Source organism: Paenibacillus sp. MMS18-CY102 (assembly GCF_009789195.1).
GTDB lineage: Bacteria > Bacillota > Bacilli > Paenibacillales > Paenibacillaceae > Paenibacillus_T.
The window spans coordinates 1-57,671 of the sequence record NZ_WSTC01000013.1; the positions used below are offsets into that span (position 1 = coordinate 1).

52 protein-coding genes (1 of these 52 running past the window's edge) are annotated in these 57,671 nt (G+C 53.3%); 36 read left to right on the forward strand and 16 right to left on the reverse strand.

Features of this window, described 5'->3' with window-relative positions:
* The first annotated feature begins 182 nt into the window (after window positions 1-182).
* The 8 genes from GON22_RS11180 (at window position 183) to GON22_RS11215 (ending at window position 6,329) form a co-directional block, all read left to right on the forward strand.
* Window positions 183-395: a hypothetical protein gene (locus GON22_RS11180; protein WP_160396184.1), complete on the forward strand. Its 213-nt coding sequence runs from the start codon at window positions 183-185 to the stop codon at window positions 393-395.
* A 208-nt stretch (window positions 396-603) separates the two neighbouring features.
* A complete protein-coding gene (locus tag GON22_RS11185) occupies window positions 604-1,098 on the forward strand; it encodes a phosphatidylglycerophosphatase A family protein (protein ID WP_160396185.1) in 495 nt (164 codons plus the stop codon).
* Between the two features lie 114 nt (window positions 1,099-1,212).
* Window positions 1,213-1,401, forward strand: coding sequence for a hypothetical protein (locus tag GON22_RS11190; protein ID WP_006039739.1), 189 nt, complete (start codon window positions 1,213-1,215; stop codon window positions 1,399-1,401).
* 39 nt (window positions 1,402-1,440) lie between these two features.
* Window positions 1,441-2,325, forward strand: a complete 885-nt coding sequence (gene accD, locus GON22_RS11195) for an acetyl-CoA carboxylase, carboxyltransferase subunit beta (RefSeq protein ID WP_160396186.1) — start codon at window positions 1,441-1,443, stop codon at window positions 2,323-2,325.
* A complete protein-coding gene (locus tag GON22_RS11200) occupies window positions 2,315-3,385 on the forward strand; it encodes an acetyl-CoA carboxylase carboxyltransferase subunit alpha (RefSeq protein WP_160396187.1) in 1,071 nt (356 codons plus the stop codon). The genes accD and GON22_RS11200 overlap by 11 nt, the downstream gene beginning before the upstream one ends.
* Before the next feature lie 109 nt (window positions 3,386-3,494).
* Window positions 3,495-5,249: a pyruvate kinase gene (pyk, locus tag GON22_RS11205; RefSeq protein ID WP_160396188.1), complete on the forward strand. Its 1,755-nt coding sequence runs from the start codon at window positions 3,495-3,497 to the stop codon at window positions 5,247-5,249.
* 123 nt (window positions 5,250-5,372) lie between these two features.
* Window positions 5,373-5,864: an acyl-CoA thioesterase gene (locus tag GON22_RS11210; RefSeq protein WP_160396189.1), complete on the forward strand. Its 492-nt coding sequence runs from the start codon at window positions 5,373-5,375 to the stop codon at window positions 5,862-5,864.
* A 30-nt stretch (window positions 5,865-5,894) separates the two neighbouring features.
* Complete coding sequence (locus tag GON22_RS11215; protein WP_336604297.1) at window positions 5,895-6,329, forward strand: FxsA family protein; 435 nt, start codon at window positions 5,895-5,897, stop codon at window positions 6,327-6,329.
* 98 nt (window positions 6,330-6,427) lie between these two features.
* On the opposite strand, the gene ytvI is transcribed toward GON22_RS11215, so the two are convergent.
* On the reverse strand, window positions 6,428-7,543 hold the full coding sequence (gene ytvI / locus GON22_RS11220; protein WP_160396191.1) for a sporulation integral membrane protein YtvI: 1,116 nt from the start codon (window positions 7,541-7,543) through the stop codon (window positions 6,428-6,430).
* Window positions 7,544-7,733: 190 nt separating this feature from the next.
* Between ytvI and ppk1 the strand changes: the two genes are divergently transcribed.
* On the forward strand, window positions 7,734-9,800 hold the full coding sequence (gene ppk1 / locus GON22_RS11225) for a polyphosphate kinase 1 (RefSeq protein WP_160396192.1): 2,067 nt from the start codon (window positions 7,734-7,736) through the stop codon (window positions 9,798-9,800).
* Window positions 9,801-9,814: 14 nt separating this feature from the next.
* Here the strand turns inward: ppk1 and GON22_RS11230 are convergent, their stop codons facing one another.
* A complete protein-coding gene (locus GON22_RS11230) occupies window positions 9,815-11,347 on the reverse strand; it encodes a Ppx/GppA phosphatase family protein (protein ID WP_160396193.1) in 1,533 nt (510 codons plus the stop codon).
* 350 nt (window positions 11,348-11,697) lie between these two features.
* Between GON22_RS11230 and citZ the strand changes: the two genes are divergently transcribed.
* From citZ to GON22_RS11265, 7 genes are all read left to right on the forward strand, one after another.
* Complete coding sequence (citZ, locus tag GON22_RS11235; RefSeq protein WP_160396194.1) at window positions 11,698-12,810, forward strand: citrate synthase; 1,113 nt, start codon at window positions 11,698-11,700, stop codon at window positions 12,808-12,810.
* Between the two features lie 121 nt (window positions 12,811-12,931).
* A complete protein-coding gene (gene icd / locus GON22_RS11240; RefSeq protein WP_160396195.1) occupies window positions 12,932-14,227 on the forward strand; it encodes an NADP-dependent isocitrate dehydrogenase in 1,296 nt (431 codons plus the stop codon).
* Window positions 14,228-14,583: 356 nt separating this feature from the next.
* Window positions 14,584-15,525, forward strand: a complete 942-nt coding sequence (mdh, locus tag GON22_RS11245; protein ID WP_160396196.1) for a malate dehydrogenase — start codon at window positions 14,584-14,586, stop codon at window positions 15,523-15,525.
* A gap of 104 nt (window positions 15,526-15,629) precedes the next feature.
* Complete coding sequence (recQ, locus tag GON22_RS11250) at window positions 15,630-17,894, forward strand: DNA helicase RecQ (protein WP_160396197.1); 2,265 nt, start codon at window positions 15,630-15,632, stop codon at window positions 17,892-17,894.
* Window positions 17,895-18,008: 114 nt separating this feature from the next.
* Window positions 18,009-18,434: a hypothetical protein gene (locus tag GON22_RS11255; protein WP_160396198.1), complete on the forward strand. Its 426-nt coding sequence runs from the start codon at window positions 18,009-18,011 to the stop codon at window positions 18,432-18,434.
* 46 nt (window positions 18,435-18,480) lie between these two features.
* Entirely contained in the window at window positions 18,481-19,437 is a 957-nt protein-coding gene (locus GON22_RS11260) for a sugar kinase (RefSeq protein ID WP_160396199.1), read from the forward strand.
* Window position 19,438: 1 nt separating this feature from the next.
* Window positions 19,439-20,224: a DeoR/GlpR family DNA-binding transcription regulator gene (locus GON22_RS11265; RefSeq protein WP_160396200.1), complete on the forward strand. Its 786-nt coding sequence runs from the start codon at window positions 19,439-19,441 to the stop codon at window positions 20,222-20,224.
* 434 nt (window positions 20,225-20,658) lie between these two features.
* On the opposite strand, the gene nagA is transcribed toward GON22_RS11265, so the two are convergent.
* Window positions 20,659-21,852: an N-acetylglucosamine-6-phosphate deacetylase gene (gene nagA, locus GON22_RS11270; RefSeq protein ID WP_160396201.1), complete on the reverse strand. Its 1,194-nt coding sequence runs from the start codon at window positions 21,850-21,852 to the stop codon at window positions 20,659-20,661.
* On the reverse strand, window positions 21,852-22,580 hold the full coding sequence (gene nagB / locus GON22_RS11275) for a glucosamine-6-phosphate deaminase (RefSeq protein ID WP_160396202.1): 729 nt from the start codon (window positions 22,578-22,580) through the stop codon (window positions 21,852-21,854). The genes nagA and nagB overlap by 1 nt, the downstream gene beginning before the upstream one ends.
* Before the next feature lie 210 nt (window positions 22,581-22,790).
* On the opposite strand from nagB, the gene fni reads away from it, so the two are divergent.
* Window positions 22,791-23,873, forward strand: a complete 1,083-nt coding sequence (gene fni / locus GON22_RS11280) for a type 2 isopentenyl-diphosphate Delta-isomerase (RefSeq protein ID WP_160396203.1) — start codon at window positions 22,791-22,793, stop codon at window positions 23,871-23,873.
* Complete coding sequence (gene rbsK / locus GON22_RS11285) at window positions 23,870-24,820, forward strand: ribokinase (RefSeq protein WP_160396204.1); 951 nt, start codon at window positions 23,870-23,872, stop codon at window positions 24,818-24,820. Before fni ends, rbsK begins: the two co-directional genes overlap by 4 nt.
* On the opposite strand, the gene GON22_RS11290 is transcribed toward rbsK, so the two are convergent.
* Window positions 24,817-25,839 (reverse strand): LacI family DNA-binding transcriptional regulator, encoded by a 1,023-nt coding sequence (locus GON22_RS11290; protein WP_160396307.1) that lies wholly within the window; start codon window positions 25,837-25,839, stop codon window positions 24,817-24,819. The two genes, rbsK and GON22_RS11290, sit on opposite strands and share 4 nt — an antisense overlap.
* A 173-nt stretch (window positions 25,840-26,012) precedes the next feature.
* Between GON22_RS11290 and GON22_RS11295 the strand changes: the two genes are divergently transcribed.
* The gene (locus GON22_RS11295) at window positions 26,013-26,807 is read left to right on the forward strand and encodes an SDR family NAD(P)-dependent oxidoreductase (RefSeq protein WP_160396205.1); all 795 of its coding nucleotides are present in this window, start codon (window positions 26,013-26,015) and stop codon (window positions 26,805-26,807) included.
* 73 nt (window positions 26,808-26,880) lie between these two features.
* Here the strand turns inward: GON22_RS11295 and GON22_RS11300 are convergent, their stop codons facing one another.
* Genes GON22_RS11300 through GON22_RS11310 form a run of 3 tightly spaced genes read right to left on the reverse strand, consistent with a single transcriptional unit; the run spans window position 26,881 to window position 30,406 of the window.
* On the reverse strand, window positions 26,881-27,981 hold the full coding sequence (locus tag GON22_RS11300; protein WP_160396206.1) for a Ger(x)C family spore germination protein: 1,101 nt from the start codon (window positions 27,979-27,981) through the stop codon (window positions 26,881-26,883).
* Complete coding sequence (locus tag GON22_RS11305) at window positions 27,978-29,078, reverse strand: GerAB/ArcD/ProY family transporter (protein WP_160396207.1); 1,101 nt, start codon at window positions 29,076-29,078, stop codon at window positions 27,978-27,980. Before GON22_RS11305 ends, GON22_RS11300 begins: the two co-directional genes overlap by 4 nt.
* Complete coding sequence (locus GON22_RS11310; protein ID WP_160396208.1) at window positions 29,075-30,406, reverse strand: spore germination protein; 1,332 nt, start codon at window positions 30,404-30,406, stop codon at window positions 29,075-29,077. The genes GON22_RS11305 and GON22_RS11310 overlap by 4 nt, the downstream gene beginning before the upstream one ends.
* A gap of 185 nt (window positions 30,407-30,591) precedes the next feature.
* Here GON22_RS11310 and GON22_RS11315 point away from each other — a divergent pair, with 185 nt between their 5' ends.
* The 3 genes from GON22_RS11315 to GON22_RS11325 are packed head-to-tail and all read left to right on the forward strand — an operon-like array spanning window position 30,592 to window position 32,672.
* Window positions 30,592-31,335, forward strand: a complete 744-nt coding sequence (locus GON22_RS11315) for a class I SAM-dependent methyltransferase (protein ID WP_160396209.1) — start codon at window positions 30,592-30,594, stop codon at window positions 31,333-31,335.
* Complete coding sequence (locus tag GON22_RS11320) at window positions 31,335-32,369, forward strand: MBL fold metallo-hydrolase (protein ID WP_160396210.1); 1,035 nt, start codon at window positions 31,335-31,337, stop codon at window positions 32,367-32,369. Before GON22_RS11315 ends, GON22_RS11320 begins: the two co-directional genes overlap by 1 nt.
* Window positions 32,370-32,426: 57 nt before the next feature.
* Window positions 32,427-32,672, forward strand: coding sequence for a hypothetical protein (locus GON22_RS11325; protein ID WP_160396211.1), 246 nt, complete (start codon window positions 32,427-32,429; stop codon window positions 32,670-32,672).
* On the opposite strand, the gene GON22_RS11330 is transcribed toward GON22_RS11325, so the two are convergent.
* The 4 genes from GON22_RS11330 to GON22_RS11345 all read right to left on the reverse strand — a co-directional run bounded on the left by GON22_RS11330 (window position 32,635) and on the right by GON22_RS11345 (window position 37,092).
* A complete protein-coding gene (locus tag GON22_RS11330; RefSeq protein ID WP_160396212.1) occupies window positions 32,635-33,735 on the reverse strand; it encodes a GerAB/ArcD/ProY family transporter in 1,101 nt (366 codons plus the stop codon). The genes GON22_RS11325 and GON22_RS11330 overlap by 38 nt on opposite strands.
* A gap of 13 nt (window positions 33,736-33,748) precedes the next feature.
* A complete protein-coding gene (locus tag GON22_RS11335) occupies window positions 33,749-34,999 on the reverse strand; it encodes a Ger(x)C family spore germination protein (protein WP_160396213.1) in 1,251 nt (416 codons plus the stop codon).
* Entirely contained in the window at window positions 34,996-36,417 is a 1,422-nt protein-coding gene (locus GON22_RS11340) for a spore germination protein (protein ID WP_160396214.1), read from the reverse strand. Before GON22_RS11340 ends, GON22_RS11335 begins: the two co-directional genes overlap by 4 nt.
* Before the next feature lie 150 nt (window positions 36,418-36,567).
* Entirely contained in the window at window positions 36,568-37,092 is a 525-nt protein-coding gene (locus GON22_RS11345) for a phosphatidylglycerophosphatase A family protein (protein ID WP_160396215.1), read from the reverse strand.
* A 160-nt stretch (window positions 37,093-37,252) separates the two neighbouring features.
* Between GON22_RS11345 and GON22_RS11350 the strand changes: the two genes are divergently transcribed.
* The 3 genes from GON22_RS11350 to GON22_RS11360 all read left to right on the forward strand — a co-directional run bounded on the left by GON22_RS11350 (window position 37,253) and on the right by GON22_RS11360 (window position 39,917).
* On the forward strand, window positions 37,253-38,332 hold the full coding sequence (locus tag GON22_RS11350) for a GerMN domain-containing protein (RefSeq protein WP_160396216.1): 1,080 nt from the start codon (window positions 37,253-37,255) through the stop codon (window positions 38,330-38,332).
* 197 nt (window positions 38,333-38,529) lie between these two features.
* Window positions 38,530-39,276: a ribonuclease PH gene (gene rph / locus GON22_RS11355; protein ID WP_160396217.1), complete on the forward strand. Its 747-nt coding sequence runs from the start codon at window positions 38,530-38,532 to the stop codon at window positions 39,274-39,276.
* Window positions 39,273-39,917, forward strand: coding sequence for a non-canonical purine NTP pyrophosphatase (locus tag GON22_RS11360; protein WP_160396218.1), 645 nt, complete (start codon window positions 39,273-39,275; stop codon window positions 39,915-39,917). The genes rph and GON22_RS11360 overlap by 4 nt, the downstream gene beginning before the upstream one ends.
* Window positions 39,918-40,005: 88 nt before the next feature.
* Here the strand turns inward: GON22_RS11360 and asnB are convergent, their stop codons facing one another.
* Complete coding sequence (gene asnB, locus GON22_RS11365) at window positions 40,006-41,856, reverse strand: asparagine synthase (glutamine-hydrolyzing) (protein ID WP_160396219.1); 1,851 nt, start codon at window positions 41,854-41,856, stop codon at window positions 40,006-40,008.
* A gap of 205 nt (window positions 41,857-42,061) precedes the next feature.
* Here asnB and GON22_RS11370 point away from each other — a divergent pair, with 205 nt between their 5' ends.
* Window positions 42,062-42,409, forward strand: coding sequence for a hypothetical protein (locus tag GON22_RS11370; protein WP_237179113.1), 348 nt, complete (start codon window positions 42,062-42,064; stop codon window positions 42,407-42,409).
* 614 nt (window positions 42,410-43,023) lie between these two features.
* On the opposite strand, the gene sbnB is transcribed toward GON22_RS11370, so the two are convergent.
* The 3 genes from sbnB to GON22_RS11385 are packed head-to-tail and all read right to left on the reverse strand — an operon-like array spanning window position 43,024 to window position 46,177.
* The gene (gene sbnB, locus GON22_RS11375; RefSeq protein ID WP_160396220.1) at window positions 43,024-43,998 is read right to left on the reverse strand and encodes a 2,3-diaminopropionate biosynthesis protein SbnB; all 975 of its coding nucleotides are present in this window, start codon (window positions 43,996-43,998) and stop codon (window positions 43,024-43,026) included.
* A 2-nt stretch (window positions 43,999-44,000) separates the two neighbouring features.
* Window positions 44,001-45,005 (reverse strand): 2,3-diaminopropionate biosynthesis protein SbnA, encoded by a 1,005-nt coding sequence (gene sbnA, locus GON22_RS11380; RefSeq protein ID WP_160396221.1) that lies wholly within the window; start codon window positions 45,003-45,005, stop codon window positions 44,001-44,003.
* Window positions 44,978-46,177 carry a CoF synthetase gene (locus GON22_RS11385; RefSeq protein ID WP_160396222.1) on the reverse strand — a complete coding sequence of 400 codons (1,200 nt, stop codon included), beginning with the start codon at window positions 46,175-46,177 and terminating at the stop codon, window positions 44,978-44,980. The genes sbnA and GON22_RS11385 overlap by 28 nt, the downstream gene beginning before the upstream one ends.
* A 122-nt stretch (window positions 46,178-46,299) precedes the next feature.
* Here GON22_RS11385 and GON22_RS11390 point away from each other — a divergent pair, with 122 nt between their 5' ends.
* The 10 genes from GON22_RS11390 to pucL form a co-directional block, all read left to right on the forward strand.
* The gene (locus GON22_RS11390; RefSeq protein WP_160396223.1) at window positions 46,300-47,070 is read left to right on the forward strand and encodes a YheC/YheD family protein; all 771 of its coding nucleotides are present in this window, start codon (window positions 46,300-46,302) and stop codon (window positions 47,068-47,070) included.
* A gap of 130 nt (window positions 47,071-47,200) precedes the next feature.
* Entirely contained in the window at window positions 47,201-48,793 is a 1,593-nt protein-coding gene (locus GON22_RS11395; protein WP_160396224.1) for a helix-turn-helix domain-containing protein, read from the forward strand.
* A 25-nt stretch (window positions 48,794-48,818) separates the two neighbouring features.
* Window positions 48,819-50,162, forward strand: a complete 1,344-nt coding sequence (locus GON22_RS11400; RefSeq protein WP_160396225.1) for a 5'-deoxyadenosine deaminase — start codon at window positions 48,819-48,821, stop codon at window positions 50,160-50,162.
* Window positions 50,159-50,773, forward strand: coding sequence for a nucleotidyltransferase family protein (locus tag GON22_RS11405; RefSeq protein ID WP_160396226.1), 615 nt, complete (start codon window positions 50,159-50,161; stop codon window positions 50,771-50,773). Before GON22_RS11400 ends, GON22_RS11405 begins: the two co-directional genes overlap by 4 nt.
* A gap of 161 nt (window positions 50,774-50,934) precedes the next feature.
* Entirely contained in the window at window positions 50,935-51,942 is a 1,008-nt protein-coding gene (locus GON22_RS11410; RefSeq protein ID WP_160396227.1) for an XdhC family protein, read from the forward strand.
* 4 nt (window positions 51,943-51,946) lie between these two features.
* Window positions 51,947-52,906: an FAD binding domain-containing protein gene (locus tag GON22_RS11415; RefSeq protein ID WP_160396228.1), complete on the forward strand. Its 960-nt coding sequence runs from the start codon at window positions 51,947-51,949 to the stop codon at window positions 52,904-52,906.
* Entirely contained in the window at window positions 52,887-55,313 is a 2,427-nt protein-coding gene (gene pucD / locus GON22_RS11420) for a xanthine dehydrogenase subunit D (protein WP_160396229.1), read from the forward strand. The genes GON22_RS11415 and pucD overlap by 20 nt, the downstream gene beginning before the upstream one ends.
* Complete coding sequence (locus GON22_RS11425; RefSeq protein ID WP_160396230.1) at window positions 55,306-55,812, forward strand: (2Fe-2S)-binding protein; 507 nt, start codon at window positions 55,306-55,308, stop codon at window positions 55,810-55,812. The genes pucD and GON22_RS11425 overlap by 8 nt, the downstream gene beginning before the upstream one ends.
* 88 nt (window positions 55,813-55,900) lie before the next feature.
* Window positions 55,901-57,034 carry a BMP family ABC transporter substrate-binding protein gene (locus GON22_RS11430; RefSeq protein WP_160396231.1) on the forward strand — a complete coding sequence of 378 codons (1,134 nt, stop codon included), beginning with the start codon at window positions 55,901-55,903 and terminating at the stop codon, window positions 57,032-57,034.
* A 512-nt stretch (window positions 57,035-57,546) separates the two neighbouring features.
* Window positions 57,547-57,671, forward strand: the 5' end (the start) of a protein-coding gene (pucL, locus tag GON22_RS11435; protein WP_160396232.1) for a factor-independent urate hydroxylase. The gene runs 868 nt beyond the window's last position; only the first 125 of its 993 coding nucleotides appear in the window; the start codon lies at window positions 57,547-57,549; its stop codon lies off the right edge, out of view.

The following is a 57,671-nucleotide window of genomic DNA, read 5'->3' on the forward strand; positions in this document are numbered from 1 at the left end:
CGCCCGCACCGCGCCGCGAAGCGGCGCCTGCGCCTGCGGCGGCGAAGCCCGCAGGCGGCTCAGCTTCGCGCGCAGCCGAAGCGCCCGCCGCAGGCGCAGCCCAGCCCGCAGGCGCTGCAGCTGCCGCGCCTGCGCGGCCAAACGCGACACCCGCAGCGCCCAAGCGCGCGCAGCGGGTGTACGTGAAAATCGCGGCCGGGCGTGAAAATCCGGCCGCGCTCGAGCGGCTCAAGCAGCTGCTTGTCGCCCATCCTGGGCCCCTCTCGACCGTGCTGTTCTATGAGCGCGGCCAGAAGACGCTTGCGCTCAGCGAGCAATACAACGTCAAACCATCGCCCGAGCTGTTCGGTGCCATCGAGGCGCTGCTTGGCAAAGGCGCGATCGCGGTCAAATAATGGCCGCGATCTTTTTTTTATGGTTCTTTTTGTCCAGATGCTGCCAGTGATTGGTGATTGTCTCCGGTCGCCCGTCCTATTTTTTATGCACAATTGCCTGGTTAGCCGCATACATTAGGAGACATTGGACGGTTCCTATAGGGACTTGCCCGTGATGCGACTTGCCGGCAGCGTATACGCTGCATACCTGGCTACGGAGGGATGACTATTGGCGAGCGGAATTGAAGCTTGGCTGCAAAAGCGTGGCGTATCTGTCGCGGATGTCGCGGAAATCGTCTACACGCTGCAAAGGCCGTATAACCCGGATCTGACTATGGAGCAATGCGATGAAAGCGTACGCGCTGTTTTGGTCAAGCGGGAGGTGCAGTACGTCCTTTATACGGGAATTGCCCTTGATGAGCTCGCGGAGCGCCGGCTGCTGCCTGAACCGCTTCAAGCGATCATGGAAAATGACGAATCGCTATACGGCGTAGATGAGACGCTGGCGCTCGGAATTACGAACGTATATGGCATGATTGGGTTGACGAGCTTCGGTTACCTTGATAAAGTGAAGCCGGGCATTATTCGGCAGCTGAATTTGAAAGGCGAACGCATTCACGTGTTTCTGGACGATCTCGTTGCAGGATTAGCGGCCGCTGCGTCTGCGCGAATCGCGCATCAGGACCCGAAGGCGACGCGATACGATTTGCCTGAGACCAACTAGAGAGCTGCCCCCGAAGACTCGGTGGACATGGCTTTGTTGCGGCCCGAAGAGTAATTATGCTATCATTAATTCATTATAGGGCCTGGATACCGATGTTTTTAGGGGGTACCTTTCATGTGGACGGTTATCTATATCGCGCCTACGACGAAGATTGCAGAGAACATTAGAACCCGATTGACCGAAGAAGGGTTCCTCGTGCAGCTGCGTCCTATTAACCTTTCGAAACAGCAATACGAAATACTGGTCCCGTCCGGTGAGTTGGAAGAAGTTCAGGAAGTGCTGAACTCGATCCTGCACCCGTGATGAAGAGACCTAATAACTGCGCCGTGAGAGGTGTCAAACGTGTTTAAGGACTTATTTCATAAGAAGAAATATGCGACGGTTCCTTCCGTGCCGGCTCCTGTTCAAGAGCGGCCCAAGAAGGATATACCTGAAGGCTTGATGAACAAATGCCCGAAGTGTGGCAACATCGCCTTTAGCAAAGAACTGGAAAAGAACTTCAAAGTATGTCCGTCATGCGGCCATCACTTCCGATTGTCCACAATGGAACGTATTGGAATGACGCTCGATGACGGCAGTTTTCTTGAATTTGACGCACTGATGGAGTCTGTTGACCCGCTTGGCTTCCCAGGCTATGAGGCGAAGCTGAAACAGCAGAAGGATAAGTCAGGCTTGAACGATGCTGTCGTGACGGGAGAAGGCACGATTGGTGGCATCCCGGTTATCGTAGCTGTAATGAGCTTTGAGTTTTTCACAGGCAGTATGGGATCGGTAGTTGGAGAAAAAATTACGAGAGCGATTGAACAAGCGGACCAGAAAAACCTTCCGCTGATCATCTTCTCGACATCCGGCGGCGCCCGCATGCAAGAAAGTATACTTAGCCTGATGCAGATGGCGAAGACGAGTGCGGCGCTTGCCAAGTTCCAAGGCAATGGCGGGCTCTTCATCTCCGTATTCACAGACCCGACGACTGGGGGCGTATCGGCGAGCTTCGCAAGCCTCGGCGACATTAACTTGGCCGAGCCTGGCGCATTGATTGGCTTCGCTGGACGGATCGTTATTGAACAGACGATTCGCCAGAAGCTGCCTGATAACTTCCAGACGGCGGAATTTAACCTACAGCATGGGCAATTGGATAAAGTCGTTCATCGCAAAGACTTGAAATCGATGCTGGCGAAGCTGCTGGAACTTCACACCGTAAGGGAGGATTGGTCCGATGGGCAATGAGCTTCCATTTGAGAAACCGCTTGTTGACCTTCGCAAGAAGGTCGACGAACTGAAGCGATTTGGTCAAGAAAAGGGTATCGATTTCTCCGAAGAGATTACGAGGCTTGAACTCCGCTGCAAGCAGCTTGAAGATGAATTATATAGCGAACTGTCGCCAGCACAGAAGATGCACTTGGCCCGGCATCACCAGCGCCCGACTTCGCTTGATTACATTCAATCGATTTTTGCTGACTTCGTAGAGCTGCATGGCGATCGGTTGTTCGCGGATGATCTGGCGATTGTAGGCGGGATTGCCCGTTTGAATGGCGTGCCGGTAACGGTCGTTGGCCATCAGCGCGGCAAGGACACGCGTGACAATATTGCCCGTTTCTTCGGCAGTCCACACCCGGAAGGCTTCCGTAAGGCACTTCGGTTCATGCAACAGGCGGACAAGTTTAAACGTCCAATCATCACGTTTATCGATACCAAAGGCGCCTACCCAGGCAATACAGCGGAAGAACGTGGACAGTCGGAGGCAATCGCCCGAAACTTGCGGGAGATGGCCACTTTTGGCGTTCCGATCATCTGTGTCGTTATCGGTGAAGGCGGCAGTGGCGGTGCGCTTGCGCTTGGCGTAGGCAATCGTGTGCTGATGCTGGAGAATGCGATCTATTCCGCAATATCTCCGAACGGCGCCGCTTCTATTTTGTGGAAAGACGCTTCTAAGGCTGACCAGGCGGCAGAAGCGATGAAGATAACGGCGAAGGATCTTAAGCAATTCGAGATAATCGAAGAGATTATTCCAGAGCCGCAAGGCGGCGCACACCGCGATCTTGCCGTACAAGCAGAGTCGATTAAGGACGCATTGTGGCGGCATCTGAAGGAGCTGTCGGCGTTGACGCCAGAGCAGCTGGTTGAGGACCGTTATAATAAGTTCCGCAAGATCGGCTACTTCCAAGAACGCCAAGCATCCGAGGCGTTGGAGCCTGAAGCGGCATCCGTAGCAGGTGAGCAGGATGGGGCAGTTGCGGATGCGGAATTAACAAACGTGAATAATTTGGAAGAATCTGCTAAAGTATGATTATAATTTGCAAAAATTACACTGTACAAAGCTTCGCCGAATCCTATAGGGTAGGTTAGGCTGAAGATTAGACAGGAATGTTTCCTATAACGGAGGAATGAATGTAATCATGCGTAAAACAAAAATCGTATGTACGATTGGGCCATCTAGCGAATCGCTCGAAAACACGAAGAAGCTGATCGAGGCTGGCATGAACGTTGCTCGCCTTAACTTCTCGCATGGTGATTTCGAGGAGCATGGCAACCGCATCAAAAACCTGAAGCAAGCGCGCCAGGAACTTGGCAAGACGGTTGCGATTTTGCTCGATACCAAAGGTCCCGAAATCCGTCTGGGCAAGCTGAAAGAAGAGCCGATTGAGCTCGAAGCAGGCGAAGCGATTACGCTTACGACGGAAGAGATTCTCGGCGACATTACGCGTATTCCAGTTACGTACAAAAACTTGCCGCAGGATCTTACGGTAGGATCGACGGTTCTGATTGACGATGGCCTGATCGGCCTTACGGTTGAAGGTATTGAAGGCACTGAAATCCATTGCCGGATCGTCAACAGCGGCCAGATCAAGAGCAAGAAGGGCGTTAACGTTCCGGGCGTGAACATTTCGCTGCCAGGCATTACCGAGAAGGATGCTGCTGATATCGTATTCGGCATTGAACAAGGCATCGACTTCATCGCAGCTTCATTCGTTCGCAAAGCTAGTGACGTGCTCGAAATTCGTGAGCTGCTTGAGAAACATAACGGCAGCCATATCCATATCATTTCGAAAATCGAGAACCAACAAGGCGTTGATAACCTCGATGAAATTCTTGAAGTGTCCGATGGCCTGATGGTTGCGCGTGGCGACCTCGGCGTAGAAATTCCTGCTGAAGAAGTGCCGCTCGTACAGAAGCAAATGATCGAAAAATGTAATCGTGTAGGCAAGCCGGTTATTACGGCAACGCAAATGCTCGATTCCATGCAACGCAACCCGCGCCCAACGCGCGCTGAGGCAAGTGACGTTGCGAACGCGATCTTCGACGGCACGAGTGCGATCATGCTCTCCGGTGAGACGGCTGCCGGCAAATATCCGGTAGAATCGGTTCAAACGATGTCCCGTATTGCTGAGCGTGCCGAGTCAGCGCTTGAATATCGCGAGCTGTTCATCAAGCAAGCGAATGCGCAGCAAACATCGGTTACAGAAGCAATCAGCCAAGCGGTTGCAAACTCTGCGCTTGATCTGCAAGCTGGAGCGATCATTACGTCCACGGAAAGCGGATTCACAGCTCGTATGGTATCCAAGTACCGTCCGAAATCGCCGATTATTGCTGTAACGCCGAATGAATCGGTTATGCGTCGTTTAGCGCTTGTATGGGGCGTTATCCCTGCATTCGGCAGCGAAGCGAGCACGACGGACGAAATGTTCGAAACGGCAGTAAGCGGTGCGCTGAGCACGGGCACTGTTGGCTTGGGCGATACGGTTGTCATTACGGCAGGCGTGCCTGTTGGCCGCTCCGGAACGACGAACTTGATCAAGATCCACCATATTGGCGAGCTTATCGCTAAGGGCCAAGGAATCGGCACGTTATCCGCGAAGGGCAAAGTTGTCGTTGCCCGTTCGGCTGAAGAAGCGAACGCAAAAACGACGGAAGGCTCGATTCTCGTTACGATTTCGACGGACAAGGATTATATGCCAGCGATCCAAAAGGCAGCGGCTATCGTGACGGAACAAGGCGGCATTACGAGCCATGCGGCTGTCGTTGGCCTGAACGTTGGAATTCCAGCCATCCTTGGCATTGAGCAAGCAACAGAGCTGCTCAAGGACGGCATGGAAGTAACGCTTTATGCGGAGACTGGCGTTATTTACACGGGACAATCCAAAGTACTATAACGTACTTTAGGCAGTATAATGAACCAACGAGAAGAGCGACGGACACTGTGCCCGTCGCTCTTTCTACCATTCGGGCCGGGCGTGTATAGCCGGCTGAATATTAGGCCATTGGCAGGTGAGAAGATGAGTAATGAGCAGAGGCGCTGGCATGTGTTTCCGCTTCGGGTTCGCTATGAGGAAACCGATCAGATGAGCGTAGTGTTCCATGGCAATTATTTAACTTGGTTCGAAATCGGGCGTACGGAGCTTATACGTCATGCGGGCTTCGCCTATCGGGAAATCGAGGCAGCAGGCTTGCTCCTGCCGGTGATCGACATCGATTGCAAGTATGTATCGCCTGCACGCTACGATGATATCGTTCTGGTGTGCACGCGAATTGTGGACTATTCTTCGATCCGTATCTCGTTCGAATCCCAGATTAGGCGCGGTTCGGAGCTTTGTTTGAAAGCTGGAAGCAGGCTTGAGTCCTCTCAAGCTTTGGAGCCATACGAGCTGTTAGCAGCAGGCGGGACGCGGCATATGTGGGTTAATTCGGCATTTAAGCCGACAAGGCTTGAACGGGCGTTTCCGGAATTATATGATAAATTGGCTCAGGTTGTTGCCCAGTCCACCTAGTTACAGCATGAAACAACTTTAACGATGGAGGTGACAGCCTTGCGCAAATGGCTGTTGGCATTGCTAATTATTATTCCAGCATTAGAACTGTGGACGATTGTGACGGTTGGGTCGTGGTTAGGCGGCGGTACAACATTATTGCTGCTGCTACTTGTAGGCTTTGGCGGTTTTTACATTGCTAAGGCGGAGGGGCGTAAAGCTTGGATGGAAGTTCAACGGCTCATGCAGCAAGGGCAACCGCCGGGCCATGCTATTTTGGATGGGCTCTGCATTTTGGCAGGAGGGCTCTTGCTCATGATTCCAGGCTTTATCTCGGATATTGTTGGCTTGACACTGCTCATTCCATTCACTCGTCCCCTGTACCGCCGCGTTATGCTGCAATTCATTGAGCGTAAAATGCGGGGCGGTGGCGGCAGCAGCAATGGCAGAGGCGGTGGCACGACGTTTACAATTGGACGATGGTAGCGGGAGTGGTCTCATGCGCGAAATCGCAATAATACAGCAAAAGCCAGGCATTCGCCCGGCTTTTGTTGTTGCATTAGAGTAGCAGTAGGATTTGGTTACTACTTGGAGCCTTTCATTACAAAGTGGTACAAATCCCGGAAGACGTTGGCCCGGTGGAAGGCGAATAGAATAACGAGTGACACAGGCCCAATGATTAGGCCGAACACGCCGAACAGCTTTAGGCCAACGAACATGGCGATTAACGTAGGCAGCGGGTCAAGCCCGACACTGCTTGCCAGCACCTTAGGCTCAATCATTTGCCGTGCGACGAGAATTACGCCATAGAGAATGGATAGCCCAATTCCAAGCGATAAATCGCCATACAGGAATGTGTAAGCGATCCATGGGACCATGACGGCGCCTACGCCAAGGTAAGGCAAAAGGTCAACTAAGCCGATTAATAGGCCGATGGTGATTGCATATTGAACGCCTAGCAGGAGCAGGCCGATAATGACGACGACAGCTGTAATTGAAATCATAATGAACTGGGAGCGCAGATAACCGAACAGCGCTTTTTGCAAATCAGCCCAGACGGTTGATAAGGACTTGCGAATGCCCCCCGGCAGCCAGCCGCTTAGTTTTGCCGCATGCTTGTTCCAGTCTTTCCCAATGAAGAACGCAGACAGCAGCACGACGACCATAATGGTCAGTACATTCGGCAGTGAAATAAGCAGGGCGGAAAGGCCGTTGAAGAAGTGGGTGACTAAATCAGAGCTGGTCTGTGCCAGCAAATTAGCGGTATCCGCAATTTTATCGTTAATGGGCTGCTGATATTTCGGATTTTCGTTATAGAAGGCGCTAATTTTATTGATGAGATCCTGCATTTCCGGCGTGTCTATAAATTTGTTAAATTCATCTCTCCACCAATTAATCGTGCCATTAATCGATTGGGATAGATGAATGATTTCCGCTACGATCCGCGTGATGAGTGCAGATACGACGGTAACGGCTGCTGCTACGAATAAGAGCAGGGAGAGCGTAACGGCCAGCCACCTCGGCAAACGTGCTTTATTTTGCAGCAATCGAATGAGTGGATTAAGGGCATAAGCTAAAATCCAGCCGATGAGAAATGGATAGACGAGCGGCGTTACATACATAACTGCAAGAATAAATAATACGAGCATGACAGCTACGAAGACGCTTCGCCATACTCGCATTGCAATAACTCGGTTCAATAGTCGCACCTCCATCGTCATAGAACAATACAAAAAGTTTATCATGAAAGAGCAGCATTTACCAAAGTGGGCTTTATAATCTCACGAATCATTATATGATTAGATGTGGATTTACATGGTATTTACAATTCGTTAACATAAGACGAACATTCGACAGCCATAATGAGGACAAAGAACGGGGGAACGTAAGATGACTACTAAACATATGTCCCACTATGTTAATCGCGATCTGAGTTGGATCGAATTCAATAGGCGTGTCCTGAGCGAGGCTCAGGATCCGACAACACCTTTGTTGGAGCGTGCGAAGTTTCTTGCAATCGTGTCCAGCAATTTGGACGAGTTCATGAGTGTTCGCGTTGCTGGCCTCCAAAGCCAGATGAAGGCTGGCTATACGAAAATTGATTTTACTGGCTACACGCCAGCTGGGCTTTGGAAAAGGCTCATCAAGCGAACGGCGCAGATGGTTAATGACCAGTACCGTACATACCGTGAAGTGCTTCGAGGCATTGCGAAGGAAGGCATCGTGTTCCGTTCCACGGAGGAGCTGAACCAATCGCAGGCAGCGGCGATGGAGCGCTATTTTCACGATATTGTTTTCCCTGTGCTAACCCCGATGGCCGTCGACCAGAGCCGGCCGTTTCCGCTTGTACATACGAAGGAGCTTTACCTGTCAGTCTTGCTGCGCAAGGAGAGCGAGCCCGATGATGAGGAGCCGTATTTTGCAATCGTTCAGGTGCCGTCGATCCTGCCTCGGCATGTCGCATTGCCGGTACGCAGCGGCAGCAAGCGATCCGAATTTATATTGCTAGAGGATCTCATAGAGAAACACATTGAAACGCTGTTCAAAGGATATACAACGTTCGCTGTACATCCGTTCCGAATTACGCGCAACGCGGATCTTGCATTGAATGAAGAAGGCGCAGAAGATTTGCTCGAGGAGATCGAGAAGGAAATTCGCCGGCGCCGCTGGGGGATGACCGTTCGGCTTGAAGTGGATAAGGGGATGCACCCTTATTCCCTCGAAATGCTGAAGGATGAGCTTGAAGTCGGCGATAATGTGATCGAGATCGATGGCCCGCTTGATTTAAGCTTCCTTATGCGGTTCAGTTCATCGCTTCCGAACTATGATAATTTGCGGTTCGAGCGGATTGATCCCGTTTATCCGCGTGAGTTTGACGATGACGATGATATGTTTCAAGTGGTGCGGGAGCGCGATGTTCTCGTATACCATCCGTATGAGTCGTTTGAGGCAGTCACTGATTTTCTGGTTCAAGCCGCTTATGATCCAGAAGTGTTGGCGATCAAAATGACGCTGTACCGGGTGAGCGGGCAGTCTGAGCTGGTGCAGGCGCTGGCGAAGGCCGCGGAATCGGGCAAGCAGGTTACCGTCGTTGTGGAACTGAAGGCGAGGTTCGATGAGGAACGGAATATTGCATGGGCAAGACAGCTTGAGAAAGCGGGCTGCCATGTCGTATACGGCTTGATCGGGCTCAAAACGCATGCCAAAATCCTGCTTGTCGTTCGGCGCGAACAGGATGGCTTGCGGCGTTATGTGCATGTTGGGACAGGCAACTACAATGATAATACAGCCAAGCTTTATACGGATGTGGGCTTGTTCACTTCCCATCCCGTTATCGGGGAGGATGCTTCCGCATTGTTCAACGAGATGACAGGCTATTCCGCGCCTTATGAGTGGCGTGCGTTCGGCGTTGCGCCGACTTCACTGAAGGAGAAGCTGTACGCGCTTATTGACCGGGAGAAGGACCATGCGCTTGCTGGAAGGCCAGCCCATATCATTGCAAAGATGAACTCGTTGTCCAATCAAGAGATGATCGATAAGCTGTATGAAGCTTCCCAAGCTGGCGTGAAGATTGAATTGATCGTCCGGGGCGTTTGCTGCCTGCGGCCAGGCGTTCCAGGACGAAGCGAGAACATTCGTGTCATTAGCATTGTCGATCGTTTCTTGGAGCATTCAAGGCTTATGGTATTTTCGAACGGTGGGGAAGAAGAGGTGTACCTGTCCAGTGCGGACTGGATGACACGCAACCTCAATCGTCGAATCGAGCTGCTATGCCCTGTATTCGACGAGCGGCTGCGAAGCATGATTAAGAACATGCTCTACTTAAACCTGCAAGATAACGTGAAGGCGCATGAACTGTTGTCTACAGGCGCGTACGGGCGAGTGGCGAACGAACTGTCACCGATGCGCAGCCAATTCATAGCGAAACAAATTCCATTGTGGAAAACCTACGAATAGGCTGCGTGCCTGGTTTACACGATATAGGGTGAATAAAGCACAGGCGTGCAGTGCCATACTTTACGAAAATCTTTGGATAGCTCTTCGACCTCGGCCCGCTCAACATCGAGCGGGCCGCTGCATGTGAGGGCATCGAGCTTCAATGTTCCTTGGGACAGGCTGATGGCAAGGCGTCCGATGGACTGCGTTTCGCTCCGGTCAAGCGCTATGGCCAGCTGCAGCAGCATGCCGAGCTGCGCAACGATCTCAATGTCCGATTCATCGAGCAGCTCCCGATATTCCGCAACTTGCTGGCGGAACCGGCTTTTGCTCTTGAAGGATGCGATAGCGGCAATCAAGACAATTTCTCGATGCGTCAGCCCGTTCAGGTTTGAATTGACGATTAAGTAGAACGTATGCTTCGCATATTGAAGATAATCAATTGAAGCCCCTATACGGAACAGGGAAGATGCGGCGTCTAGCCACACTTCGGTTCGAGCCGGCAAAGAAGCTTGCCGCTTAAGCGAATCGAACAACTGCATCGATAACCGGTTCACCTGCATAAGATGCGGCTGCGGCGCTTCGGGATGCAGCAGGCTCAGGTTGCGTACGCTATAGCCGAGCACATCGTCGAGCCGGGATTGATTCGTAAAGCGGGTGTCAAAAAACAGCCCGTCGCGAAGCCCAGCGCCACAGATGAGATAATGCGTTGAACGCAGTTTGCGATGGACGACGCGCAGAATGGCCATTCCGATGACGATGACATCGGCGCGGTCCTTGGATAAGCCAGGCACTTTACGGCGCTTGTCTAGCGGCATCGTTCGCAACTGCTCGAATATGGCGTCAGCGTTGCTTGAGCTAATTTCATAATTATGCGTTAACGGGAATGCGTAGCGAGTGGCGGCTTGATCAAGCTTGCCCAATGCGCGCACGGTCCCGCCTACGCCGATCAGTGGCAGTCCAGGCGTCCAGCTAAGCCAAGCTTCTTGGTCTAGTGCTTTGCTGATAGCGTTTTCTAGTACGGCCAGGGAGTCGTCAGTGAGCAGCCCGTCGCTGCCTTGGAATGCACGGGTCATATTCACGCAGCCGAATGGGAACGATACGCTCTGAACGAGCGTACGGTCGCGGAACAGGGAAATCTCAGTACTGCCGCCGCCGATATCGATCAAGAATCCTTCCCGGATATCAATCGTATTGATCATCCCAAGATAGCCAAACCGGGCTTCGTCCTCTCCAGAGAGCACTTCGACGGTTAGCCCAGTTTCGTTCAACATTCGCTCGACCACGTCGTCGCGGTTTGTTGCGTTGCGAATGGCCGCTGTTGCGACAGCGCGAATGCGGCCAGTCCGATGATGGGCGCAAATTAAGCGGTAATGGTTCAAAATCCCAATTAGCTCGTCAATTTTCTCAGGGCGAATGCGGCCTAGCTCATCAATTTCGCCGCTTAACCGAGCGGGGCGTTTGCCGCCATCGATGACGCGGTGCGCGCCATTAGCAGTCCGTTCATAGACAGCTAGGCGGATGGAATTGGAGCCGATATCGATAATGCCGATGCGTTGTTCAGTCATATGTATAATCCTCCGAAACTGAGTAACAGCCGCGTCGCAAATATTGAAAAACACGGCTTGTAACGACATTTTACCACTAGCTGGGCTTGAATAATAATCGTTTATTTTACGGCCATCAGGGAAGGATACAATGTTGTGGGTATTGTTGTATGAATGGCTGAATAAATGCACGTTACATAATGAAATTTCGTTGAGCTAAAATAATTTTAATGATGTCGATAAAGGAATTCTATTCACCGTTTTGCCTGGATTTGTTCACTTCGGGGTCAAAATTCGTTATGATTGAAATGTTGAATTACTGATGAGATCCCTTTTTAATTTATAATTCCGAAGTTAAAGGAGAGAAAAACATGACAGCAACTAAAGGATTGGAAGGTATCGTTGCAACGACATCTTCCATCAGCTCCATTATCGACGGAGTACTTACGTATCGCGGCATTAACATCGATGAGCTCGCTGAAAATGCTACGTTTGAGGAAGTCGCTTATCTGCTCTGGTTCGGCAAGTTGCCTAACCAATCCGAACTTGACGGCCTCATTCGCCAACTGGGTGAATCCGCTCCAGTGCCAACGGAAGTGATTGAGCAACTGAAGCTTTTCCCTAAAAACAGCAACTCGATGGCAGCTCTCCGTACGGCTGTATCGAGCCTCGGGCTGTATGATGCAGAAGCGAACGAGATGTCGCCAGAGGCAAACGTTCGCAAAGCGATCAAGCTGCAAGCCCAATTGCCTACGGTTATCGCAGCGCTCGCTCGCATCCGCCAAGGCAAAGAGCCGATTCAACCTAAATCGGGCGTATCGGTTGCCCACAATTTCTTGTATATGCTGAGCGGCGAAGAACCAAGTGAAGTTTCGATCAAAGCGCTTGATCAAGCGCTCGTGCTTCATGCAGACCATGAGCTTAACGCTTCGACGTTCGCGGCTCGCGTTACAGTTGCTACGCTGTCGGACATTTATTCCGGCGTAACGTCTGCTATCGGCGCCCTGAAGGGGCCATTGCACGGCGGTGCTAACGAAGCTGTAATGGTTATGCTCGAAGAGATCGGCTCGCTCGCTAATGTTGAATCATACATTACTGACAAGCTGGCTAACAAAGTGAAAATTATGGGCTTTGGCCACCGCGTCTACAAAGACGGCGATCCACGCGCGAAGCATCTCATGAAGATGTCCCGCGAGCTGGGCAAACAGCAGAACAACCTTGAACTGTACGAAATGTCGGTTAAAATCGAAGAGTTAGTAACAGGCCAAAAGGGCTTGAAACCAAACGTCGATTTCTACTCGGCTTCTGTATATACAACGCTTGGAATCGCGCGCGACCTGTTCACGCCGATCTTTGCAATCAGCCGCTTGTCGGGTTGGACCGCTCACATTCTTGAGCAATACGAGAACAATCGCCTCATTCGCCCTCGTGCAGAATATACGGGTCCAGCGAATGCGAAATACATTCCAATTGCAGAACGTTAATAACCATATAGCTTGACCTGCATGGCGGGTAGTCAGTATCATCGTATATACGATGTTGCATTGGCTTCCCGTCGGGCTTTGTTATGAAAAAAAATCATTTAAATTTTAGGAGGAACCATTCATGCCACAACTCGAAAAATTCGCACTCCCAACTGAAGGCGAGCAAATCACGATTCAAGAAGGCAAATTGCAAGTGCCTAACAACCCAATCATTCCTTTCATCGAGGGTGACGGTACAGGCCGTGACATCTGGCGCGCATCGGTACGCGTACTTGACGCTGCCGTAGAGAAAGCATACAAAGGCGAGAAAAAAATCGCATGGTATGAAGTGTTTGCAGGCGAGAAAGCATTCAACACTTACGGAGAATGGCTGCCAGCTGACACGCTGACGGCAATCCGCGAATATATCGTTGCTATCAAAGGCCCACTGACGACGCCAATCGGCGGCGGCATCCGTTCCCTGAACGTAGCGCTTCGCCAAGAGCTTGACCTGTACACTTGCCTTCGTCCAGTTCGTTACTTCGATGGCGTGCCATCCCCGGTTAAACGCCCTGAGCTCGTAGACATGGTTATTTTCCGTGAGAACACAGAAGATATCTACGCTGGCATCGAGTACCAAGCTGGTACGGAAGCTGTTAAGAAAGTACTTGCTTTCTTGCAAAATGAGATGGGCGTTAACAAAATCCGTTTCCCAGAAACATCGGGCATCGGCATCAAGCCAGTATCCGAAGAAGGCACAAAACGCCTTGTTCGTGCAGCGATCGAGTATGCAATTGAGCATAAACGCAAATCGGTAACGCTCGTACACAAAGGCAATATCATGAAATTCACGGAAGGCGCGTTCAAAAACTGGGGCTATGAAGTCGCAGAGAAAGAATTCGCTGCACAAACATTCACTTGGAGCGAATATGACCGCATCAAAGAAGAGCAAGGCACAGATGCAGCTAACGCAGCTCAAAAAGCGGCTGAAGATGCTGGCAAAATCATCGTAAAAGACGCAATTGCAGACATCGCGTTGCAACAAGTTTTGACGCGTCCTACGGACTTCGACGTAATCGCTACGTTGAACCTCAACGGCGACTACCTGTCCGACGCCCTCGCTGCGCAAGTAGGCGGCATCGGCATCGCTCCAGGCGCTAACATCAACTACCTGACGGGCCATGCGATCTTCGAAGCAACGCACGGTACGGCTCCTAAATATGCAGATAAAGACGTAGTTAACCCAGGTTCGGTAATCCTGTCCGGCGTAATGCTCCTTGAGCACCTCGGCTGGCAAGAAGCGGCTAACCTGATCTACAAAGGCATGGAAACGTCGATCAACAACAAAACAGTAACGTACGACTTCGCACGCCTGATGGAAGGCGCGCAAGAAGTGAAGTGCTCGGAGTTCGCTAATCAAGTTATCGCAAATATGTAATTGAGGCCATCCCCCTAAATCCCCCTTCCTTGGAAGGGGGACTCCAAGGGGCTTCGCCCTCTTGACACCGGAAGGTATCGAGAGGATGATGCGCTTGGGGATGGGGGTGCTGGGAGCCGCTTTCGTCAGATCCCCTTCCCTAGTGGGAAGGGGATCTGACACGCTTTTGGGCGTGCAAGTGAGGGGGCTTTTTGGATTAGGGTGGTTCGTGCGGATTGTGGTGTTGCGTGCTGGTGTGGTTGGTAGGGCGTTTGGAATTTGCATTTATGCTGGATGCATTTATGCATTGGACTAGGGCAGGACTGACATGGCTTAAAAGAGAAGCACTTACAATATCCACAGGAGGTTGTGCTGCGATGGCGATTAGACGGAATAAGATCACGGTTGTTGGCGCTGGGTTTACTGGGGCTACGACGGCTTTGATGCTTGCGCAGAAGGAACTTGGCGATGTGGTGTTGGTCGACATTCCGCAACTCGAGAACCCTACTAAGGGCAAAGCGCTTGATATGCTTGAGTCGACGCCGGTTCAAGGCATTGACGCGAAAATTACGGGGACGTCGGATTACGGCGATACGAAAGATTCTGACGTGGTTATTATTACGGCGGGTATCGCCCGTAAACCAGGCATGAGCCGGGATGACCTTGTGAACACGAATGCGGGCATTGTGAAATCCGTATGTGAGAATATCAAGGCGACGAGCCCGAACAGCATCGTGATCATTCTTTCCAACCCGGTAGATGCGATGACTTATGTGGCTTATCAAGCGCTCGGCTTCCCAAAAAACCGTGTAATTGGCCAATCTGGCGTGCTTGATACGGCTCGCTACTGTACATTTATTGCGCAGGAGCTGAACGTATCGGTTGAAGACGTTCGCGGCTTCGTGCTCGGCGGCCATGGCGATGATATGGTTCCCCTCGTTCGTTTTTCGAACGTTGCTGGCATCCCAATCGAGAAGCTGATTCCTGCTGATCGCATTGAAGCGATCGTGCAACGCGCACGCGTTGGCGGCGGTGAAATCGTTAGCTTGCTTGGCAATGGCAGTGCCTATTACGCACCGGCCGCTTCGCTCGTTCAGATGACGGAAGCGATCTTGAAAGACAAGAAACGTATCCTCCCGGTTATCGCTTTGCTCCAAGGCGAGTATGGCTATGACAATCTGTTCATGGGCGTTCCGACGATCATCGGAGGCGATGGAATCGAGAAGGTATTCGTGCTTGACCTGACAGATGAAGAGAAAGCGGCGCTTGATAAATCCGCAGAGTCCGTTCGTAACGTGATCAAAATTGTACAAGGCTAATCCGATAACCATACTATAGAGGTACAACTATTAAGCATCGGGAAGACCCTGACAGGCTGCGTACTGCCAGGGTCTTCTTTTGTTTTAGAGAAGGAGGGGATACATTGCTGGACCAGGCAAGGCGATTATTGAAGCAAGTGTACGGATATGATTCATTCCGCAAAGGGCAAGAAGCAATCATTAGCGGCATAATGGAGGGCACGGATACGTTGGCGATTTTGCCGACTGGCGGAGGAAAATCTATCTGTTATCAAATTCCAGCGCTGCTGCTGGACGGAACGACGCTGGTCGTGTCGCCGCTTATCTCGCTCATGAAGGACCAGGTCGATGCGCTGAATCGCGTAGGCGTTAAAGCTGCTTTTTTGAACAGCTCGCTTAGTGCAGCTGAATATAGGGAAGTGATGAGGCAAGCGTTCCAAGGCGAATACAAGCTGCTCTATGTCGCGCCTGAGCGCTTGGATGCGCCGATGTTCGCCTCGTTGTCTGAACAAATGCATATTCCGCTTATCGCCATCGATGAAGCGCACTGCGTATCGCAGTGGGGGCATGATTTTAGGCCGAGCTACCGGCAATTGGCAGGTTGGATTAATCGAATGCAGAACCGGCCGCTAGTAGCGGCATTTACGGCGACGGCGACGCAAGAAGTATCGCGCGACATTTCGGACATGCTTGGATTGCGTAATCCGAATGTGCATGTGACCGGATTTGCCCGCGATAATTTATCGCTATCCGTAGTGACAGGTGCGGACAAGCCTGCTTTCTTGCGTAAGTTTATGGCCGATCGCTCTGATCAGTCTGGCATCGTGTATACGGCGACCCGTAAGGAGACGGAGCAGGTCCATGCGTTGCTGGGCAAGCTTGGTGTGCCTGCTGGCAAATATCACGGCGGACTAGGCGATGCCGAACGGGCGGAAGCGCAGGAGAAGTTTCGCTTCGATGACGTGCGGGTAATGGTTGCGACGAATGCGTTCGGCATGGGCATCGATAAGCCGAATGTGCGATTCGTGCTGCACTGGCAGATGCCAGGCGACGTAGAGTCCTATTACCAGGAAGCAGGCCGTGCAGGCAGGGACGGCGAGGAGAGCGAGTGCATTTTGTTGTTTGGGCCGCAGGATGTGCAGGTACAACGGTTCCTCATTGAACAAGGGACGGGAGATATGGATCGCAAGTCGATTCAGATGTCCAAGCTGCATATGATGATGAATTATTCGCGGACGCAGCGCTGCCTGCAGCAATATATCGTCGAATATTTTGGCGAAGCTGATGTGGAGCCTTGCGGCAAATGCAGCAGTTGCTTGGATCGAAGCGAGCAGGTGGACCGAACGGATGATGCGCTCAAGGCGTTGTCATGCGTAGCTCGGTTGAAAGGCAAATTCGGAGTAACGACAGCAGCCAAGGTGCTCAAGGGCTCCAAGGATAAGCGCGTATTGGAGTGGGGGCTAGACCGAAACTCCACGTACGGCTTATTCTCACGCTGGCCGGAAAAGGAAATTTCGGATTGGCTGTATTGGCTGGTCGCAGAGGGGTATCTGGGCATGAGCGAGGGGCAGTATCCGACGGTTGCGTTGGCTGCGGGAGCGCTTCCTGTTCTGGAAGGAAGGGAACGTGTTCACCAACGGATGCGGACGACAGTACGAAAGGCAGCTTCAGCTGCTGTGGGGTCGCCATTGTTCGAGGCGTTGCGGGATTGGCGCAAAGCTGCTGCGGCCCGCGAGAAGGTGCCGCCATTTATGCTCTTCTTTGATGCGACTTTGCGAGAGCTGGCGGATGCCGCACCTCAGGCGATGGAGGATTTGCTTACAGTCAAAGGTATCGGTGCAGCGAAGGCTAACAAATATGGCGCAGAAGTATTGGCGGTCATTCAATCGTTTGTTGGCGGAGAGGCTATGAACAACGCGGATTCGGCATCCGCGGTATCATCGGCGCCATCAGCCGGGCATAATGCAGCAACTGCAATGCAGGTGTTGGACGCACCAGCGGCAGTGTCAATTATAGCCACGGCAGCCTCCACCGTTTCAACTGCCTTTTCCGGATCATCGGTATCGGCGGGATCTTCGAGCCGAAGCGATTCCGGCAGCCATCTGATTTCACTAGAAGCTTTCAACGAAGGTGCTAGCGTTAAGCAGATTGCGGCGGAGCGTGAGCTTAGCGAAGTAACTGTTGAGGGGCATTTGATCCGTGGAGCACTGGAAGGGCAGCCGCTGGACTGGGCTCGCATTTTGCCTGTTGAATATGAAGCAGCCATTCTTGATGCGATTGATCAGGTTGGCGGCGATAAATTGAAACCGATCAAAGAGGCGCTTCCTGACGCGGTCACTTATTTAATGATTAAAGCTTGCCTTGCAAAGAAGAGCCTAGCGGCTGAATAAAGCAGGGTTGACGATTTGGTGAAGAATGGGCAATGCGCTTTGCGATTCTCGGATCATTTAGTATACTGAGAGGGATAGAGAAAAGGTAACGTTTTCAAGGAGGATGTAGAAGGAATGGACAATATTATGTTGTTGCTTCATGTTATCGGTGCAACTGGAATGGGCGTTTACTTGCTCATGCCTGTATTGGTCGGCAAAGTAACCAAGCTTACAGGAGCTGGACAAGAGGGTCTCGCAGCAGGGCTTCATACGGCTAACCGGATTGCGCAATATTTTCTGATCGTACAGCTGTTGACGGGCGGATACCTGATGTCCCAAAACGACTACACACCGCTCTGGATGGCGCTTGTAACGATTGGATTTTTAGCAATTGCAGCACTTGGCGGCATTATGGGCAAGCCGTTGAAGTTAATTGGCACATCCATTAGTGAAGGGCACAGCGCTGCAGCTCATATTAGCAAAGCACGCGCGTTGAGTATCATTATTCTTATCATTTATGTGGTCATTTTGTATTTCATGGTAAATCCTGATTATAAGTAAGATAGAAAACTGGCAGTAATGGATGCCAGTTGTGGGGGAGTCCAGCATGAAGTCAGAGGCACCAGATTTGATTACATTCGGCGAATCCATGGCATTGTTCATGCCTCCAGAGCATCGTGCTCTGGAGCGTGCAGTGTCGCTTGAGCAAGGTTTCGGCGGAGCGGAAAGCAATGTCGCCATTGGCGCAGCAAGGCTTGGCGTATCCGTCGGTTGGTTCGGCGCGCTCGGCGACGACCCTTTTGGCCACATGATCGTTAAGGCGCTGCGTGGGGAAGGCGTAGATGTTTCACGGGCGAAACTGAGTTCAGAAGCATCCACAGGCCTGATGTTCCGTGAGTCTGTGGCAGGGCGGCTTGCTGTCCATTACTATCGGAGTAACTCAGCAGCTAGCCAGATGGCGCCAGAAGATCTCAATGAAGATTATATCCGGGGCAGCAAGCTGCTGCATGTGACGGGAATTACGATGGCACTGAGCGAGAGCTGCAGGCGTACCGTTCTGCGCGCTGTTGAAATTGCTAAGGAAGCAGGCGTACCGGTCAGCTTTGATCCGAATTTGCGCCTTAAGCTATGGCCGATTGAGGAAGCACGTGAAACGCTGCTGCCGATGGCGGCACAAGCCGATTATTTCTTGCCAGGCTGGGACGAGCTCCAACTGCTGTATGAGACGAGCGATTGGGAGCATGTGAAAGCACGTTTGTCTGAGCTGAAGGCGATATCGATCGTGAAGTCGAAGGATGATCAGACTGTCGTTCTCAACAAGGGAAAGATGGATACCATTCCGTTTTATCCGGCTGACAACGTTGTCGATACGGTGGGTGCTGGCGATGGATTCTGTTCGGGCTTCTTATCTGGCATCGTCAAGGGGATGTCTCCAGTCGAGGCTGTACGGCTCGCAAGCGTGACAGGTTCCCTCGCGGTGCAGATGCGCGGCGACTGGGAAGCGCTGCCTACTTGGCAGGCGGCAGCCCAGCGGCTGGACGGGAAAGTGTGGGTGGAGCGCTAATATGGCAGATTCGCAACTATCCAAGGGACAACGCCGCCGCGATGGCATATTGAACGAACTGAAGCGGACGGGCCGCATTACGATAGCTGACATTGTCGAGCAATTCGGCTGTTCAGAAGTGACGGCAAGACGGGATTTGGAGCTTCTGGAAAAGTCGGAGCCGATTATTCGGACAATGGGCGGCGCGATGTACGATGGCATGAACGCTGCAAGGGACGTCAGCTTTGCTGAGAAGGAAGGGCTGTCTTACCTGGAGAAGGAGCGAATCGCTGCGAAGGCGGCTGCTTTGATTAATGAAGGTGATGTAATCGGGCTGTCAGGCGGTACGACGAACTATCTCATTGCCCGTTCCATTAAGAGTCGCCGGGGAATTACAGTCGTTACGAATGCTGTTAATATCGCGATGGAACTTGGGGGCAGCGATGTACAAGTCGTTGTAACAGGCGGCATGATGCGCCACAATAGCTTCGAACTGTGTGGCCCGCTAGGCGAAGCGATGGTTGCCCATCTGAATATCGGCAAAATGTTTATTGGCGTAGATGGCGTTAGTGAAACGGGCGGCATCACGACATACTCAGAGCAAGAAGCACAAATTGCGAAGGCGCTTATTGCACGCTCGCAGCTGACGATTGCGGTATTTGACCATACGAAGGTAGGCAAAACTTCGCTATTCTCTATTGCGCCTTTATCCCATATCCATTCGTTTATAACCGATGAGCCGCTAACACAGTCTGTTGCAGCCGAGGCTGCCCGCCTTGGCATTGACGTTCAGCTATGCGACAGATAAACGGCATTTGATGCGATTGACACAGGCTTTTAAACTAGGGAGTGTCCCAACAGCCGCAACGGACGGCTGAGGGATACTCCCTTTTGTAGCGCTGCAACGGTTGGTGAAGCGTTTGTGTACAGACTGTAGAGTGCGGTATACGCACGCCGTAATTATAGTGGCGTTGATGCGTGAAGCGCGAAGCTTCCCATTGCAGTTTGTACAATGGAATCAACGTGAACGCGGAAGTGAGGAGATGTCATTGCATACTGTGCAGTGGGAACCTTGGGGGAGGGTTGTTCGTGCCTTTCTCGTTGTACAAAATGCAATGGCGTGCAAATAAGAGCAGAGTTGCGGTGAGGAAGCCGGTACAGATTTGTTTCAACGGCACACATTTGAACCAAATGAAAAGCTGTCCCAAAAGCCATTGGCAATGGCTTTTGGGACAGCTTTTGTTAAGCGTCCGCCGCCCACACGTTCCGCCCAGCAACCCAAGTTTGCTGGACATCCCATTGGGTGTTTAGCAAGACGAGATCGGCACGCTTGCCGACAGCGATGGAGCCAGTCGCATCGGCTATGCCGAGCAATTGCGCGGGGTTGCCGCTCGCTTGCCGGCTAGCTTCTTGAATCGTTACGCCAACTTGTTCGACCATTAGCTTAATTGCGCCGTTCATCGTCAGCGTACTGCCTGCTAAATTGTTGCCTTTCTGCAAGCGAGCGATGCCGCCGGATACGACAACCGCTAGACCGCCAAGATCGTATAGGCCATCGCCAAGGCCAGCAGCAGACATTGCATCGGTGATGATGACAAGCTTGTCAGCAGGCTTTGCTGCGGCCAGTACGCGTATCGCTGCTGGATGGACGTGAATGCCATCTGGAATGATTTCGGCATAGATGGCATCCTCAGAGAGGACTGCACCGAGCGTGCCTGGCGATCGGTGATGGAGGCCGGTCATCGCGTTATACGTATGCGCAGCTTGGTTCAAGCCTGCTTCGATGGCTTGAAGGACTTGTTCATAGGAAGCATCCGTATGGCCGCAAGCTACGTTAATATTGTTCTTGCGCAGCCATTCGACCAGCGGCAGCGAGCCTTCCTTCTCTGGCGCGAGCGTCATCTGGCGAATTAGCCCTGGCCAGCGCTGCTCCCATGCAGCCAGCCAGTCGGCACGAGGGGGTGCGATGAAAGCTGGATTTTGTGCGCCGATCCATTTTTCGCTCAAGAAAGGCCCTTCCAGATGGACGCCCAACAGCGCAGCATATGGCATTCCGCCCGCCTGGTAGCGGGCTGATGCTTCGAGTACAGCCTCGATCGCCTCAGGCGATGCTGTTACCGTTGTTGCCAGCATGCCTGTGGTGCCGTGGGACGCATGGAATTTTGTAATTGTGTCATAGGATTGTTCAGTGGCATCCATAAAATCAGCGCCGAATCCGCCGTGAACATGGACGTCGATAAACCCGGGGAGCAGCCAGCCGCCCTGCCCGTCAATAACTGTGCCTGCTGGGATAGAGCCTGCTGATGCACTGTCCGCCGCGGCTATAGCCGTAATTATGCCATGCTCGACCACGATGCTTCCCTCGATAATGTGTTCGCCGCTTACGATGCGGACATTGGTAAAGGTGTATGATTCGTGCGTGGCATCTGCTTTCATTAAAGCGCCAACTTCCTTCCCGCCTCGCGGTCCAGCAGCACGATAACGTCGCCATGCGTTTGCAGGAGCGATGCCGGGCAATCTGTAGTAATTGGCCCGAATAACGCTTCGCGCACGATGTCGGCTTTATCTGCGCCGCGTACCGCAAGTATGATTGTTTTGGCTTTCAGTATGGAGCCGACGCCCATCGTAATGGCATGAGTCGGCACGTCATTCTTTGAGTTGAAAAATCGTGCATTCGCTTCCCGTGTGCGCTCTTGCAACACGACAGCATGCGTATCGCCTGATAGCGTATCGCCGGGTTCGTTAAAGCCGATATGCCCGTTATGGCCAAGGCCAAGCAACTGGATGTCGACGGGCTGCTCTGCGAGCAAACGTTCATATTGCTTGCATTCCTCTTCGAGTGAAGGGGCCATGCCGTTCGGAAGATGGGCATGCGCTTCAGGCAGATCGATATATTGGAACAGATGCTTGTGCATATAGGAAGCATAGCTTTGTTCATGATCAGGGTCGAGGCCGACATATTCGTCGAGATTAAACGTCGTCGCTTCACGGAACGAGATGTGGCGGTTGCGATGCTTCTCTACCATTTTTTCATAAATGCCGATCGGTGTCGAGCCTGTTGCTAAACCGAGCACGGCATCTGGACGGCGCTCTACTGCGCCAACCAAATATTCGGCTGCAATGTCATCTAGCTGTTCTTGTGAGTCGAGTACACGTATATTCATGTTGGACACCCTCCATATGATCATTTGATTTTATTGTATTCCATTTGATCGATTATGACAATAAAAATGAACGAAATGATCATTTTCATGATTCTAACACTCAATTCTTAAGGCGGTTAAATGAAGTTCACGCATCTGCCAAATGGGACTTGTTGCCCACTGGCATAGGCTACGTTATGATGAACGCAAGGCTAGATAGAGGGGGAATGAATGGTGACGCATTCATCGGGGAACGTGGGAGAGGAAGCGGCATTAACCGCCAAACGCAAAGGCGAGCATATCCGCATCTGCTTGCAAGAGGAAGTTGGAAGCGTCGGCGTGACGCCTGGCTTCGAGCGATATCGTTTTGTACATAATGCATTGCCGGAGCTCGGCTTCGATTCTATATCGTTGGAAACGGTTTTTGTGGGCAAAAAATTGCGTGCACCGTTGCTCGTCAGCTCGATGACGGGTGGGACGGATGAGGCATCTGCCATAAACATGCGGCTAGCTGAAGCGGCGCAAGCAAGAGGCTGGGCAATCGGCCTTGGTTCGATGCGGGCGGCAATTGAAGAGGAGTCGCTCGCTTCGTCGTTTCGCATTCGCCATGTGGCGAAGGACGTGCCGGTCATTGCAAATTTAGGCGCTGTCCAGCTCGGGCTTGGCTATGGCGTAACACAATGCCGGCGGGCGGTAGAGCTTGCGGAGGCAGATGCGCTCGTTCTCCACCTCAATGGCATGCAGGAGCTGTTCCAGCCAGAAGGCGATATTGGCTTTAGCGATTTGCTTCGGCGGATCGGCGAGGTTTGCGGGCAGTTGGAGGTTCCTGTCGGCGTGAAAGAGGTCGGATGGGGAATCGATGGCAAGACAGCAAGCAGGCTGATCGATGCAGGGGTTGCATTTATCGATGTGGCTGGAGCAGGCGGGACATCGTGGAGCCAGGTTGAGAAGTTTCGTTCAGCCGATCCGATGCGGCGCGCTGCAGCTGAAGCATTCGCAGATTGGGGAATCCCAACGGCGGACTGCATTGTTGATGTAAGGCGCGAGCTGCCGTCGGCGCACATTGTCGCAAGCGGCGGATTGCGCAACGGTGTAGAGGCAGCCAAAGCAATTGCGTTAGGCGCTGATCTCGTTGGCTTCGGCAGAACGTTATTGCCCAATGCTGTAGCGCTTGAAGGCCTTGCTGCAGTTGATCAGCAATTCGAGCAGATTGAATTCGAGCTGCGGGCTGCTATGTTTGGCATCGGGGCAAGCGATTTGCAAGCGCTGCGTAGCACCGATCGGCTTGTACCGATGGGAGGGGGCATTCGATGACGGCACGCACGATTGTCGTTGCTGGCAGCATGAACATGGATATCGTCAGCCGAGTGGCGCAGTTTCCGCGTCCAGGCGAGACGATTCAAGGCGGGGAAGCAAGCTATATTCCAGGAGGAAAAGGTGCGAATCAAGCCGTTGCAGCTGCGTTAGCTGGAGCAGCAACGTCGATGCTTGGGGCTGTTGGGCAAGATGGTTTTGGGCAGGAACTGCTCGCATCGCTTCGGCAGCATGGCGTCAGCGCTGAAGGCGTAGCTGTAATGGAAGGCACTTCGGGGCTTGCTTTAATTACAGTGAATGAGAGCGGAGAAAACCAAATCATTCTTTGTGCAGGAGCGAACGGCCAAGTAGGGGCAAGGACGTTAGCTGTTTTCTCGGGCATAGCGGATGAAGCAGGAGCCGTGCTGCTGCAAAATGAAATCCCATGGGCTGCGAATGAAGCCATCATGCGGCAAGCACATGCGCACGGCGTTGCTGTTGTTTATAATCCAGCTCCTGCCCGGACAATGCCAGAGGAAGCTTACCCGTTAATTCATACGATTGTGTTGAATGAAACGGAAACCTTCGCTATAACAGGCATCGATCCAGCAGCGGAACAAGAGCGAGGTCTTCATGAAGCAGCCATTGCGTTAATCAACCGAGGCGTTCAAGCGGTTATCATTACATTAGGTGCGGAAGGTTCTTATTATGAGGATCGAGATGGCATTGCCTGCCGAATGCCAGCCCGCAAAGTGGTGCCGGTCGATACGACTGCAGCGGGCGATACGTTTATTGGCGCATACGCTGCAATCCGGTTCGGCGGCACGCAAGCCATGGTTGAACCATCGCCAGAGGCTGCGCTGCGATTCGCGACAGCGGCTTCGGCAATAGCGGTAACGAGGCGTGGCGCGCAATCCTCGATTCCTACAGCAGAGGAGATCGCTGCGTTGCTTAAGATGGGCAATTAACGGGAGCCTTCTTGCCGTGGCACGCTGGTCGAGCTGCCAATAACGAGTGAATTGGGCAGCATGCTGGTCTGCGGCAGCGAGCCGTACTTTCCTTCGATGCGGCCTACAAGCATTTGAATGCCGATCATCCCGAACTGATAGGCAGGCTGCACCGCCGTCGTGAATAACGGATCGATGAGGTCCCGATGCCCAAAATCGTCAAAGGTAACGATGGACAGGTGGCCTGGCACGTCGATGCCCCGGCGGCGAAAGGCTTGGAGCAGCCCTAAAGCAAGCATGTTGTTGCCTGCGAGGATAGCCGTTGGCATAGGCGCTGCTAAGAGCAACTGTTCGGCGGCGTCCTCCATGTCTTGCATGCGATAATTCGCTTGCAGGACGAGCCGTTCGTCATAAGGAAGGCCGTTGGCAGCGAGCGCTTCCCGATATCCTTCATGCCGGTCCCGTGCTGTGGATACGTCGAACGAACCGCCTACGAGCGCAATGATGCGATGGCCAAGGCTGGCCAGGTAATCGATCAGCTTGCGTGCCCCGCCAACACTGTCGCCGATGACATGGTCACAAGCGATGCCGGGCACGTCGCGGTCGATCGTAACGAACGGCGTGCCGTGGCGAACGATGGCTTCAAGGCGATCCTTCGAGCTGTCGCCTGCTGGCGTAATTAGAATGCCATCTACACGTGTCGACAGAATCATGTCGATATACTCTTTTTCTTTTTCTCCATCCTCATCACTGTTGCCTAGCAGCAGCTTGTAGCCAAGTGAGCGGGCCGCATCCTCTGCGCCACGCGCCACGGTCGTGTAGAACGGGTTCGTAATATCTGTCACGAGCAGCGATAGAATGCCCGTTTTTTGCAAGACGAGCCCACGCGCCATCGCATTGGGCACATAGTTTAATTCCTCCATTACTTTACGAACTTTTTCCCTCGTTTTTTCGCTTATTCTTCCTGTATTGTTAATAACGCGGGAGACGGTCATTGCTGACACTTCCGCTTGTTTTGCTATGTCATAAATGGTAACCATTCGGATCAGCCTTCCTTGCTGTTCATGTGCTTTCATCGTAATCAATTTCAAGATTGACAGCAACCCTGCCCGTTTGTTACGTTGGAGTTATCGATAACTCTAATCACAGTAATTTAGCTTTAATCGAATAAGGCCGAGCCTCTAACGAGCCGGCAGGGAGGGCAATTAGCCACATGAATCGACTACAGAATAAAGTTGCGCTTGTCACTGGCGGCAGCCGAGGCATCGGGGCAGCAATCGTTCTCCGCCTAGCGGAGGAAGGCGCAGACATCGCGATTAATTATACGTCGGAACGGTCGGAAGCGTTGGCGAATGCGGTGAAAGAGCAGGTTACAGCGCTTGACCGCCGTGCGATTGTAGTTAGGGGTGATGTTGGGGTGAAGGCCGATGTAGAGGCAATCTTCGAGAAGGTGGAGCAGGAGCTGGGAGATGTCGATATTCTCGTCAACAATGCTGGTGTAGCGCCATTCGAGCCGTTCATGAGCGTGACGGAGGAAACATGGGACCGTACGATGAATACGAATCTGAAATCGGTCTTCCTCTGCTCACAGCGTGCTGCCCGTGGGATGATCGAGCGGCGCAGCGGCAAAATCGTCAACGTGCTGTCTACAGCTAGCCTTGTTGTTACAAGCCCGGCCATTCCCCATTATCAATCGTCCAAAGCGGGCGCCCATATGTTAACGAAAGGCATGGCAATTGAGCTCGGCCAATATAACATTAATGTTAATGCCGTTGGGCCGAGCACCGTAGACACTGATATGTGCACCGATTTTCTAGGGGCTCCTGGCATGCGCGAGCGCGAGGAGCAGGCGAATCCGATGAAGCGAATCGGCACGGCTCGCCAGATCGGCGATGCTGTCGTGTTTCTGGCCTCGGAAGAAGCCATGCAGATCAACGGCCATCTGTTGATGGTGGACGGTGGGCTTAGCGTGAAAGCTGCACAACCGGAAGATCATATGGAACGATAACCAAACGGAAACGATCCAGATCCTTTTCTTTCTAAAACAAACAAACGGGGCGATCGAGCAGGAGGTTCACCTTCTACTTGATCAGACCCGTTCCGTCTAAATGGACGTTTGTCGTTACCTCGAATTTAGCTTCAGGATAAAGCTTCATCCAACGGTTCCATGTTGCATCCGAGCCAATATGGGTAGCGCGATAACGTAATCCGAAGCCGTAAGGATCGACTTGGGCATCTCGAATCTTGATGAACAATGCCTCTGCCTTGGCTGAATATTGGTCGCCAAGCGTTTTCTCGATTGGCGACCAGCTGACGTTGTATAGATCACGTGGCGCTTGCTCCAATACGCATTTGATACGCACCTTCATCTTGATCGTCGCTTGCCCATTCCTCTCCACGATCCGATAGTGGCGGTTTATGCTAGATACGACCGCAACGATTTTCTTTCCTTTATAGTCGGCTTGCAGTGAGGATTTAATAAATCGGAAGCTTAGTTGATTAAACTGCTGTGACTCTTCACTTGTTAACGTTAGTTTAACCTGCTTTTTATCAAGAAAAGCAACTTTGCTGATCATGTAGGTCATCTGGGCGCGCTTGATGATTGGCAATATCGGGTCCAAGCCTCTCTCCATGTACCTTCGTTCGAAATCAAAAATAAATTGCTGGACTGTAAAAGGGGAATCTGTTCCCTGCGTGCCAAACGAGAGAAATAATGTATTGCCGGGATATCGTTCTGATGGCGGCTCAGCGTATAGCACATCATGCGCGGACGGGCGGCCAATGGCAACGTCCGCAACGCTTTGAACGTCTCGGCGCCGCATCATCCAGGTGAGCGCTTCCGCATAATCCGAACGCACGAGGGATTCGCCTAGTACGAACACTTTACAATGGCCAAAATCCAGTTCCTTGTCGACATGCGCTTTCAACAGCCGGATCCCTTCAGCAATCGTTTCGGTCTCGATCGTTTCGATTTGCGACTTCGACGCTCCTGGCTCTGTCTTCGGTGAAGGGATGGCAAGCCGCAGCGTAACCCGATAGGGCTTATTCGGATTGTCGGTACGGTCGATTCCGGCAGAAACGACAAAGAATCGTTTATCGATATCCTTAAAGCCGCAACCTGGCAAAACGAGCATGGTCAGCATAAAGCATACGGCTAAAGCAATAATGCGGATTCGGATCATGTTGCCTTCCTCCTCGTGAGGCTTAGCAGAAATATCCATATAACGAGCCCGTACTCCACGAACATGCGCAAGATGAGCCACTTTTCGGTGAGTTTGGAATATTCCTTTTCATTAAACAAATACAACGACAAGATCGTGAGCGCAGCAAATACGGAACAGATCACGTAATTTCGCATCGGGACAGGATGCTCGTCAATGGCCAGCTTGTAGCGGGGAAAGCAGCTTTTGACCAGTTCCATTGCTTGATGCCAACCGGATGCTGTATAGACGAGCGTCAGGTTCAAATACAGAATAAGGAACACGAACAAAACGCGCTCGATAAAACCATACTCCATAACGAGAGAATCGGCAGTAGCGGTCCATACATACAAGTAAGAGCCAACGCCATCTGTGCCATGGAGCCCGATCGGAACGAAATAGGATACGGCGAGCACTGCGATGCCCATCGTAGGGATCAGCCACTTGAGACGGAAGGTAAAGTTCGGCGGAAACGCACGGTTATAGATCGATAGGTTAATATAACCGGTGAAGATAAACGTTGCCGCAGCTAATGGAGCTAATTTGGGCATAATGTGGAAATAATTGCTCGCTGTTCGAATCTCGTCCCAATACAGCTGTTTGCTTCGGCTCGCTTTAATTAACAGCAACAGGATGAGCGGGGTATTCACGAGCAGAATGATCTCCATATTAAACATCATGCTTAGGGTGGATCGCGTTGCGGCGTAGACACAGATAACAGCCATTATTGATAAAATCACAAGCGTATTCGCATCTGGGTTGAAAAACCGGTTAATGAGCAGGGCGTAGCTTGCCAATGCGATGCTTGAAGCGGTGAACCACATGAAGGCGAAGCTGATTAGAACAGGGACGACGATCCAACGTGGATGCCGTTCGAATAAAATCTCGGGAACGCCTTTGCTCGGAAACTTTGATATCGCATGGATATACAAGAGAGCGGCGGTTGTTCCAATGATCGCAGCAGCAATTAAGGAAGCGACAGCCCCCTTGTACCGGTATTGAAACAGTATGTTGGGAACGAACAGCATCAGATTCAACAGGCTAATTAGCACAAAGTTGTAAATGACATACCGGTTCATTTTGCATTCACCTGCCCAATATCTCCCTTGGCGTGCTTGATGCCTCCGATAAAACGGAAGTACGGCTTGCCGAAGCTGCGAAGCTGCGACAGATAGACGATATAGGCGAATAAGCCTAGCGCGACGCCTGTCACACCGAAGAAAATCGATATGATGATCAACGGATATTTCAAAAATCGGATCGCATACGACATCGAGGAAACCGGCACAACAAAGTTTGAGATCGCAACGACAGACGTCACGATAATCATGATGCTGCTGACTAGGCCAGCCTGCTGGGCAGCTTGCCCGAGGATGAGGCCGCCGACAGTCGTTGCGGTAGAACCGATATACCGAGGGAGCCTCGCACTCGCTTCGATCAGGGCCTCAATAAGGAAGAGCATGAGAAACACCTCGATAAACGACGGATAGGGCACCGCAGAGCGGCTCCCTGCTATCGAGAAGGCGAGCTGGACGCGAAATAGCTCCGGGTTATAGGAAATGACCGAAATATAGAGCGCAGGCAGTGTGATCGTCAAAATTATGGCTAAGTATCGCAGCAAAATCAACGTGCGTGTCATCCAGAAGGACTCGTAGCGATCATCCATCGCATGCATGAAATCAAAAAACGTAGCCGGCAGCACGAGCGCAAACATGTTGCCGTGCATGAGCAGCACCATTTTGCCTTGCCCGAGCGCGCGGGATACGCGATCCGGGCGTTCTGTAATGAGCATAGTCGGGAATAAAGTGCGCCTTGGCAATCCAAGCAGCTTCTCTAGCTCGCCGACCGCGTTAACGATTTCCGTAGATACGCCCATGAGTTTTTTTCGCACATTCGCTAATACTGTCGGGTCTACCCGTTGTTGGTCATAGAGCAGCAGCAGCCGCGTCTGCGAAAGCGAGCCAACGGTGCCCTCTTCGATTTTGAGCTCTGGCGAAGGGTAACGGGTGCGGATCAAGTTGATTGAATCGATCAAATCTTCACTTAGCGCCATTTGCGGGCCTTGCACCGTGCTCTCTACCTCAGAGATAGGAGATTGGTTGCGAATGACGCGCGCAGCATCGAGGGCATAGACGATGGAATCGATTTGGAGCAAAACGAACCCTCGGAGCAAGGTATCAGCCCATCGCGCAGGATCTTCTACGATTTTGAACGAGGGATTAGTTGCAAGAATATCTTTGAACGACTGATGCTCCTCCGTGAATGGAACGAGAATGAAGTCGCTCACCTTACTTTCATCCACCAGGGAGCCGATGTAGGCCACTTCCAGAACGAACTTTGTATTTTGAATCCGATGCGTATTTAAGTCTTTAGCCTCGGCAAAAATTGCAGTGATACGCTGAAGCATGCCCGTTCCTCCCCTTGCCAATTTCAAGTAATTATCCCATAGTGTGCACCTTCTTCCGGAAAATATGTCCTCCTTAAGCGATTAACGGAAAAAGCGGATTCGGTTTTGCCGCAGCAGCTATTGTTGCAGTACAATAAAACGTAGAAAAGGATCGGCATACAGCCGGCATAATAGGAGCTGTGAACATGGGAGAATGGTTTGAACGGAGTTTTGGAACCGACTATATGGTTGTTTATAAGCATCGGAATTGGGAGCAGGCGAATCGGGAAATTCGGCAGTTATGCCACTGGATGGGGCTTCCGGCTGGCACGGAGCTGCTGGATGTTGGCTGTGGAATGGGAAGGCATGCGTTAGCGCTGGAGGAGCTTGGCTATAAAGTAAGCGGGATGGACTTGTCAGAGCCGCTACTGGCGGAAGCAAGAAGGCATGACGAAGAGCAACGCGTACGCTGGTTCCAAGGGGATATGCGCAAGCTGCCATTCGCGGACGGATCTTTTGATGCGACGGTCAATCTGTTTACGTCCTTCGGCTATTTCGAGGAAGAAGACGAGAATATGCAAGTGTTGCGCGAGCTGCGGAGGGTGATACGCCCAGGCGGCCGTTTCGTCATTGATTTTTTGAACGCGACGCATGTTGCCCGAACGCTTGTCCCTTTGTCTGAGCGGATGGATGAGGAGACGGGATGGACGATTCGTGAGGAGCGGCGGATCGAGGCTGGCGCTGTGTGCAAGACGATTACGATTCAAGCAGGCACGCCAGAGGAGCGCCATTACGAGGAACGTGTAATGTTATTTGGCCGCGAATGGTTCGAGCAAGCGCTGGCCCAGGCTGGCCTGCGGCTCGAGCGGGTAGCTGGACAATACGATGGCAGCCCGTACGATGCCGAGCAGTCGATGCGCCTCATCATGTGCGGGACGGTGGCACAATAATGGCTAATGATAAGCCTGTACAAGTAAAGGCTTGGAACGAAGGATGGCTGCAGGTGAAAGTGCCGCTTCCATTCTCTCTTCGTTATGTGAATAGCTACGTGCTGCCGGAGCCGGCGGGCGGCTATACTGTCGTTGATCCAGGATTGCATACGCCGGAAGCTGTAGCTGCTTGGGAGTCAGCTTTCGAGCAAGAGGGCATTGCATTTACTGACATTAAGCGGATTGTTGTAACGCATCAGCATCCCGACCATTACGGGCTTGCAGGGCTGTTTCAAGAGCGGTCTGGCGCACCGGTCTGGATGACGGAAGCTTCCCATAGCTATGCGGTACGCATGTGGGGAGAGCATAGGGAGCTTGGGGACAAGCTGGTTGCTTTGTTCGATATTCACGGGATGCCGGATGAGTTAGTGGAAGGCGTCGCGGACAATTTGGAAAGCTTCCTGCCCTGCGTATCGCCTCAGCCATCCGTTACTTATATGAAGGCAGGGGATCCATTCACCTTCGGCGGCATTGAATGGGCGACGATTGATGCGCCGGGCCATGCTCTAGGCCAGATTCTTTTCTATGACCCCGTTAGCCGTACCCTTCTATGTGGAGATCAAGTGATGCCAGACATTACGCCCAACGTTAGCCTTGTGCCTGATGAGCTTGACGATCCGCTGGATGCATTTATGCAAAGCCTGGAGTTGCTCAGCATGCTGGACGTATCGATGGCGTTCCCTGGGCACCGCAATCCGTTTCCCAAATTTACAGAGCGTTGTATCGAGCTAAAGGAGCATCATGAACGGCGATTGGATTCGATTGTTGATTTGCTCAATGAGCAAGATCGGCAACCTGCAACCGGATTTGAGCTCTGCGAGCTGTTATTTGGGACACGCCATCGTGAGAACAAGCATAATCTCCGCTTTGCGATGGCAGAAACGTTAGCGCATTTGGCCTATCTGGTGAAACGCGGGCGGATTGCACAAGTGGAGCGGGATGGGAAGCTGTTTTATTCCCGAGCGGATAGGCAGGATGGCAACGTTGCATATTAAAGCCATTAGATAAGGAGCTGGAGCATTGGGATGCAGCTCCGGCTCAGGAGTGGTTCGATGAAGGGCAAATTGATGCTAATTACAGCAATCTACAGCGTGTGTATCGTTGGTTATTTGATGATGATGGATCTATCGATGAAGCTGACCTTCAGCCAATCGTTCAACAAGATGGCAAGCCAATCGATGACGATGCTGCCGCTTGAGAAGTTCATAGGCGCGGGCTGGTGCTTCGCGCTTCTTTGTTATTTGTGCAATGGGTTTGGAATCAAGCGGATGAAGCGCCCGCAAGCCGGCGCCGAATGAGGGCGACGGCGAGCACAATGGCAGGAATGATGCAATCGAACGGGAAAATGACGTAAGGGTTAAGAAGAAAACCTTCGACATAGTTTTCAGAGTAGCTGCCCGCGAGCATCATGCAGCTAAACAGGACTATAAAGCCTACCGGCAGGGCAAGCTGCTTGATCTGCACCTGCCATAAGTCCGCAATTGCCATCGCTGCAATATACGCATAAATCACGCCTTTGAAGAAGTAACTAAGCATTAAGGTTGAGATGGCGATGGCGTCGACCTTTTGAATGAAATCGCCGATATTAATTTGCGAAGTCGTCGACAGAAGCGGAAACACGGATCGCATAAACAAGTCGCTTCCGAGCACGGCGACATTCAAGGCCATCGTATAGGCAAGCACAAACCCGGTCGTGACCATCGTCCACATGCCTGTGAGGACAGATTTGCGGCCTTTTGGCGCGACGTATGGGAACAGCATTGTAATGACGATCATTTCCTCGAAGGGAAGGAAGAAGGTGCTGGGAACCGAGCTTAACACAGGCTTCCAGCCGTTTTCCATAACCGGAAGTAGGCGGTTCATGTCGACGACGCCAGACGCGAGCAAGAAAATCGAAGCCATAAAGCCGAGCCCGACGATGCCTGAGAGGAATATCGTGCACGAACGGCTAATCGTTTCGATCCCGTAGTACAGGAGATAGATTAAGGCTAACGCCATTAGCGTGAGCATCGCGAAGAGCGGCGTCTGGTCATAGACGGAAATAACGAGCAGATTGCCGCAACCTCGTATGTTGCGGGTCGCTTGATAGATGAAATGGACGCTATATAGAAAAGCAACCGTTTTGCCGATCGGGTTGCCGAGCACAAGCGGCAAATAGCTGGTCAAAGGCTTATCCGGATATAAGAAATAGAGCTTTGCATAGATGGCATATAGAAGAAGCCCGGGCACCAGCCCGAGCAAAATCGCCAGCCACACATCTTTCCCCGCTCCTACGCCAGTGCCAAGCGCAATGGTACCGCCTAATAGATACATGCCGATCAACATAAAGAAATGCAGCCGGCTAATTCGGACTTGTTCCACCGATGCTCCCCCGTTATTCCTGCTCATTTTGCTGCTGCTTCGCGTTCTGGTTCATTTTTTGCAAATATGATTGATTACGCATTCCCTGGTGGCGAATGTACGTACGCACCGTCACTTGCACAGGGCTGTCTGCGAACAGCAGCTCCCAGCCGGTTTGCAGCTTCCTCCATGCTTTGGGATATTTGCGCTTAAACGTTTCGTTGAACTGCAAATAATCGAGTTTATTTTGTTGTGCATGCGAGACTGCAAGCCGTACCTCATCTTCAATCGCTTGGGACCAGCTTTGCTCTAGCCGGCCAACTGCAGCGGGTTGCGATAAGTCGATTGGCACACGAAGCTCGGATACGGAGCCTTCGGCTGTAATATTGATTCGGAAGGATGGCTTGCCGCCATCCAGATGCGGGACGACCTTCGTGTGGGAATGCATAACCTCGATTGTAACAGCTTTCTCTTCGCTTCCTTTCGTTGATGCAGCAATGTTCATCACGGTGCTAGAGATTTTGTCCAACGTCCATAGCGTGCCTCGTGCATCAGGGCCATCCAGCCATTGAACAAGCTTGCCGTCGCGAAATACCCCGATTTTGCTCATGGCGATAAGCGAATAGTTATTTGATTTTTGTACGTTTGATTTTTGCTCAGCCTCTGCCGATGGCCCATATCGTTTCACGCCGCTAATAAGCAGCGTCCGATTGTTCGATACGAGCATGCGGACGACATCGCTTGCGGCAGTCGTCAGATTTTCGCCCCATAGTTTGGATGAAAATTTGATTTTGCCAACGAAGGCGTTGGCCGGAAGCTTCTCAAGTGGCGTTAACGTTTGAAGCACCGATTCTGCTGAACTGCCGCGGCTGACGAGGACGAGCGATGTCATTCTTGTTTCCCTCGAACGCTCGAAGAAGTCGAACAGCTCAGAGATGCCAGACCGTGCCATCGTTTCTCCGATGATGATGAGCCGGATATGGGCGAAAAACAGCTGTCTTGGCACCTTCTGTGCGGTTTTGCGGATCGCTTCAAATACGGAAACCCCAGTGCTTGTAAACATCGTAATCGGCGAAGCTTCCGATGTGTTATTCGAGCCGGAGGCGACTACGCCGGAATTGGCGACTTGGAAGGATACTCGATAAGGCTCCTTTGCTGTTCCTTTATCGATGCCTAACGCCATGACGATGGCCAAATTTTTGGGCTCTCGGCTATTCCAGCAGCCAACTGTCGGGATAAGCAGAATAAGCGCGAGCAGAAGGAGGATCCGGCGCTTCAGCCTCATGATGGGGGCAGCCCCTTCTTATGATTGAGCGCCATATAAGGCGTGCCGAATGAACGAAGGCTGCACAGATGTGCGACCAGAATGATGAGCCCGATCAATACGCCGAACAAGCCGAAGGTTCCGGCAAGCACCATGAGCGTAAAACGCAAGATGCGGGCAGAAATCGCAATATTGAACGCCGGCGATGTAAAGCTGGCAATGCCAGTCGCAGCGACGACAATGACCATGGCAGCCGAGACAATGCCCGCTTGGACGGCAGATTGGCCGAGGATAAGCGCGCCTACGATGGAGACGGCTTGCCCGACGGCACGCGGCATTCGAATGCCAGCCTCGCGCATTAACTCAAAACTGACCTCCATAAGCATAGCCTCCGCGAAAGCTGGGAAGGGCACGCCCTCCCGCTGCGCGACCAAGCTGATTAGCAGAGGGGTTGGAATCATTTCTTGATGAAACGTAATTGCCGCGATATACAGCGACGGGCCAAGCAGCGAAATAATATACGCAATATACCGCAATACAGTAAGCAAAATGCCGATATCGGCCCGCTCATATGCATCCTCCGCTGCCCGGAAAAACTGGTAGAACGTTACTGGAACGACAAGCACGAACGGCGTGCCATCAACGATGATCGCGACACGCCCGCTTAGAAGGAGCGACACAACGCTGTCAGGCCGTTCGGTGTTATAGATGGTAGGAAACGGTGTGAAACGTTTTTCTTGAATAAGGCGCTCTAAAGAACCGGAATCGAGAATGCCATCGGTTTGGAGCGATTGCAGCCGTGTACGGACGGTTTTGAGCAGTTCTTCATCGGCTTTTCCATTCACGAACATGATGCCGACCTGTGTCCGCGTGACCGATCCAATCCGGCAGGTTTCAAGCATAAGCCCAGGTTGTTGAATGCGCCTGCGGATGAGCGAAATATTCGTTGCAAACGATTCGGTGAAGCTATCCTTAGGGCCGCGTACGACGACTTGCGTGGTTGGCTCCGTTATGCTTCTCCATTCCAGCTGGCGAGTCTCGCATATGACGGCCCTCTCAACCCCATCGAAGAGTATGACGGCGTCGCCCATGACGATCGCATCGAGGACCGCTTGCCAGTCGTTTGTTGTGTGAATGGACTGATTCGTCCATTCGCCGCTTTGAATGCGGCCGATAAGGAGAGCGGGCGAGTGGGTTTGATGCAGCCAACCGTCGATGCCACATACCTGATCGATGGTTTCGGCATGCGACATCGTCATATTATAAATAAACGAGCCCGGCGTGCCGTCTTCACACTGCAAGGAACGGTAGGCCATGTCGCCGTTTTCGCCGAATAATTGCTGAAGCTGATGAAGAGCGGCCGACAACGAGCGTTCGATCGGCTGTGGCGGACCGGTCTGCTCAACAAATGTGCTGGCTTGGGATGTCTGTCGAATCACGCGATCACCTCCGTTATAGGATGATCGGAAATTATTGGAGATATACGGCGTGGCGATTTGAGGGCAAAAGAAGAGGCCGTCCATTAAACCATTCAAGATGGATTAGTGGACGGCCATTCATAGAGGCTGAGCCTGGTACAGCGTGCGCTGTTATTGCTGCTGCTCCAGCTCAGCGTGCTTGCGATGCGCGATGCGGCTTGCAGCAGCTGCAGCGATTGCACCGACGATATCGTCGAGGAACGTATGGCAATCCCGGCCGTTCTTTTCATTTAATTGTTTCAAAATGCCCGGTTTGAGCTTATCAATATATCCAAAGTTCGTAAACCCGATGCTGCCATAAACGTTGACGATGGATAAGGCCAACACTTCATCACACCCATAAAGCGGCTCGTCATTCATAATCATATCCTGCAGCGGCGGCAGCAGCTTCTTCTCTTCGGCGAGCATATCGAGCTGTATGCCCGTGAGCACTGCATTTTGCACCTCGCGCTTGGCGAGCACGGACTCCACATGAACGATACATTCTTCCACCGTTAGATCGGGATAATAGCTCTTCTGCAATCCATGGGCTAGTTCGGCAATTTGAAGGATAGTCACGCCCCGGCGGGCAAGCCACTGCATGGTCGCTTCTGCGACCGCACGGCTGTTCAAGCTATACGGTTTCGGTGTGGTCATGGCGAAAGGCCTCCTTATCGCTTCTCTTATTCTCTCATCAATTAATGGGACAAAACTGGTCTAAAATGCGGGAGGGCTCGTATACATAGTACTACAAAGCGACCAAATGAACCAAACCCGCTGGTGACGGCGATTGGATGATGGGAGGAACGATCGAAAGATGAAACGAAATCGTTGGATTCGGCGTGCAGCATTGACAGGGGTAGTCGCGTTGCCATTGATGACGGCAGGGTGCGGGGTTTTCTCGAAAAATACGGCCAAAGAAATCGATCCGCCGCCAGTTGAGACGCAAAATCTTCCAAGCAGTGCCATTCCGCAGGGCGGCAATGGAATAGAGACTGGTTCGGCAATTGACCTGCAAACGGGCGAGTCGCAAATGACGGTCTATCTATTAGACGATAACGGCTATCTTGCGCCTGTTACGCTTCGGACAACCTTAGGGGAGAAAGAGCAGCTAGGCAAGAAGGCGCTTGAGATGATGGTGGACGGCGGCGCTTATGCAGACCAATTGCCAGCGGGGTTCCATGGATTGCTGCCTAAGGGAACGAAGGTCAATGCGTATGTGGAGTCTAAGGAGAAGAAGCTTGCTACCGTAGACTTTAACCAATCGTTCGTCAATTACAATGCAACGGATGAGCGTAAAATTGTTGAAGCGATCGCGTGGACATTAACGGGAATGCCGAATGTGCAAGGCGTGGAGCTACGCTTAGAAGGGGCCAAGCTAGATGAGATGCCGGAAGGCGCTTATCCGCTGGACCGGCCGCTAGACCGCACGGTTGGCATCAACTTGGAGGCAGCCGAAGGCGTTGATTACAGCCAGTCGTCTCCAGTGACGCTCTACTTCGCTGCGGAGACGCCGGAAGGCGATTCCTACTATGTGCCGGTTACGCGCTTGATAAGCCGGACGGACAATTTGGTTAAGGCCTCGGTTGACCAGCTCGTGCTTGGGCCTGTAGACCAGAGCAACCTGATCGGCCTGATGACGCCTGACGTGCAAGTGAAGAGCGTACAGGCGAAGGATGATACGATAACGGTTGAGCTGCAGGATGACGCGTATGAAGAAGGGCAGAAAGAGCCGGCTGATATGCTGCAGGCGATCGTATTGTCCGTCACGGAAAACGCAGGCGCGTCCAAAGTGTTGATTAAATTAAACGGCAAATCGAACTTCACGGATGAGAATAACGTTTCCTACAGCCAGCCTGTCTCTCGTCCAACGTCAGTCAATGCAGTGAAGTCTTAACAGGTTGCATGCTTGCCTGCGCGTAGCGCGGACAGGCGCTTGCATGGAATAGAAGGCGGCAAGGCTGCGCGTGAAGCGGCCTTGTTGCCTTTTTGCTGTTTTGGGCGGCGAGTCGATTTTATTGCAGGTGTCTGGTAAAATGGGGAAGGTTATCATTTACGCCATGGGCAGTGGGCACTAATTCAAGGAGGACCAGCATGAGAATCGATGGGCGAGAGGTTGCACAATTGCGGCCAATAACGATAGAGACAGGCGTCAATAAATATGCAGAAGGATCCGTATCCATTTCGTTCGGCGATACGAAGGTGCTTATTACAGCGACGGTTGAAGACCGCGTGCCGCCTTTTATGAAAGGGCAGGGCAAAGGCTGGGTTACGGCGGAATACTCGATGCTGCCGCGTGCGACACAATCGCGTAACCAGCGCGAAGCAGCAAGAGGCAAGCTAGGCGGCCGCACGATGGAAATCCAGCGGCTCATCGGCCGCGCTTTGCGTTCGGCCGTCGATCTGCAAGCGCTCGGCGAGCGCACGATCACGCTGGATTGCGATGTCATTCAAGCGGATGGCGGCACGCGTACAACTTCAATTACAGGCGCGTTTATTGCACTGGCAATTGCAGTAGATAAGCTGGCAGAGAAAGCAGCTTTCAAGAGCTATCCGATTACGGACTACCTAGCTTCAGTTAGTGTTGGCGTCGTGAACGGAAGCCCGGTGCTTGACCTGAATTATGACGAGGATTCCAAGGCGAAAGTCGACATGAATGTCGTCATGACAGGCGCGGGACAATTCGTCGAAGTCCAGGGAACGGGCGAAGAATCCCCATTCTCGCGCAGCGAGCTAGATGCATTGCTCGGTTTGGCAGAAGCGGGCATCGCGGAGCTTATCGGCAAGCAGCGTGAGGTGCTGGGACAAGCTGGCGCACGCATCGGCGAGAGCAACCGATGATCGCAAGCGGGGGAGTTGTTGTCGTTGCGACAGGCAACGCGGGCAAGGTGAAAGAGTTTGCCCATGCGTTTGCCCAGCTTGGGGTCGAAGTGAAAAGCTTGAAAGACTATGACGGGCTGCCTGGCATCGTGGAGGATGGCGAAACGTTCCAAGCGAATGCGAGGAAGAAAGCGAAGACGATCGGCGATGTACTAGGGCTGCCTGTGTTGGCGGATGATTCGGGCCTATGCGTCGACGCGCTCGGGGGCGCTCCTGGCGTTTATTCCGCGCGTTATGCTGGCGAAGGTGCGACGGATGCGGACAACAATGCGAAGCTGCTTCGGGAGCTGTCCAAGCTGGCAGGCGCTGCAGCGGACATTCCAGCGGTTGCACCGCATGGCGTCACCTTGTTCGGCGGCGCACGGTTTGTATGTGCATTAGCGTTGTATGATCCTGCAGACGGCTCATTCACGGATGCGGAAGGCGATGTGGCAGGCCGCATTTTGTCTGGGACGCGAGGAAATGGCGGATTCGGCTATGATCCGCTCTTCTGGGTGCCGGAGCTTGGCCGTGCAATGGCTGAGCTGTCGACGGAAGAGAAGCAGGCGATTAGCCATCGCGGAGCTGCACTTCGCAAGCTGCTTGCGCAGTTGAAGCAATAACAAAGTTTATCACAGTAAAGGCTGTCATGCCTCCTGCGATGTTGCAATCGCGAGAGGCGTGACAGCCTTATTTTGGCATGCTGATCAATTATCCGATGGACACTTTATATTGGCGAAGCCATAAGTCCGTTTGCCATAAGTATGCGAATAGCTGCGGTCCGCTCATGAGCTGGCCGAACCACGGGATGTTCGAGCTAGCATCGGCGGAGTCGGCGATTTCACGCACTTTTTTGACATTGATGAGCGGAAGCAGCGGCGAGCTGGAATCATCGAGCACTTCCAGCAGCATCGTGCGGACGGCTTCGAGATAGTTCGGATTATGCGTTTTGGGATACGGGCTTTTTTTGCGCCACAACACATCTTCTGGAAGTGCGCCGACGAGCGCTTTTCGCAAAATGCCTTTCTCGCGGCTGCCAGAAGTTTTGATTTCCCATGGAATATTGAACACATAATCGACGAGGCGATGATCGCAATAAGGCACGCGAACCTCAAGCCCGACCGCCATGCTCATCCGGTCCTTCCGATCGAGCAGCGTCGGCATAAAGCGGGTAATGTTCAAATAAGACATAATGCGCATGCGGCGGGCAGCGGCATCCTCACCATCGAGGTGAGGCACTTCAGCTAGTGCATCTTCATATCGGTCTGCTAGGTATTGCTGCGGCTTGATCCAGTCGGCGACCTCGGGGTTGAGCAGATCGCTGCGCATGCCGGTTGCAAGCGACCAAGGGAACGTGTTGGCGTTGAGCGCATCTTCCCGGTGGAACCAAGGGTAGCCGCCGAATATTTCATCCGCTGCTTCGCCTGACAAGGCAACGGTTGCTTCTTTCTTGATTTCGCGGCAAAAGAGCAGCAGTGACGCATCAACATCCGCCATGCCCGGCAGGTCGCGCGCAAGCGTCGCAGCGCGAAGCGCATCGACAAGCTCAGGCGTATCGAATTGAATCGAGTGGTGAATCGTGCCCAGATGCTCGCTCATCCGTTTAATCCAAGGCGCATCTGCGTTCGGCTGGAACGCGTGCGCTTTGAAGTTTTTGTCGTTGTCGACATAATCGACAGAGAATGTATGGATATTGCCTTGCCCCGTGCCTTTATAATAATTGACTGCAAGCGCGGTGAGGGCGCTCGAATCGAGGCCGCCGGACAATAGGGTGCACAGCGGTACATCGGAGATTAGCTGGCGCTCAACTGTGTCCTGGAGCAGTTGGCTGACGCGGGAGGCCGTTTCTTCAATGCTGTCCGCATGAGGGCGGCTCTCCAGCTTCCAGTAAGTGTGAATAGCGTTGCCATCGCGCGTAACCGTCATGCATTGGCCAGGGCGAAGCTCGCGCAAATGCTTGTAGACACCGTGGCCAGGCGTACGTGCCGGCCCTACGATGAAAATTTCGGCTAATCCCGCCGCACCCACCTGTGCCGGAACCTCAGTATGTGCCAGAATGGATTTGGGCTCGGAGCCAAACATGAATTTGCCTTCGCTTGTGCCTTCACTGAAGAAGAGCGGTTTGACGCCCAGCCGGTCGCGGGCTAGGAACAAATGCTGCTCGCCAGAATCCCAGATCGCAAAAGCAAAAATGCCGTTAAAGCGCTCGATGCACGCTTTGCCCCATTCCATATAGGAAACAAGCAGCACCTCAGTGTCGCAATTCGTTGTAAAGCTTCTCCCGCGGCCTTCCAGCTCGACGCGCAGCTCCGGGGCGTTATACAACTCGCCGTTATAAACGATGACGTACGTATGTCCGCCGGCATGGCGAATCATTGGTTGAGCGCCGTTCTCGGGGTCCATGACCGATAAGCGGCGATGCCCAAGGGCGCAATGCGCTGAAATCCAAGTTCCAGCGGCATCGGGACCGCGAGGGGCCAACGTTTCTGTCATTCGTTCCAAGTGCTCGCTGTCTTGTGTCAGATCACGATTCCAGTCGATCCATCCGGTAATACCACACATGAAACTCATCCCTCTCTCTAGGAGGCTGTCTACTTTTGCTCGCTCGTCCGTTATTTGCAGCATGACAGCATATTGGTACTGCGCGTTAATCTGTCTGTCGAGATAATACCAGTTATATGCGGAATAATAGGATAAAATGTCTGTCCATGGGGGGAACCTATTCGAGGGCAACAATCAGCACAATGATCAAGGAGGGGCAATAGCGATGCCGCATATCGATTTGGCCGATGGAAGCGAAGCGGGCGAGCGGAAGCTTTATTATGTATCGGTTGCTGCTGGACAAGTGTTGGACGATCCGGAAGCTGCTGCGTACGAGCTGGTTATTAACGCGAATCGGGAAGAGGTCAACCGCCTCAAAACGTTGTTTAACGACTATTCAAGCATGGATGAGGCACAGGCGTTTCATTTTGCCCGAAATCCGTACGAAACGACTTCGGATGCAGAGCTAAACGGTGGAACGGATGAGATCATCGTCCAAATCTACCGCTTGCTGCGTGAGCTGGGGACGGAGGAGACGAAGCAGTTTTTAGCTTCAAACAACTTGGGTGGTTAATGTGATTAGAATGGTGGCTTAAAAAAGGCGTTGCAGAGGTTCATTCTGCAACGCCTTTTGTGTCTGTGGTGCGAATGGGCGCAGGGCGTTTGGCCCCTGCGGGGGAAGGCAAACATGCTGAACAAATAGGGCGTATAGACCTGCCTTTTGCTCCCGAAAGCGAAGCAGTAACTGCAACGGCAATTACCATATGCACCCAAAAAGAGAGGCAGTACACTAACACTAATTTGCCCAGTGACTCCAAGAGCCTAGTGACTCGAATTGCCCAGTGGCTCGAATAGCCCAGTGACTCGAATAGCCCAGTGACTCGAATAGCCGAAGCAGCTCCCAGCTCTAACGGACTCAGGAGCCCTTATTCATGCTTTATGAGGGTAATTGTGATTCTAACGGACCCAGGGGCCGTTATTGGGGAGAAACAGGCCTAAAACAGAAGAAAAGTCGTGCAATAAGGGCCGTGGTGTCCGTTAGCGTTTAGAAAGGGGAGATTTGGCCCGAATAACGGCTCTGGTGTCCGTTAGGGACCCAGAGCTTGCCCAAACCGCCCGAATGCGGGTCGCTGAGCGAAAAGGGCTCATAATCATAAATCTGCCCCATCCGCCCAGAGGCGCGCCCAACTACTCCAAATCAATGCCGATGCCATGTTGCCTCGCATGCTTGGCGATGGCCGACGCGACAGCGATATCGAAGATGGCCATGCCCATCGGGCTGAATAGCATGCGTCCATCCGGCGGTGCGGCATTCAAGCGGTCGCCAAGCACCGCTTCGGCAAGCGTCAAGGCATTCGCTTGTGACCAGCCGCCCAGGCGATGCATAAGCTCGATGTCGGTATTCTCGCGGCATACTTCCTCCCAATCATCGACGATAATCGTGTCGACAGCTTCCAGTGCGGCTGGCGCATAATCACGCAGCGAAACATGCAGCAGGAGGCTGCCTGGCTTTGGCGCGGCATCAATATACCGGGTGCCAGAAACCGTACAAGTGACGACAATGTCGGCATCGTGATAAGCCTCTTGCCAATCGGAAGCGGCGTGTCCGGCTTCACCGGCCAAAGCGGCGACAGCATGGGCGCGCTCTTGCGACAAGTCGTAGGCTGTTAAACGCCCTAAACGGCCGCCGAGCACAGCGGTGAGCATGCGGGCATGCCATTGGCCGATGGGACCGCATCCGACCAGGCAAACATTCAAAGGCCGATCATGGCGCTGTGCTGGGAGCGACAGCCATTTGCGCAGCATCACTGCGCTTACAGCAGCGGTCCGTACAATGCTCAGTAGCGGACCGTTAATGAGAGCCACGGGCACGCCGGTATCCGCATCATTCAAGACGACGACGCTATGCGCGCGCGGCAGCCCATGCGTGGGGTTGTCGGGAAAGCTCGCAATCCACTTCATGCCCGCGATATCGAAGGGGCCGCCAATATAAGCTGGCATGGCGATAATTCGATTAGAGGGATGCTTAAACCGCAAATAAGGCTTGAGTGGCTGTACATAATCTTTTGCCATCATGCATTGAAGCGCCTCGGTTATCGTGCTGGAGAGCTGCTCCCAGTCCGCGCCGACCGTTCGCAGATCCTGTTCATTAATGTAGCGCATTGCTATACGTCAGCTGCCAATCGAGCGAGTGCTTCTTCGCCGAATCCGCTTCGGATCCACTCGTCGCTGTATACGGTATCCAGATAACGTTCGCCTCGGTCTGCGAGAATCAACACGACATTCGCGCCGTCAGGCAGCTCAGGCAGCCGCCTCTCGAGTGCGGCGACAACTCCGCCTGCTGATCCTCCAGCCATAATGGATTCACGCCGCAGCAAACGGCGGCAGCCCATGGCGCAATCCAGATCGCTCACCGTTTCGTGGCCATCCGCTAGGCCGGGCGCAAATAGGGGGGGCACGATGCCGGCGCCAAGCCCTGGCAGCTTGCGGCTGCCGGGACCGCCGAAGATGACGCTGCCGCCAGCGTCGACGCCGATTACAGCGGTGCGCATTCCTTGATTGCGAATATAGTCGGAGCATCCGCGCAAGCTGCCGCAGCTGCTGACGCCAACGAGCAGCATGTCGATGCGGCCAAGCTTCTGGGCAATTTCAGGGAGCGTCGTGTCACGGTGGGCTGCTGCATTAAACGGATTGGCGTACTGATTAGGCCAAAAGGCATCGCCGATTTGGCCAACAAGCTCCTTAACGCGGGCAATGCGTGCGGGGAGAAACTCGCCAGTCACAGGATCTGGCTCGGTTACATAGTTAATTTCAGCGCCATAGGTGCGAATGATTCGAAGGTTTGTCTCAGCTGTTCGCGGGTCAACGACGCATATAAAGCGAAGGCCAAGAATCCCGCAAATCATAGCGAGGCTAATCGCCATGTTGCCGGAGCTGGACTCTACGATCGTTGTGCTCGGACGTACGGTTCCAGCCGCTATCGCTTCCCGTATCATGCGAAGTGCGGGGCGGTCTTTGGCACTTCCGCCTGGGTTAAACATTTCGAGCTTGGCGTAAACATTAACGGATGTTTCTGGATACAAGCGTTGCAGGCGGATGAGCGGCGTATTGCCGACTAAGCCGAGCACGCCTTCATCTAAGCTTAATTCCCATCGGTTGGTTGATGCCATTTTTTTTGTTTTACACTCCCTTGCGGCAGTTGGCTTTCGCTGCTTGCCAGTACGATTTCGATTCGGGGCAGCATGCCGCCTCGGATCATGGCGCCAATTTCTGGAACACGTTGTCCGATTTCAGCTTCAATGCGTTCTGCTCGCTCGGGTGTTGCATCCGGCCCGAACAAATAGACAATTAGCCGATTAGCGCTGGACGCGGCTCGGACTTGAACACGCTTGGCATGTACGAAAACGGCTGCTTCGATGTCGTGGATGCTTATTTTCTCGCCATGCTTCAGCTCAGGGCCGATTCGCCTGACAATCGCTTCAAATGTAGCTCCTGTATGCTCGCTTGCAGGTTTAAAGCCGCGCACGACATCTCCGGTAACGAAGCGGATCGCTGGAAATTCGGCGCGCTGCGTGGAGGTTAGTACAAGCGCCGCCTCGTCCGATGCGAGCGCGCCATCAATCCCTAACGCCGCAGGCTCAGCCGTTTCTGCATAGATGCCGTCCGCGAGGCGGTAGTAACCAGCGCTATGGTCAAACCATGCGATCGTGCCGATCTCAATCGACCCGTACGTATCCAGCACATCGCCTTCATGGATGCCGAAGGTGCTCGCCATTGCGCTTCGCCATTGCGGCGATGCTGATTCGCCGACGGTAACGATGCATCGAATGCCTAGTGAAGCGGGATCGTCGAGCGCGCATACGATCCGGTCCAACAATGAAGGCATCGTGTACAGCAGGTCTGGACGGAATTGCTTCAATCGCTCAATGTGGCGTTCGATCGGTTCATTGTAGGCGATGGAGTCGCATTCCCAGCCAAGTGCCTGAAAAATGGCGATTGAGGTTGCGGCAGCATGCCCTGTCCCCATATCCGCAAAAGCGCGCTTAATCGGCCGATCACCAGCCAACTGGGCGAACAGCCGTGTTTTGACGGCTAAATATCTGCGCTCATCCGCTTCCGAATAAGCAATCATTTTACGGCGTCCGCCGCTCGTGCCTGATGTTCGATAAACAAAACAGCCTTCAGGCGCTTCGCTGTTGTAATAATGTTGTTCGAGAATGTCGGCTGTCAGATAAGGCACATCGCAATCGCGCCTATCACCCGAGCGTTGCAGAAGTGCAGCATACCAGGCATATTTATGTGCGTAATAGGCTGCAAGTCGGTTCATTCCTTTACGATTCAAGCTCACCCCTCCCCGGTGTGTTATCGTATGTTGGCTTTGGCGGTTCGGAATGGGTCAGCGTCCACGAGTGGTCCAAGTTTATGACATATGATGATGAAAACCATATGCGGAGGCGACATTCATTGGCCAAGCGAAGCGTAAGAACGCTGCTGGATCACAATAAGATGAGAAAAACGAAAGTGCTGCTGGGCGATCCGATCGTGCGGCGCGCGATTCCTAAGACTGTCATGCTGACGAAGGCAAGGCTGAACAGCATGTTGAAAGCCTATAAAACGGTTTATGTGAAGCCAAACGTAGGCGCGCTCGGCATTGGCGTAATGCGCGTGAGGAAGCTGAAAACGAGCCGCGGCGTGCGATACGAGTGGCGGTACAAACTGATGACGAAGCATGCAACGACGATTGCAGGCTTGTATCAATTGATCCGCAGGCATAAAAAGAGCGGTTCTTATCTCGTACAGCGCGGCATCCACCTGCTTAAATATAGGGGAAGGCGATTCGACCTGCGCGTCATGGCGCAGCGGCGCTCCCCGTCAAAGCCTTGGAAAGTAACGGGCATTCTCGCACGCGTGGCAGCGCCTGGCCGCATCGTTACGAATGGAAGCCAAGGGGCATCGATCCATCCCGTCATGCAAGTATTTAGGGCGAATATGTCCAGCGGCAAAGCGTCTTCGAAGCGTTACCAGGTTGAAAATCTGTCGCGGCGGATAGCCCGCCGATATGCGATCGTGCACCGCTCCTGCGTGGAGTTGGGATTGGATGTTGCGGTTGATTACAAATGGCGCCCTTGGCTGCTTGAGACGAATACGAAGCCCCAAATTACGCCGTTCCGCAAGCTGAAGAACCTGTCGATGTATTATAAGATATTGTCCTACCGGCGCAGTTCCCGTAGGTAGGGAGGGCAACAGCATTAGCTTTACAATATCAATGTCATAAAATCTAACAAATATATTGCTGACCTCTCAATATCGGCATACAATGTTAATTAAGTTGACATGTTGATTTGCCGATTCGGGAGGGATACGCATGCGAATGACGGTTGAGCAGGCGCTGTCGGTGTTTCCATTGTCGGAAGGGAAGTTAATCGCAGGTCGGAACGGATTAAATCGGGTCATTCACGCGTTCCATGTTATGCAACCGGATGGCATGGCTGGACCTGTGAAGGAAGGGGATATGCTTATCGCATCTGGCGCTTCTATCCAAGGGAGCAGAGAAGAAGCGATTGCATGGGTTCGCTCGCTGCATCAGCGTGGAACGGCAGGCATTAGCGTGAACAACAGCCCGGAATGGCGCGAATGGGCGGCATTCATTACGGAGGAAGCAGACCGGCTAAGCTTGCCTGTCATTACGCTGCCGGATGCTTTTAACTGTGGGCCGGATTTGGATGGCCTGCTTCGGGCAGGCATTGCCCGCCAGCTGATTGCGGTTCAGGATGTGCTAGAGAAACAGAAGAAGCTTATGCGTCTCGCCCTCAGAAGGGATAAATCAGTGGATCCTTCAAGCGTTCTAGCCGAAATTATGGAGGCCGTAGGCTTGCCAGCAGCTATCATCTGGCATGATGAACGTGTTGTATTGAACGCTACCGCATGCCGGGAGGCGGCATTATTGCGGCATTGGAAGCGGCTGCCGGTTGGGCGGTGGATGGCGATCGAGGGAGTTCGTTTCATGCGTTACCCGCTTCATGATGGCGGGGAGGAAGGCGGAGGGGCGGTTTTGTTCCAATCGGCCGGGCAAACTTCACAAGCAGAGGACCAACTGCTGCTCCAAGCTGCTGAGTTGATGGCTTCGTACGCTGTGCTCGCGATTCCGGGTACGGCGGGGGCTGCTGTTCCAGATGATCTGGGAACGATGTTTCTCAGGTATTTGAACGGCACCCTTCCATCTCGCCTCTTGATGGAGCGGGCGAGAAAAATCGGCGTCATGTTATGCAATGGCGAGTATTATTGTGTGTTGGGCGTCCAGCAAAATGCCGGCAAGGCGATGGATCGGGGCTTAAGCCAGGAGTTGATGGCGCATCCGCAGCTTACGGGGCTGCAAATCGTTCATTTTGCCGTTGAGCAAGGGAGCTTGTATGTGATGCCGGCGGAAACCTTCCAGGGCGTCGACAAGCTTGCCGCTGTTCTGAGGGAATGTACAGAAGCGGCCCGCAGCCGTGGGGGATCGACCTTAACGCGTGTCGCAATCAGCTATAAGAAGGCTGCGTCTAGCCAACTGCGCGAAGCTTACATGGAATGCGTGGATGCGATTCGGCTCGCAGATGGAATGGCTGATGAGGAGCTTGTTATCCCCTTCTCGGACAAGGAGCTTGCCTATTTATTCGAAGGGATTCCGCGGGAGCGGATGAGCCGTTTTTACAAATCGGTATTGAAGAAGCTTTCCGGCGAAGAGGGCGAGCACGAGCGTGAGCTCCTGCGGACCCTCGATATGTTTCTGCAGCAAGATGCCCAAGTTGGCGAAGCGGCGAAACGCCTCTATATTCACCGTAATACGGCAGCCTATCGGCTGGAGAAAATTGGCGAGATGCTTGAGGTTGATTTTAAGAAAACATCGGATTTGCTAAGGATGAAATTAGCGTTCCTGTTCCGGCATATGCTAATGGAAGAGAAAACGGCGGATTAACTCTCGCTGCCTAGGGAGGATGCATATGGGGAACACACTCATTCGCAATGCGTTAATGATGACGATGAACGAAGCTGGAGATGTGCTACGGGGTGATGTTCGCATCGTGAATGGCCGTATTACGGCAATCGGCGGCAGTGTGGGAGTGGATGATGGGTTCGTGCCCGATGAGGTATATGAGGCGGATGGCCGCGTCCTGTTGCCGGGTTTTATCCAAACGCATGTCCATTTATGCCAGACGTTGTTCCGCGGGCGGGCTGATGATATGGAGCTGCTGGATTGGCTGCGGACGCGGATTTGGCCGCTGGAAGCTGTGCATGATGAGGAATCGGTCTATGTGTCTGCGCTGCTGGGCATTGGCGAGTTGATTCAAAGCGGGACAACGACGCTGCTCGATATGGAGACAGTCCATTATACGGATGCGGCTTTCCGCGCGATGGCGGAGAGTGGCATACGCGCGATATCCGGCAAGGTAATGATGGATCGCAAGGGCGGCGATGTGCCGCAAGCGCTGCAAGAGGATACGGGGCATTCCATCCAAGAGAGCGTGGCGCTGTTGCGCAAATGGCATGGCTATGATGGGGGGCGGCTGCAATATGCGTTTTGCCCGCGCTTTGTCGTGTCCTGTACGGAAGAGCTGCTTGTCGCAGTCCGCGATTTATCGCAGGAACATGATGTGCTCGTCCACACACACGCTTCGGAAAATCGTGGCGAAATCGAGCTTGTGCAGCGGGAGACCGGGCTGCGCAATGTAGCTTATTTAGACTCGATTGGCTTAGCTTCGCCTCGCTTGGTGCTGGCGCATTCCATTTGGCTGGATGACGCGGAGCGCGACATTATTAAGCGAACGGGGACGAAGGTTACGCATTGTCCGGGTTCAAATTTGAAGCTGGCCTCCGGCATTGCCGACATCCCGGCGTTGTTAGGCGATGGCGTGCATGTTGGCATTGGAGCGGACGGTGCGCCTTGTAACAATACATTGGATATGTTTCAAGAAATGCGCCTGACGGCGATGATCCATAAGGTTCACCATGGCCCGACGGCGATGGATGCCAGAACTGTGCTGCGAATGGCGACGATAGGCGGAGCAGAAGTGCTTGGCATGGAACGGGATATTGGTTCAATAGAAGTTGGGAAGAAGGCGGACCTTGTTCTGCTTGATTTAAATAAGTTTCATTGCTTTCCATCTTATGACGCCGATCTCTATTCCAGAGTCGTCTATTCTGCGGGCCGCGGGGATGTGCAGTCGGTGTGGATCGACGGGCGGCTTGTAATGGATGGCCGGATCGTGAAAACAATTGACGAGGCTAGTGTGCTAAAACAAGCTGATGAAGCGATCGCTCGATTGCTGGCGCGGATGTCCCCATGACGGCAGTCGTAGGATTGCTTCTTGCGGCTGGAGCTAGCACGCGAATGGGGCAGCCCAAATTGGAGCTAAGTTGGCCGGGCAGGAATGAGACGGTTGGGGCAAGGTGCTTGCGCCTGCTGCAATCAGCTGTAAGCCAGCCGCTCGTTGTCGTCCGCCCTGGGCAATCGCAGGCGTGGCTTCATTCGATTTCGGGGCTGGAAGAGAGCGGTTACCAAATCCTTCCTTGTGCGGATGCGGCAGAAGGGATGTCTGCATCCTTGCGAACGGGGACGGCTGCTGCAACTGCGATGGGTGCGGACGCGGTGCTTGTTATGCTGGGGGACCAGCCGTTTGTAACGGTGGACCTATTAGCTTCGCTCATTAGCCGATTTGGCGATGGAAGTGAGCTAGACTGGGTGGCGGCGACGGATGGAGACGGCCCGAAACCACCTATTATTTTATCCAAGCGGCTGTTTCAACGAATTGAAGCGTTGCGAGGGGATGAAGGGGCTAGACGCATATTAAGGCAGCCGTCACTTAAAGGCGAGCTGATCCAAGCGGATCCGATTTGTTTCTTCGATATCGATACGCACGAGCAATGGGCGGAGGCGATAAAGTTGTACATAAAATAGTAACGGCAGGCCCAAAAAGCGGCGATTGCGTGCATGGAGCACAATCGTCGCTTTTTGTTTTGGTTCCATTGCCAATCTTGTGTTAGGTTTGTTGACCTTAAATTAACATTTGCATATAGTGAGACTAATTAAACGAGAGGCGCCAAGAGCGGAGGGATCCGATGGATAGCTTTCATTCCCTATTAAAACGCCGCCGGCAACGGGATTGCCTAAGCGTGCTAGCGACATTAAAGTCTGCTGAAGGCCATGCTTACCGGAAACCTGGAGCCGCAATGCTGATTGGATTAGATGGGCAGCTTGATGGGCATTTAAGCCCTGGCTGTATTGAAGCGGATCTGGCGCGGCTGGCCGAACTGGTGCTGGTGAACGGGCAATCGTCTTTAATGGTTTACGATGTGCGCGAGGCTGATGATTTATCTTGGGGGGAAGCGGTGGGCTGCGGCGGCAAATTGGAGGTGCTGCTGGAGCCGATGGACACGGCGCTGTCAGCGGCGCTAGAAGCGGCTGAACGGGCTTTGGATGAAGGCCATTCCGTTAAGCTGACACGGCGAATGAACTATGCCGGGGTGGTCAGCGAATACCGGGTGCAATATGGCGATAGCTGGCATGAACGTTTTTCCCGTCCGTTGGGCGGAACGCCTAAGGCTGATCAAGCGATTAGCTTCCATTACGAAGCGAATCCGCGGCTGATAGTGTTCGGTGCAGGAGATGATGCGATGCCGGTCGTTGCGTTAGCGTCACGCGCAGGGTTCTCGGTCGTGGTTGCTGATCGAAGAGGCGGGTTATGCAGCCGCTCGCGATTTCCTTCTGCCTCTCAGCATGTATCGGGCGGTGTTAACGAAATGGCAGCAGCGCTGGCGATTCGCCCCGTAGACCGAGCGGTCGTAATGTCACATCAAATGTCGCAGGACCGTGATGTGCTGGCTATCCTCGCCAAGTCCCCCGTACGATTTATTGGCTTGCTAGGATCATCCAGACGGATCGAACGATTAACGGATGGATTGTTCTCGCCGCATGATTTGCGGTTGCATGCGCCTGTCGGCATTGTTCCTTACGCGGAAGGGCCTGAACGAATTGCGATTAGCATCGTGGCTGAGCTGCTCGACGATATTCGGCGGGAAGGAGCCTCAACCTTAACACGGGCCATGGCTGAAGCAGAGAAGGGGTGAGGGGATGGATGCTCTAGATCGGGAGGCGCCGGCGTATGCTGCCGTAAAAGTCTGGCGGCCGCATACGCTGGAAGAAGCATTGCGGTTGAAAAGGCAGTTCGGGCAAACGGCACGCTACGTCGCAGGAGGCACTTGGCTTCGAACGCGCTGGGAGGCAGGCGAAGCTGCCATGCCATTACATTTGATTAGCTTGGAATATATAGCGGATATGCATGCGATCCAAGAGATGCCATTCACAGGCGATCCCGATTCGTATATTCGGATCGGGGCAATGGTTTCACTTGCTTCATTAATAGAGAGCCCTCTCGTGAAGGAGGGCGCTCCTCTGCTCCAAGCTGCTGCCCGGTCAATCGCGGCGCCATCTGTACGGGAGCTAGCTACTGTCGGCGGCAATGTGTTGACCCGAAGCGGCGACCTTGTGCCAGCGTTAGCGGCGCTGGATGCGCAGCTTGTCTTGTATACGGGCAATGCGCCAGCAGGCAGCCATAATAGTGGGGGGGATGAGCGGCTTCCGCTTATCGAATGGCTTGCAGCGGCGGGAGATGAGCTTGGTTGTTGCCTAGTTGCCGGCATCGAAATTGCAGTTGGGCAACCGAACAAACGTTATTGGTTTCGCAAAGTTGGCCGCAGGGAATCGTTCTCGCCATCGGTAGTTACAGTAGCTGGGGCATTCAGCATAGATGCGGGCACTGGGCGTCCAGCCGATGTTCGAATTGCAGTCTCAGGCGCTGGCCTTTCTTGCACGCGATTGTATGATGCGGAGACGGCAGCAGAGCAAGAGGCGGATGGAGCGAGGGTGTACGCTGCGGCCCGAGGGGGCATCCCTTCTGTCGCAGATGATTTTGCCGGGTCAGCATACCGAACAATGGCAGCGGCGAATATCGTTGCAGCGGAGCTCGATGCAGCAGCCCATAGGCCGGCGGTTAGCGGGGAGGGAGCGATCGATGAAAAGCCAGCGGGATGAATCGCAATTCACTGCTCAGGCGGCCCCATCGGCAAAGCTGGATCGGGATGCGATGGGTACAAGGTGGATGGAGCGCCCCGATGGACGTGCGAAGGTGACGGGGCGGCTTGCTTACTTGACCGACCGGAAGAGTGAGCACATGCTGCATGGCAAAGTGCTGCGCAGCCGGCATCCCCATGCGAGAATCATTCATGTAGACATTTCCGCCGCTGTATCCATGCCGGGCGTACATGCGGTGTTAACAGCAGAAGATGTGCCGGGGTTAAATGGATACGGCATCGTAACACAGGATATTCCGGTATTTTGCACGGATCGGGTACGCCATGTTGGCGATGTTATTGCTGCGATAGCAGCGGAGACGCCGGAGCAAGCATCTGCTGCGGCAGAGGCGATTTATGTCGATTATGAACCGCTTCCGGTTGTGGATGATCCCCTTCGCGCACTTGAACCAGATGCGCCCCAACTGCATGAGATGGGCAATATGTTGCATGAGACACTCGTCTTGCGCGGCGATATCAATGCAGCTTTTGCACAATGTGCTGCCATTGTCGAGGAAGTGTATACAACGCCGCGCCAGCTTCATCTCTATATGGAGACAGAAGGTGGCCTGTTCGTGCCGGAAGAGGATGGCCGCCTTACCGTCTACTCAGCAACGCAGCATGGATATATGGACCGGATGCAGCTTGCCCGCATTCTAGCCTTGCCTGAATCATCGATTCGCGTCGTATCGAGCCCGATCGGCGGTTCGTTCGGAGGCAAGGATGAGCTTAACGTCCAGCCTTACGGTGCATTGCTGGCGATTCGCACAGGGCGCCCCGTCCGGCTGCACAACAGCCGGCGGGAGTCGATGCGGGCAAGCATTAAGCGCCATCCGATGCGCATTCGCATGCGGACGGGGGCAGATGCAGAAGGGAAGATCGTTGCGCATCACACGGAAATCGTGGCGGATACAGGCGCGTACGCAACGCTTGGGCGCGAAGTGCTCCAATTTGCGACGGAGCATGCAACGGGCCCTTACCGTATCGCAAATGTGAAGACAGAGGGGCGGAGTGTCTTCACGAACAATGGCATTGCTGGCGAGTTTAGGGGCTTTGGCGGGAATCAAGTTATATTTGCGCTAGAAGGGCAACTGGACCGGTTGGCTGAACGGCTCGGCATGGATGCATGGGAACTGCGCCGCCGCAACTTGCGGGAGGCGGATGATCCGGGACCGGTTGATCAGATCATTGTGCCGACAAATGGGGCAAGAGACGTGTGGGACGCGGCGTTGCGGTCATCGCTGATGGCCCGGCGTGGGCAATCCAAGCAGGGCGATGCCCCGTGGCTCGTGCGCGGCGTTGGAGCTGCAATCGTGATGCATGGCGGCGGGCTTGGTTATGGCATTCCCGATCCCGCGGGCGGAAGGCTGGCGCTCTCCGCTGATGGAAAGATTGAGGCGGCCTTCGGCTTCGAGGAGTTCGGGCAAGGCGTATTGTCCGTGCTGCAACTGTTGGTATGCGAACATCTCAACTGCGCGGCGGATGATGTCCGAATTGTGATTGGCGATACGGATGCTGTGCCGCATACCGGTTCAGCGACGGCTTCGCGGGCGACAGCAATGGCGTGGCAAGCGATGAGGCAGCTCGTGCCGCCGTTTGCGGCGGTGCTTCTTGCGCAAGCGGCGAAGCTATTGGCGTGCAAGGAAGCTGAGTTGTTCACGGGCGCTGGAGGCGTGTGGCGGCGAGCGTTAACATCAGGGCAGGCGCTGGATCAGCCGGATTTGGCTATCTCGTATAAGCAGCTAGCTGAAGCATCTTCTGAAAGCATTATGGAGCAGACGGCGTTTGATTTCCCGGTCACGCCTTCGCCTAACCCGACAACTGGCGCACATTTTTTGTATACGTACGCATCGGTTGTTGTTGAAGCTGAAGTCGATTTGCTGACGGGCCGCGTGCAAGTGCTACAGGCCGATCATTACGTTGCGGCTGGGCCTGTTGTTAACCCGATGGGGTATCTGGGGCAGATTGAGGGCGGCTCGGCGATGGCGCTTGGCTTCACCTTAACGGAGGAAGCCGTGATGGAAGAGGGGCGGTATGCGAGGGGGCAGCTCGATACGTATATGATCCCGACCATTAGAGACATGCCGAGGGAGGTCGGTGTCGAGGCGATTGAACAGCTGCCAGCTGGCGATCCATTTGGGCCGCGGGGCGTTGGCGAGATCGGTACAGTAGGATTAGCGCCTGCCATCGTGTCGGCGATTCGCGCAGCATGCGGCAGTTGGGTGAATCGGCTTCCTGTTCGTCCTGAGCAATTAATTCGCCCCTTTCATGCCTTCTTGAAAGCCGATCTGCCAAGCGGGCATGGCGCGCAGTGTCCACAGGTTGAGGTTGAAGTTGAGCTTGAGCGAGGAGGGGACGTTCATGATTGAAACATCGTATCGGTTAAGCTGTACCGTTAATGGGGCTGCCGTATCTCGCCATGTTCCGCCAGTGCGGCGGCTGCTCGACTTGCTGCGCGAGGAGATGGGGCTTACGGGGGCTAAGCCTGGCTGTGATGTTGGGCGATGCGGCGCTTGTATGGTGCTAGTGGACGGCAGGGCGATGAATGCCTGCTTGTTAATGGCCTATCAATGCGAAGGCCGGTCAATTGAAACGATTGAATCGATCACCGGCCCCTCCGGAGAGGGGTTGCATCCGATCCAGCAAGCGTTATTGGCAGAAGGCGGGCTGCAGTGTGGATATTGCACGCCGGGGATGGTTATCAGCCTGAAAGCGTTATGCGATCGCGTGCCTGAACCAACTAGAGAGCAGATCGAAGAAGCGTTAACCGGAAATTTATGCCGTTGTACCGGTTATGAAGGCATCATTCGCGCAGCGCTGCGAGTATCGGCGTTTAACCAGCAATCCCATCCAGATCCGGCACCTTGAATGCGCGACGGGCGGCTGCAGCTCTGCAAGAACGGCAAAGGCTGAGGAGTTGTGTGCTGCTCTCATACATGGGAGGGAGAGATCGGTTATGAAAAAATGGACGCTGCTATTGGTGCTCGCTATGCTCGTCATAACGGCTGCTTGTTCGAAGGAGTCGAGTGCCCCGGCAGATGAAGAGGGCGCGAAGGCTGGGGAAAGGCAGGCGTCTAAGCCTGATGGTCAGGCGGCTGCGAAGCCGAGGGTTGCATTCGTCTACATCGGCGTTCCGGGTGACGGAGGCTGGACCTACCAGCATGATCTTGGCCGCAAAGCGGTCGATGAGAAATTTGGCATCACGTCTACGATCGTCGAGAATGTGCCGGAAGGCCCGGATGCAGAACGTGTATTTGAGGAGCTGGCGCAAAAAAATGACATTATTTTCGGAACTAGCTTCGGCTATATGGATGCAATGGTTAACGTGGCCAAAAAACATCCCAGCGTTAAATTTGCACATGCAACGGGCTACAAGACGGCGGATAATTTGTCCACTTATGCAGGGCGCGGGTATCAGACCGGTTATCTGTCTGGCATGGCGGCTGGGCTGATGACCGAGAACAATAAGATCGGCTATGCGGCGGCGTTTCCGATACCGGAAGTCATTTATACGATTAATGCATTCGCGTTAGGGGCACAAAGCGTCAATCCGGATGCGACGGTACAAGTCGTATGGACGAATACATGGTTCGACCCCGCCGTCGAGCGGCAAGCGGCTGTAAGCTTGCTTGATCAAGGCGTTGACGTGCTTGCCAACTATCAGGACTCGCCTGCCGGCATTCAGGCAGCGGCCGAACGTGGCGTATTCGGGTTAGGGAACGATTCGGATATGAATAAGTATGCGCCTGATTATTACTTGACGAATCCGGTATGGAACTGGGCGCCGTATTACATCGATCAAGTGCAGCAAGCCGTTGATGGCACGTGGAAATCCTCAGCCTACTGGGGCTCTATCGCGGATGGTACGGCTGATATTGCGCCACTAGGCACAAGTGTCCCGCAATCGGCGCGCGATGCGATTGAAACAAAGAAGAAGGCGATCAAGGACGGATCCTATCATGTGTTTACGGGACCGGTTTACGATCAGGGCGGGGCGGAGAAGGTTGGCGTAGGCAAAACGCTGCCAGATGATGAGATTCACAACATGATGTGGTTCGTCAAAGGCGTGAACGGCACGATTCCGGATTAAGCGAAGTGCGGCGAAGACGGCAATGCGGGGGCAGCCGCATCCACCTTCACTTTATGATGCGCGCGGGTCGGGTGTTTCGGCTGTTGTTGCTGTTGCTGGCGCTAACGGACTCCAGGACCGTTATTCTGGATAAAAAAGAGTCTTTGGAATTGTAACGGACTCGATAGCCGTTATTCATGTGCAATTCGGCTCTTCATGCGCTGAACTTGCTAAATAAGGACCGCTGGGTCCGTTAAAATCTGAAACGGGCTGATTTTCGCCAAATAACGGCTCTCAGGTCCGTTAGATTTATACAGCGTTAGGCGCGCGCAGGGTGGGCCAATGGCTGCTCGACAGTAGCTCAGCGCGGAGATGCGACTGCTCAATGGCTGTTCGCAGGAAGCCCAACGCTACTCAATGGCGGCGCTGCGGCTGTTTGACGGCGGCGCTCCGTCAGCGCTACGCCCCGGCGTTGGTTGTTGCCCTTCGGCGGCTCTGTTTAATGGCCGCGTACTTTAATCGGAGGTGATTTTATGGCTCCTCAGTTTACAGAACGTACCTTGATGTATGGCAAAGGCGATGTTTTCGTCTATCGCACGTATGCGAAGCCGCTTATGGGCGTGAAGCCGATTCCAGAATCGGCTTACACGGGCGATAG

Coding starts and splice junctions, on each gene's coding strand:
- GON22_RS11190 (WP_006039739.1), top strand. CDS start 1,213: ATGTGGACGGTTATCTATATCGCGCCTACGACGAAGATTGCAGAGAAC.
- GON22_RS11300 (WP_160396206.1), bottom strand. CDS start 27,981: ATGATCCGAATCCGCATTATTGCTTTAGCCGTATGCTTTATGCTGACC.
- GON22_RS11335 (WP_160396213.1), bottom strand. CDS start 34,999: ATGAGGCTGAAGCGCCGGATCCTCCTTCTGCTCGCGCTTATTCTGCTT.
- GON22_RS11255 (WP_160396198.1), top strand. CDS start 18,009: ATGGACAATATTATGTTGTTGCTTCATGTTATCGGTGCAACTGGAATG.
- GON22_RS11360 (WP_160396218.1), top strand. CDS start 39,273: ATGATCGCAAGCGGGGGAGTTGTTGTCGTTGCGACAGGCAACGCGGGC.
- GON22_RS11230 (WP_160396193.1), bottom strand. CDS start 11,347: ATGACTGAACAACGCATCGGCATTATCGATATCGGCTCCAATTCCATC.
- GON22_RS11400 (WP_160396225.1), top strand. CDS start 48,819: ATGGGGAACACACTCATTCGCAATGCGTTAATGATGACGATGAACGAA.
- mdh (WP_160396196.1), top strand. CDS start 14,584: ATGGCGATTAGACGGAATAAGATCACGGTTGTTGGCGCTGGGTTTACT.
- GON22_RS11425 (WP_160396230.1), top strand. CDS start 55,306: ATGATTGAAACATCGTATCGGTTAAGCTGTACCGTTAATGGGGCTGCC.
- GON22_RS11370 (WP_237179113.1), top strand. CDS start 42,062: ATGCCGCATATCGATTTGGCCGATGGAAGCGAAGCGGGCGAGCGGAAG.
- GON22_RS11345 (WP_160396215.1), bottom strand. CDS start 37,092: ATGACCACACCGAAACCGTATAGCTTGAACAGCCGTGCGGTCGCAGAA.
- GON22_RS11310 (WP_160396208.1), bottom strand. CDS start 30,406: ATGCTTCAGCGTATCACTGCAATTTTTGCCGAGGCTAAAGACTTAAAT.
- rbsK (WP_160396204.1), top strand. CDS start 23,870: ATGACGGCACGCACGATTGTCGTTGCTGGCAGCATGAACATGGATATC.
- GON22_RS11315 (WP_160396209.1), top strand. CDS start 30,592: ATGGGAGAATGGTTTGAACGGAGTTTTGGAACCGACTATATGGTTGTT.
- pucD (WP_160396229.1), top strand. CDS start 52,887: ATGAAAAGCCAGCGGGATGAATCGCAATTCACTGCTCAGGCGGCCCCA.
- GON22_RS11325 (WP_160396211.1), top strand. CDS start 32,427: ATGAAGGGCAAATTGATGCTAATTACAGCAATCTACAGCGTGTGTATC.
- GON22_RS11320 (WP_160396210.1), top strand. CDS start 31,335: ATGGCTAATGATAAGCCTGTACAAGTAAAGGCTTGGAACGAAGGATGG.
- rph (WP_160396217.1), top strand. CDS start 38,530: ATGAGAATCGATGGGCGAGAGGTTGCACAATTGCGGCCAATAACGATA.
- GON22_RS11200 (WP_160396187.1), top strand. CDS start 2,315: ATGGGCAATGAGCTTCCATTTGAGAAACCGCTTGTTGACCTTCGCAAG.
- GON22_RS11430 (WP_160396231.1), top strand. CDS start 55,901: ATGAAAAAATGGACGCTGCTATTGGTGCTCGCTATGCTCGTCATAACG.
- GON22_RS11290 (WP_160396307.1), bottom strand. CDS start 25,839: ATGGTTACCATTTATGACATAGCAAAACAAGCGGAAGTGTCAGCAATG.
- sbnB (WP_160396220.1), bottom strand. CDS start 43,998: ATGCGCTACATTAATGAACAGGATCTGCGAACGGTCGGCGCGGACTGG.
- nagB (WP_160396202.1), bottom strand. CDS start 22,580: ATGAATATACGTGTACTCGACTCACAAGAACAGCTAGATGACATTGCA.
- ppk1 (WP_160396192.1), top strand. CDS start 7,734: ATGACTACTAAACATATGTCCCACTATGTTAATCGCGATCTGAGTTGG.
- GON22_RS11410 (WP_160396227.1), top strand. CDS start 50,935: ATGGATAGCTTTCATTCCCTATTAAAACGCCGCCGGCAACGGGATTGC.
- citZ (WP_160396194.1), top strand. CDS start 11,698: ATGACAGCAACTAAAGGATTGGAAGGTATCGTTGCAACGACATCTTCC.
- fni (WP_160396203.1), top strand. CDS start 22,791: ATGGTGACGCATTCATCGGGGAACGTGGGAGAGGAAGCGGCATTAACC.
- sbnA (WP_160396221.1), bottom strand. CDS start 45,005: ATGGCATCAACCAACCGATGGGAATTAAGCTTAGATGAAGGCGTGCTC.
- GON22_RS11350 (WP_160396216.1), top strand. CDS start 37,253: ATGAAACGAAATCGTTGGATTCGGCGTGCAGCATTGACAGGGGTAGTC.
- icd (WP_160396195.1), top strand. CDS start 12,932: ATGCCACAACTCGAAAAATTCGCACTCCCAACTGAAGGCGAGCAAATC.
- GON22_RS11405 (WP_160396226.1), top strand. CDS start 50,159: ATGACGGCAGTCGTAGGATTGCTTCTTGCGGCTGGAGCTAGCACGCGA.
- GON22_RS11265 (WP_160396200.1), top strand. CDS start 19,439: ATGGCAGATTCGCAACTATCCAAGGGACAACGCCGCCGCGATGGCATA.
- GON22_RS11305 (WP_160396207.1), bottom strand. CDS start 29,078: ATGAACCGGTATGTCATTTACAACTTTGTGCTAATTAGCCTGTTGAAT.
- GON22_RS11395 (WP_160396224.1), top strand. CDS start 47,201: ATGCGAATGACGGTTGAGCAGGCGCTGTCGGTGTTTCCATTGTCGGAA.
- GON22_RS11415 (WP_160396228.1), top strand. CDS start 51,947: ATGGATGCTCTAGATCGGGAGGCGCCGGCGTATGCTGCCGTAAAAGTC.
- pyk (WP_160396188.1), top strand. CDS start 3,495: ATGCGTAAAACAAAAATCGTATGTACGATTGGGCCATCTAGCGAATCG.
- GON22_RS11210 (WP_160396189.1), top strand. CDS start 5,373: ATGAGTAATGAGCAGAGGCGCTGGCATGTGTTTCCGCTTCGGGTTCGC.
- nagA (WP_160396201.1), bottom strand. CDS start 21,852: ATGAAAGCAGATGCCACGCACGAATCATACACCTTTACCAATGTCCGC.
- asnB (WP_160396219.1), bottom strand. CDS start 41,856: ATGTGTGGTATTACCGGATGGATCGACTGGAATCGTGATCTGACACAA.
- GON22_RS11295 (WP_160396205.1), top strand. CDS start 26,013: ATGAATCGACTACAGAATAAAGTTGCGCTTGTCACTGGCGGCAGCCGA.
- GON22_RS11260 (WP_160396199.1), top strand. CDS start 18,481: ATGAAGTCAGAGGCACCAGATTTGATTACATTCGGCGAATCCATGGCA.